The sequence below is a fragment of the Micromonospora sp. NPDC005707 genome (genome assembly GCF_040631005.1).
In the GTDB taxonomy this organism is placed as follows: domain Bacteria; phylum Actinomycetota; class Actinomycetes; order Mycobacteriales; family Micromonosporaceae; genus Micromonospora.
In genome coordinates this window covers 1-57,671 of the sequence record NZ_JBEXYR010000018.1, presented here as the reverse complement: position 1 = coordinate 57,671, position 57,671 = coordinate 1, and the positions used below count along the sequence as shown (strand labels likewise).

The 57,671-nt window shown below is 71.6% G+C and carries 47 protein-coding genes (1 of these 47 running past the window's edge); 26 read left to right on the top strand and 21 right to left on the bottom strand.

The window, feature by feature from the left end; genetic code table 11:
• From ABZ452_RS28125 to ABZ452_RS28115, 3 genes are all read right to left on the bottom strand, one after another.
• Nucleotides 1-393, bottom strand: the 5' portion of a protein-coding gene (locus ABZ452_RS28125; protein WP_357949089.1) for a Type 1 glutamine amidotransferase-like domain-containing protein. The gene continues 270 nt to the left of window position 1, outside the view; only the first 393 of its 663 coding nucleotides appear in the window; the start codon lies at nt 391-393; its stop codon lies off the left edge, out of view.
• Between the two features lie 254 nt (nt 394-647).
• The gene (locus tag ABZ452_RS28120; protein WP_357949086.1) at nt 648-1,118 is read right to left on the bottom strand and encodes a VTT domain-containing protein; all 471 of its coding nucleotides are present in this window, start codon (nt 1,116-1,118) and stop codon (nt 648-650) included.
• A complete protein-coding gene (locus ABZ452_RS28115) occupies nt 1,115-1,708 on the bottom strand; it encodes a CDP-alcohol phosphatidyltransferase family protein (protein ID WP_357949083.1) in 594 nt (197 codons plus the stop codon). Before ABZ452_RS28115 ends, ABZ452_RS28120 begins: the two co-directional genes overlap by 4 nt.
• A gap of 17 nt (nt 1,709-1,725) precedes the next feature.
• On the opposite strand from ABZ452_RS28115, the gene ABZ452_RS28110 reads away from it, so the two are divergent.
• The 4 genes from ABZ452_RS28110 (at nt 1,726) to ABZ452_RS28095 (ending at nt 5,705) form a co-directional block, all read left to right on the top strand.
• Nucleotides 1,726-2,955, top strand: coding sequence for a sensor histidine kinase (locus ABZ452_RS28110; protein WP_357949080.1), 1,230 nt, complete (start codon nt 1,726-1,728; stop codon nt 2,953-2,955).
• Nucleotides 2,952-3,599, top strand: coding sequence for a response regulator transcription factor (locus ABZ452_RS28105; protein WP_357949077.1), 648 nt, complete (start codon nt 2,952-2,954; stop codon nt 3,597-3,599). Before ABZ452_RS28110 ends, ABZ452_RS28105 begins: the two co-directional genes overlap by 4 nt.
• A gap of 73 nt (nt 3,600-3,672) precedes the next feature.
• Nucleotides 3,673-4,527 carry a DUF4253 domain-containing protein gene (locus ABZ452_RS28100; RefSeq protein ID WP_357949074.1) on the top strand — a complete coding sequence of 285 codons (855 nt, stop codon included), beginning with the start codon at nt 3,673-3,675 and terminating at the stop codon, nt 4,525-4,527.
• Between the two features lie 275 nt (nt 4,528-4,802).
• Nucleotides 4,803-5,705, top strand: a complete 903-nt coding sequence (locus tag ABZ452_RS28095) for a hypothetical protein (RefSeq protein WP_357949071.1) — start codon at nt 4,803-4,805, stop codon at nt 5,703-5,705.
• A gap of 142 nt (nt 5,706-5,847) precedes the next feature.
• On the opposite strand, the gene ABZ452_RS28090 is transcribed toward ABZ452_RS28095, so the two are convergent.
• Nucleotides 5,848-6,594: a YoaK family protein gene (locus ABZ452_RS28090; protein WP_357949069.1), complete on the bottom strand. Its 747-nt coding sequence runs from the start codon at nt 6,592-6,594 to the stop codon at nt 5,848-5,850.
• Between the two features lie 192 nt (nt 6,595-6,786).
• Here ABZ452_RS28090 and ABZ452_RS28085 point away from each other — a divergent pair, with 192 nt between their 5' ends.
• The 7 genes from ABZ452_RS28085 (at nt 6,787) to ABZ452_RS28055 (ending at nt 13,108) form a co-directional block, all read left to right on the top strand.
• Nucleotides 6,787-7,500: an iron-containing redox enzyme family protein gene (locus ABZ452_RS28085; protein ID WP_357949066.1), complete on the top strand. Its 714-nt coding sequence runs from the start codon at nt 6,787-6,789 to the stop codon at nt 7,498-7,500.
• 98 nt (nt 7,501-7,598) lie between these two features.
• Nucleotides 7,599-7,976, top strand: coding sequence for a Rieske 2Fe-2S domain-containing protein (locus ABZ452_RS28080; RefSeq protein ID WP_357949063.1), 378 nt, complete (start codon nt 7,599-7,601; stop codon nt 7,974-7,976).
• Nucleotides 7,977-7,983: 7 nt separating this feature from the next.
• A complete protein-coding gene (locus tag ABZ452_RS28075) occupies nt 7,984-9,204 on the top strand; it encodes an FAD-dependent oxidoreductase (protein WP_357949060.1) in 1,221 nt (406 codons plus the stop codon).
• The gene (locus ABZ452_RS28070) at nt 9,201-10,637 is read left to right on the top strand and encodes an aldehyde dehydrogenase family protein (RefSeq protein ID WP_357949057.1); all 1,437 of its coding nucleotides are present in this window, start codon (nt 9,201-9,203) and stop codon (nt 10,635-10,637) included. The genes ABZ452_RS28075 and ABZ452_RS28070 overlap by 4 nt, the downstream gene beginning before the upstream one ends.
• Nucleotides 10,634-11,053: a non-heme iron oxygenase ferredoxin subunit gene (locus tag ABZ452_RS28065; protein ID WP_357949054.1), complete on the top strand. Its 420-nt coding sequence runs from the start codon at nt 10,634-10,636 to the stop codon at nt 11,051-11,053. Before ABZ452_RS28070 ends, ABZ452_RS28065 begins: the two co-directional genes overlap by 4 nt.
• Nucleotides 11,050-12,663 (top strand): gamma-glutamyltransferase, encoded by a 1,614-nt coding sequence (locus ABZ452_RS28060; RefSeq protein WP_357949052.1) that lies wholly within the window; start codon nt 11,050-11,052, stop codon nt 12,661-12,663. Before ABZ452_RS28065 ends, ABZ452_RS28060 begins: the two co-directional genes overlap by 4 nt.
• A 25-nt stretch (nt 12,664-12,688) precedes the next feature.
• The gene (locus tag ABZ452_RS28055) at nt 12,689-13,108 is read left to right on the top strand and encodes a RidA family protein (protein WP_357949049.1); all 420 of its coding nucleotides are present in this window, start codon (nt 12,689-12,691) and stop codon (nt 13,106-13,108) included.
• Between the two features lie 66 nt (nt 13,109-13,174).
• Here the strand turns inward: ABZ452_RS28055 and ABZ452_RS28050 are convergent, their stop codons facing one another.
• Entirely contained in the window at nt 13,175-14,770 is a 1,596-nt protein-coding gene (locus ABZ452_RS28050; RefSeq protein ID WP_357949046.1) for a hypothetical protein, read from the bottom strand.
• 172 nt (nt 14,771-14,942) lie between these two features.
• On the opposite strand from ABZ452_RS28050, the gene ABZ452_RS28045 reads away from it, so the two are divergent.
• Entirely contained in the window at nt 14,943-16,442 is a 1,500-nt protein-coding gene (locus ABZ452_RS28045) for an MFS transporter (RefSeq protein WP_357949043.1), read from the top strand.
• On the opposite strand, the gene ABZ452_RS28040 is transcribed toward ABZ452_RS28045, so the two are convergent.
• Nucleotides 16,387-18,147 carry a helix-turn-helix domain-containing protein gene (locus ABZ452_RS28040; protein WP_357949040.1) on the bottom strand — a complete coding sequence of 587 codons (1,761 nt, stop codon included), beginning with the start codon at nt 18,145-18,147 and terminating at the stop codon, nt 16,387-16,389. The two genes, ABZ452_RS28045 and ABZ452_RS28040, sit on opposite strands and share 56 nt — an antisense overlap.
• Before the next feature lie 131 nt (nt 18,148-18,278).
• On the opposite strand from ABZ452_RS28040, the gene ABZ452_RS28035 reads away from it, so the two are divergent.
• On the top strand, nt 18,279-18,734 hold the full coding sequence (locus tag ABZ452_RS28035) for a heme-binding protein (protein ID WP_189195936.1): 456 nt from the start codon (nt 18,279-18,281) through the stop codon (nt 18,732-18,734).
• A gap of 72 nt (nt 18,735-18,806) precedes the next feature.
• On the opposite strand, the gene ABZ452_RS28030 is transcribed toward ABZ452_RS28035, so the two are convergent.
• A complete protein-coding gene (locus tag ABZ452_RS28030; RefSeq protein WP_357949037.1) occupies nt 18,807-19,511 on the bottom strand; it encodes a DUF4396 domain-containing protein in 705 nt (234 codons plus the stop codon).
• Between the two features lie 67 nt (nt 19,512-19,578).
• A complete protein-coding gene (locus ABZ452_RS28025) occupies nt 19,579-20,061 on the bottom strand; it encodes a carboxymuconolactone decarboxylase family protein (RefSeq protein ID WP_357949035.1) in 483 nt (160 codons plus the stop codon).
• 241 nt (nt 20,062-20,302) lie between these two features.
• Between ABZ452_RS28025 and ABZ452_RS28020 the strand changes: the two genes are divergently transcribed.
• Entirely contained in the window at nt 20,303-23,251 is a 2,949-nt protein-coding gene (locus tag ABZ452_RS28020) for a M4 family metallopeptidase (RefSeq protein WP_357949033.1), read from the top strand.
• A 90-nt stretch (nt 23,252-23,341) separates the two neighbouring features.
• Here ABZ452_RS28020 and ABZ452_RS28015 read toward each other — a convergent pair whose 3' ends face one another.
• From ABZ452_RS28015 to ABZ452_RS28005, 3 genes are all read right to left on the bottom strand, one after another.
• Nucleotides 23,342-24,358: a LuxR C-terminal-related transcriptional regulator gene (locus tag ABZ452_RS28015; RefSeq protein WP_357949030.1), complete on the bottom strand. Its 1,017-nt coding sequence runs from the start codon at nt 24,356-24,358 to the stop codon at nt 23,342-23,344.
• Nucleotides 24,359-24,591: 233 nt separating this feature from the next.
• Nucleotides 24,592-24,972, bottom strand: a complete 381-nt coding sequence (locus ABZ452_RS28010) for a VOC family protein (RefSeq protein WP_357949028.1) — start codon at nt 24,970-24,972, stop codon at nt 24,592-24,594.
• A gap of 194 nt (nt 24,973-25,166) precedes the next feature.
• A complete protein-coding gene (locus tag ABZ452_RS28005; RefSeq protein WP_357949025.1) occupies nt 25,167-25,739 on the bottom strand; it encodes a GNAT family N-acetyltransferase in 573 nt (190 codons plus the stop codon).
• A gap of 1,261 nt (nt 25,740-27,000) precedes the next feature.
• On the opposite strand from ABZ452_RS28005, the gene ABZ452_RS28000 reads away from it, so the two are divergent.
• Both ABZ452_RS28000 and ABZ452_RS27995 read left to right on the top strand, forming a co-directional pair.
• Nucleotides 27,001-28,539 carry an FGGY family carbohydrate kinase gene (locus ABZ452_RS28000; protein ID WP_357949023.1) on the top strand — a complete coding sequence of 513 codons (1,539 nt, stop codon included), beginning with the start codon at nt 27,001-27,003 and terminating at the stop codon, nt 28,537-28,539.
• Nucleotides 28,536-30,170 (top strand): fucose isomerase, encoded by a 1,635-nt coding sequence (locus tag ABZ452_RS27995; protein ID WP_357949020.1) that lies wholly within the window; start codon nt 28,536-28,538, stop codon nt 30,168-30,170. The genes ABZ452_RS28000 and ABZ452_RS27995 overlap by 4 nt, the downstream gene beginning before the upstream one ends.
• Before the next feature lie 84 nt (nt 30,171-30,254).
• Here ABZ452_RS27995 and ABZ452_RS27990 read toward each other — a convergent pair whose 3' ends face one another.
• The 3 genes from ABZ452_RS27990 to ABZ452_RS27980 all read right to left on the bottom strand — a co-directional run bounded on the left by ABZ452_RS27990 (nt 30,255) and on the right by ABZ452_RS27980 (nt 36,192).
• Nucleotides 30,255-31,253 (bottom strand): LacI family DNA-binding transcriptional regulator, encoded by a 999-nt coding sequence (locus ABZ452_RS27990; RefSeq protein WP_357949017.1) that lies wholly within the window; start codon nt 31,251-31,253, stop codon nt 30,255-30,257.
• 157 nt (nt 31,254-31,410) lie between these two features.
• Nucleotides 31,411-35,094: a GH116 family glycosyl hydrolase gene (locus ABZ452_RS27985; RefSeq protein ID WP_357949014.1), complete on the bottom strand. Its 3,684-nt coding sequence runs from the start codon at nt 35,092-35,094 to the stop codon at nt 31,411-31,413.
• Between the two features lie 15 nt (nt 35,095-35,109).
• Nucleotides 35,110-36,192 carry a GTP-binding protein gene (locus tag ABZ452_RS27980; RefSeq protein ID WP_357949011.1) on the bottom strand — a complete coding sequence of 361 codons (1,083 nt, stop codon included), beginning with the start codon at nt 36,190-36,192 and terminating at the stop codon, nt 35,110-35,112.
• Between the two features lie 254 nt (nt 36,193-36,446).
• Here ABZ452_RS27980 and ABZ452_RS27975 point away from each other — a divergent pair, with 254 nt between their 5' ends.
• From ABZ452_RS27975 to ABZ452_RS27945, 7 genes are all read left to right on the top strand, one after another.
• Nucleotides 36,447-39,698 (top strand): DUF2961 domain-containing protein, encoded by a 3,252-nt coding sequence (locus tag ABZ452_RS27975; RefSeq protein WP_357949008.1) that lies wholly within the window; start codon nt 36,447-36,449, stop codon nt 39,696-39,698.
• Between the two features lie 79 nt (nt 39,699-39,777).
• Nucleotides 39,778-41,316 carry a sugar ABC transporter ATP-binding protein gene (locus ABZ452_RS27970; protein WP_357949004.1) on the top strand — a complete coding sequence of 513 codons (1,539 nt, stop codon included), beginning with the start codon at nt 39,778-39,780 and terminating at the stop codon, nt 41,314-41,316.
• On the top strand, nt 41,313-42,377 hold the full coding sequence (locus ABZ452_RS27965; protein WP_357949001.1) for an ABC transporter permease: 1,065 nt from the start codon (nt 41,313-41,315) through the stop codon (nt 42,375-42,377). The genes ABZ452_RS27970 and ABZ452_RS27965 overlap by 4 nt, the downstream gene beginning before the upstream one ends.
• 23 nt (nt 42,378-42,400) lie before the next feature.
• A complete protein-coding gene (locus tag ABZ452_RS27960; RefSeq protein ID WP_357948998.1) occupies nt 42,401-43,405 on the top strand; it encodes a substrate-binding domain-containing protein in 1,005 nt (334 codons plus the stop codon).
• A gap of 101 nt (nt 43,406-43,506) precedes the next feature.
• Nucleotides 43,507-45,198 (top strand): family 43 glycosylhydrolase, encoded by a 1,692-nt coding sequence (locus ABZ452_RS27955; RefSeq protein WP_357948996.1) that lies wholly within the window; start codon nt 43,507-43,509, stop codon nt 45,196-45,198.
• Between the two features lie 150 nt (nt 45,199-45,348).
• Nucleotides 45,349-45,720 carry a YciI family protein gene (locus ABZ452_RS27950; protein WP_357948994.1) on the top strand — a complete coding sequence of 124 codons (372 nt, stop codon included), beginning with the start codon at nt 45,349-45,351 and terminating at the stop codon, nt 45,718-45,720.
• Between the two features lie 43 nt (nt 45,721-45,763).
• Complete coding sequence (locus tag ABZ452_RS27945; RefSeq protein WP_357948991.1) at nt 45,764-46,978, top strand: sigma-70 family RNA polymerase sigma factor; 1,215 nt, start codon at nt 45,764-45,766, stop codon at nt 46,976-46,978.
• A 65-nt stretch (nt 46,979-47,043) separates the two neighbouring features.
• On the opposite strand, the gene ABZ452_RS27940 is transcribed toward ABZ452_RS27945, so the two are convergent.
• A complete protein-coding gene (locus ABZ452_RS27940; RefSeq protein WP_357948988.1) occupies nt 47,044-47,493 on the bottom strand; it encodes a DUF6069 family protein in 450 nt (149 codons plus the stop codon).
• A gap of 151 nt (nt 47,494-47,644) precedes the next feature.
• Here ABZ452_RS27940 and ABZ452_RS27935 point away from each other — a divergent pair, with 151 nt between their 5' ends.
• Entirely contained in the window at nt 47,645-47,932 is a 288-nt protein-coding gene (locus tag ABZ452_RS27935) for a DUF2277 domain-containing protein (protein ID WP_357948985.1), read from the top strand.
• Nucleotides 47,933-48,032: 100 nt separating this feature from the next.
• Here the strand turns inward: ABZ452_RS27935 and ABZ452_RS27930 are convergent, their stop codons facing one another.
• Nucleotides 48,033-48,977, bottom strand: coding sequence for an NADP-dependent oxidoreductase (locus ABZ452_RS27930; RefSeq protein ID WP_357948982.1), 945 nt, complete (start codon nt 48,975-48,977; stop codon nt 48,033-48,035).
• Nucleotides 48,978-49,045: 68 nt separating this feature from the next.
• Entirely contained in the window at nt 49,046-49,324 is a 279-nt protein-coding gene (locus ABZ452_RS27925) for a hypothetical protein (protein ID WP_357948979.1), read from the bottom strand.
• Between the two features lie 373 nt (nt 49,325-49,697).
• Between ABZ452_RS27925 and ABZ452_RS27920 the strand changes: the two genes are divergently transcribed.
• Nucleotides 49,698-50,150, top strand: coding sequence for a VOC family protein (locus ABZ452_RS27920; protein WP_357948977.1), 453 nt, complete (start codon nt 49,698-49,700; stop codon nt 50,148-50,150).
• Between the two features lie 173 nt (nt 50,151-50,323).
• Here the strand turns inward: ABZ452_RS27920 and ABZ452_RS27915 are convergent, their stop codons facing one another.
• The 4 genes from ABZ452_RS27915 to ABZ452_RS27900 all read right to left on the bottom strand — a co-directional run bounded on the left by ABZ452_RS27915 (nt 50,324) and on the right by ABZ452_RS27900 (nt 55,456).
• Nucleotides 50,324-51,748, bottom strand: coding sequence for a M1 family metallopeptidase (locus ABZ452_RS27915; protein WP_357948974.1), 1,425 nt, complete (start codon nt 51,746-51,748; stop codon nt 50,324-50,326).
• 83 nt (nt 51,749-51,831) lie between these two features.
• Nucleotides 51,832-52,824, bottom strand: coding sequence for an ROK family protein (locus ABZ452_RS27910; protein WP_357948971.1), 993 nt, complete (start codon nt 52,822-52,824; stop codon nt 51,832-51,834).
• 4 nt (nt 52,825-52,828) lie between these two features.
• Nucleotides 52,829-54,298 carry a M81 family metallopeptidase gene (locus tag ABZ452_RS27905; RefSeq protein ID WP_357948968.1) on the bottom strand — a complete coding sequence of 490 codons (1,470 nt, stop codon included), beginning with the start codon at nt 54,296-54,298 and terminating at the stop codon, nt 52,829-52,831.
• A gap of 12 nt (nt 54,299-54,310) precedes the next feature.
• Nucleotides 54,311-55,456 carry an ROK family transcriptional regulator gene (locus ABZ452_RS27900; RefSeq protein WP_357948965.1) on the bottom strand — a complete coding sequence of 382 codons (1,146 nt, stop codon included), beginning with the start codon at nt 55,454-55,456 and terminating at the stop codon, nt 54,311-54,313.
• A 288-nt stretch (nt 55,457-55,744) separates the two neighbouring features.
• Here ABZ452_RS27900 and ABZ452_RS27895 point away from each other — a divergent pair, with 288 nt between their 5' ends.
• Nucleotides 55,745-57,550: a peptide ABC transporter substrate-binding protein gene (locus ABZ452_RS27895; protein ID WP_357948962.1), complete on the top strand. Its 1,806-nt coding sequence runs from the start codon at nt 55,745-55,747 to the stop codon at nt 57,548-57,550.
• Nucleotides 57,551-57,671 lie beyond the last annotated feature (121 nt).

Here is a 57,671-nt window from a genome sequence, read left to right as displayed (position 1 = left end):
CACTCCCACCCAGACCGTGTCGGGCAGCGATGGCAGCAGATCCGCCAGCCCGGACTCCCGCATCCAGTGGCACAGGTACGTCGCGTCGCCGCCGTCGACCAGGAGAACGTCGGCCTCCCGGACCCAGGGGACCCATCGCTCCGCGCCGATGGTGGGCAGTGCGGTGAGCTCGAGGACACCGAGCGACGCCCAACCCAGGCCGGACAGGTGCTGAAACGCGGGCTCGGCGGCTACGAAGCCCCGCACCGATTTCGGACCGCACATCGGGTGACCCCATTGTGCTGTCGGGACGCAGAGGGCGTGGCACTCGGCGATCGGCTTGCCGAGGAGCTGCACGAGCGCCGAGTGGATGCTCGGGTTCGTGACGCCGCCTGACGTAAGCAAGAGCTTCACGGTGCCTCCAGATTCGCGTGCGGAGGGTTATGTGCCTGTAGACCCGGGATCGTGCCGGAACTCATCGGAGGTCGAGCAACCTCTTCAGAGGTCCCTCAGGTCGCTGGGTGCACCAATCCTCCACCCGCTCCTACCGCCCGCACGTGCACCCGGCCGACGCACGCAGGATGCGCATGTCGCTCGGCCGGGACGGCCGGCTGGCGGCAGCGGATCGAGCCGGTTGAGGTTTCGGCGTGCTCGACGACAAGCGGGGCTCAGGCCAGCGCCCCTGGCAGGGCGAGGAGGGCGAAACGGATCAACCGCCCGAGAAGGCACGAGCCGGCGAACTCCCACCGTCGAAGGCCTGCGGTGCCGGCGGCGACGCTGACCACGGCCAGCGGTGGAACCCCGAGTGTGGCGGAGACGAGCACTGTCGGTAGGGCGGTGCGGCGGCGGGAGAGCCAGCGCCGGATCGGCTCGGCCCAACGGGCGGCCCTGGCCGCCGCGCGACCTGATCGGTTCCGTTGCGCGAGTTTCTGGGCCAGCCGTCCCGTTCCGTGACGCGCGGCTTCGAACAGGAGCAGTTTGCCGGCGGTCTGCCCGAGCCCCAGAGCGAGTACGGCGATGAGAGCGTGGCCGCCACGGTGTCCGGCGACTACGGCGTAGGCCTCGGTGTTGACGATCGGGACGAGCGCCGAGGCGAGACCGTACCCGAGCGCCACCACCGCCTCGGCGAGGCTGCTCATGGCCGGCCGTCCCGTTCGAGCAGCCGGACCACCGCTGCGGCTGACCACAGCTTGACCGCGACGACGGCGACGGCAACGGCCAGCGCGAGCCGGTACTGCCCGAACGCGATGGCGCCGATAACCCCGGCGGTGTTGGCGGCCTTGGCCAGGGGTGACCAGTTCAACGCCCATACCCGCCGGTCGACCAGGTGGAAGTAGTTGGGGCTGATCACGGGCCAGCACAGGAACGCCAGCGACAGCATGGTGTCCAGCACCAGGAACGAGAGCAGGAACACCAGGGCCACGACCGCGACGTCGGGCACGAGTGAGACCAGACCCACGCAGAGCACGGCGGTGCACGCGCGGTCGCTCACGATGTCGAGGACGGCCCCCGCCCGGGTCTCCTGTCCGAGCCGGCGGGCGGCCCAGCCGTCGAGCACGTCGCCGAGCCAGTAGATGCCGTACGCCACCGCGAGCAGTGCCACGGAGCCGGCGACGAGGGCGGCGACACCGAGGGTGACAGCGGCGACCGTGCGGACGGCGGTGATGTAGTTGGGAACCGTACGGAGAGGGCCGACGGTGATGGCGGCGTGGGAGTCAACAAGAGTCACCTCCGCAGCGTCGTGCGGTGGGCGTTCCGGGCGGAACGTGCCGCGGTGCCGATCTGGGCGCGGGGGCGGCACCGGGGTACCGGCCGATCTGGTACCGGGGTACCTGGCCGGTTTCCGGGCTGGTCGCGGAGACTGTGCAGGTGACGACTGGAATCCGGGAACGGGTGCGCGACCCCGAGCGAGTGCGCCGACTCGCGTACGGTGCGGTGGGCTTGATCGTCGCGGTCGTCGTCACGACCGTCGAGGGGGGCCTGTCCGTGCCGGCCGGCTGGGCGTGGCTGGTGCTGCCCGTCGGCCTCTGGGCCATTGCGCTGCGGCCCCGCTTCCGGGCCCTGGTCTTCGCGGTCTGTGCCGGGTTCGTCGCGATGGTGAGCACCGGAGAGTCGGTGCAGTTGGGCCTCGCGGCCGCCGGCCTGGTGTTCGTCTCGATCTGCGAAGACCCGGCCCGACGCCCGTGGCTCGGGTGGGTGGCTGGCCTGATCGGCGCCGTCGGCGCCCTCGCTACCGCGCTGCTCCACCAGCGGGGGCTGTACGAGCAGCCCTTCGCCTTCGTGGCGGCCGGCTACCTCCTGGCGACCCTGTTGCGATCGTGGTCACGTGGCCACGCCCTCGCCCGGGAGACGGGCGAGCTGCGCGGCCAGGCGGCCTGGCTCGAGCAGCGCACCAACCTGGCCCGCGAGCTGCATGACGTGGTCGGCCACCACGTCACCGCGATGGTGGTTCAGGCCGAGGCGGGCCAACTCGGTGACGACCCGGGGGCGGCGCTGCGGGCGATCGCGGGCAGCGGACGCACCGCACTGAGGGAGCTCGACACGCTCGTCGTGCACCTGCGCGATCCGAACGCGGCGATCGCGGTGAGCGCCCCGCCACGCCTGTCCGACATCGACGAGCTGCTCGCGCAGCCGCTACGCCAGCAGGGTGTGACGGTGCAGGTTCGTCTCGACTCCGAGCCGGGCCTGGACGAGATCGGCGTGTTGACCGCCTACCGCATCGCACAGGAAGCCCTCACCAATATCGCCCGCCACGCGAGAGCCACGGCCGCCTGGGTCGAACTGGTCCGCGTCGGCGACCACGCCCGTCTGCGCGTCAGCGACGACGGCATCGGGCCGCCCCACGCGCCCACGCGCGGCTCGGGCCTGCTCGGCATCGAGGAGCGCGTCCGGGCCCTCGGCGGGAGCTGGGAGCTGAGCCGGCGCTCCGGCGGCGGCACCATGGTGCAGGCCAACCTGCCGGTGGCGAAACCATGATCCGTGTCGCGATCGCCGACGACCAGCAGCTGGTCCGCGACGGCTTCAGTCTCATCCTGCGTTCCCAGGCCGACATCGACGTCGCGGCTGAGGCTGCCGACGGGCAGCAGCTCCTCGAAGCCGTGCGTCACGACTCCCGCATCGACGTCGCCCTCGTCGACATCCGCATGCCGGTACTCGACGGCCTGCAAGCCACCCGCGAGCTGGCCGCGATCCCGCACGCCCCGGCCGTCATCGTCGTCACCACCTTCGACGACGACGCCTACGTCCTGGACGCCATCGCCTCCGGCGCGCGCGGGTTCCTGCTCAAGCGGTGCAGCGCCCGCGACCTCATCGCCGCGGTGCGCACCGTCGCCGCCGGCGAGGCGATCCTCTCCGCCGAGGTCACCGGCGCCGTGCTCGACCGGGTACGCGCGACCGGGCCGGCCACCCACGTGGAACTGGCGGCCTACCAGCTGACCGCTCGGGAGACCGACGTGCTCGCCTTGATCGGCGCCGGGCTCAACAACAACGAGATCGCCGACCGCCTCTACCTCTCCATGAGCACCGTCAAGACCCACGTCACCAACGTGCTGGCCAAGACCGGCAGCCGCGACCGCGTACGAGCCGCCATCCTGGCGATCCGGGCCGGCCTTACACCGTGACAAGAAGCGGCAGCGGTTTCGCTCGGCACATCCAATCGCACGTCGGACGTGTCGGCTGGGAGAGACTGTCACCGTGCTGAACGACCTCGACCAGATTGAAGCGGCGTTCGCCGGTACGCCGCTGGCCGGCCTGCCGATCGGGTACGGCCCGTCGGGCACCGTCCTCGTCGCCGGCGTCGACCCCACAGGCCTGCACGAGGCGTGGCAGGCTGCCGAGGCGCTGGTGCCGGCCATCGGACGGCGGCCCGTCATGGTCACCGACGACTTCGACGGCGCGCTGCGGATCCGGCCCGAGCCCGAGCCGGGCCCGTCGGAGTCGGAGCTGCGCGCGTTCGCCGAGGCGGCCGAGTCTTCCGAGCCCTGGCTGGTCTACCACCATTACAGCGAGGACGAGGAGGTCGACGACGGCGAGGTCGAGTACTACGCGCGTGGCGTGGCCGGCGTCGACCTGACGGCCCTGGTGTCGGATGTGGCGCTGCCGACTGAGCGCCAGGCGCTGGAGAGGACGCTGTACGACCGGCTGCTCGCCGACGCCGACCGGTACGCCCGGGTGCTCGGCAGCGTGCGGTTCGTGACGCAGACCGACTACTGGTACAGGCCGAACAGTGTCCTGCTCATGCTGCTGCCCACCAGCGACGTCCGCAGCTCGGGCTACTGGGTCGACTTCTTCGGTGCGCCCACCCCGCAGTACCAGCGGAGGCTCGCCGAGGTGTTGGCGCAGTGGCGCCACCGGTGGGACGCTCGGCTGGTCGCGTCGTGGGGCACCATGCTGCAGTTCCAGGTGGGTCGTCGCCCGACTCCGGGTGAGGAGGCGTGGACCGCGGCCGGCCAGCTCAAGGCGCTCGCCCCGAACCTCAGCCTGAGCCGGTGGGAGGTCGCGGTCGCCTTGCCCGCCGGTGATGCGTGGTTCGTGCACAACCGGCCCTGACACACTCGACCAGACCACGACCGGTCGCGCTCGATCATCGCCTGTGGACTGTGCCGCTCGCCGGGGTCGTGCCCTGGCTCCGCCCGATGCGTTTCTCAGCCGCCTCACAGGTGGGGCTGTCGATACTGCTCGGTATGGCGAGTGGGTCGCGGGGGGCCGGTCCGGGTAGCCGGTCTGCTGATCCGGGCGTCGGCTCAGCGGTGGGTTGGTGGCCCCGGTGGCCCTCGTGGGTGGGTTGGGCCGCGAGCACGTCCAGCGCGATCTACGGCGGTACGGTGCTGACGGCCGCGACGATGGGGCATCACGCGTTCATCGGCCTCACGAACGCGGCATGGCCGGCCGCGGCTGTGTTGGTCGCGGGAGCGGCTGTCGCAGCTGCCACCCTCGCTGCGCCGCCGCAACGAGACTCGTGGCGAATTCTGTCGGCAGCCCTGTGGACGGTGGCGGGGCTTGCGTTGGCCGGCAGCTGCTGGGTGCTGCTCAGCCTGATCGAGCTGATCCTGACCGGCACGGTGCGTGATCGCGACGGCAACAGCGATTGGCTGGCTTTCAGCGAGCGGTTGAGCCTGGCCGTCGTCGGTGCGTTGTTCCTGGCCACGGCGGTGGCGTGGCAGCGCCGTGGGGCGAACGCCTGTCCTCGCTGCGGCACCACCCACCCGCCGATGACATCGACCCGCCGGTACCCCGAGGCGCACGCCGCGTCGCCGCGCGTGCGCCGGATCGCCTGTGCCGGGGCTGCGGCCTTCGTGCCGTACCTCGTCCTCCACGCTCTCGGCGCGGCGGGGGTCGCGGGGATCGAGCCGGACGGGTTCCGGCCGCCATGGCAGGCGATCGCAGGCGGAGTCCTCGCAGTGGGGCTGGCCGTCTTCCTCCTGTTTGGGCTCGTCCGCCCCTGGGGCATGGTCTTCCCACGCTGGACGCTCTGGCTCGCGGGCCGCCGAGTCCCCCGGTTCCTGCCCCTTACCCCGGTATGGCTCATCGCGCCGACCCTGGCGCTGTACGGCACCGGAAGTCTCGGCTACGCGTTCTTCACCGAGTACGGCGTGGTGAGCCTGGGGGGAGCGGCCTCGATCGCGTTCGGCGGATACGGCTGGGCGCTCGGTATTGCCGCCGTCTCCTACCAGATCCGGACCAGGCCGTCGTGCGCACCACGTCCGAGCACCGCGGATGCGAGATGAGACGGCAGGCTGCCGGGACTTCGCGCGTGGCTCTCCGCCACCGATGCAGGCACGGGCCACGGCTTCATACCGTGATTCGCGCCTCGGTGGAGGCGGGGCCACCCGCGTGCCGTGCCGGCCCGGTCCGGAGAGATCGCCTCGGTCACAGCTCGGACCCCGGCCTGATCGCGGTGACCGCCGCAGCGAGAACGACGCCGAGGCTCCCCAGCTGCACCAGGGGTGCCCACATCGGTGCGCGTACGGTGAGCAGCCCGCCGAGCGCCGCGCCCACGATCAGCCCCAGGAGGGTGAGGACGCTCGGCGCGACGTCTCGCAGCCGCTGCCCGGAGGTGAGCCGCGCGATGACGGTGGTGAGGGTTCCGGTGAGGTAGGTGGTCGACAGTCCGGCCACCCCGAAGCGCTGTACCGTGCTGCTCTGGATGCCGAGGGCGAGCGCGTTGAGCACCAGCAACCACAGTTGCAGCTGTCCCGAGGGGTGGCCGTCGCTCCACCACCAGCCCGCCGCGTAGCCGGTGAGCACCCCGCCCTCGACGACCAGCGCGCGGGTCACCGCCGGGGGCCAGACCGGATCATCGGGTCTCGGGACGCCGGCGACGCGGGTGCCGAGCGAGCAGCCGAGGATGAAGCAGACGATCGCCGCCCCGGTGTGCAGGGCCAGCGCACCGTCGGTCCCGGCCAGGGAGACGCCGAGCAGGACCATGTTGCCGGTCATCACGCTGGTGAAGGCCCCGCCCAGCGCCAGGAACCCGATCGCGTCGGTGGCGCCGCTGTTCACCGCCAGTACGACGGCCAGCCCCTCCCGCCACCGGCGCTGCTGGTGGCTGCTCCGCGACGCCGCCGTCGGCGTCCACCTGAACCGGCGCGGATGTGCGCTGCTGATCGTCGGCATCGCCCCACGATGGCAAACCGGCCGGCGCAACGCCGTGGGCTGTCTGCACAGAAGAGTACGGGGAACGATGTGCATCTTGACCGTGGGGCGCTGGTCGCCGGCTCCCTAGCGTTGATGGCACCCCAGGAACTCCCGTGACGCCACGCCGAGCTGCCGGGACCGCACCGACGCATCACAGAGAGAGGCGACCAGATGACCGAGCTGCTCTCCCGCGACAACTTCCGGGCTGCCCTCGAGGACGCGATCAAGGGCAGGGAGGCCAAGAACGCGTCGTTCAGCCAGGCCTGGGCCGACGGCAAGCTGCAGCGGCACCACTTCGCGCGGTGGGCGGAGAACCACTACCACTACGTGGGCCCGTTCGCCGACTACCTGAGCTACGTCTACGCCAACACCCCCGACACCTGCACGGACGCCAAGGACTTCCTCCTGCAGAACATGTACGAGGAGGAACTTGCCGACATCCGCCACACCGACCTGCTGATCCGCTTCGCCGAGGCGTGCGGGACGACGCGGGAGCGGATCGAGGACCCGAACAACATGAACGCGGTGACCCGCGGCCTCCAGGCGTGGTGCTACGCCACCTCGATGCGGGAGCACTTCGCGGTGGCGACCGCGGCGCTCGTCGTCGGCCTCGAGTCCCAGGTGCCGAGCATCTACAAGAAGCAGATCGTCCCGCTGCGCGAGGCGTACGGCTTCACCGAGGACGAGATCGAGTTCTTCGACCTGCACATCACCTCGGACGAGGTGCACGGCGAGCGCGGCTACCAGATCGTCCTGGACCACGCCAACACGCCCGAGCTGCAGCAGCGATCGCTGCAGTTCGTCCGCTGGGGCGCGGAGATGCGCTTCTCCTACACCAAGGCGCTCTACGACACCTACGTGGCGCAGGACCTGGTCAGCGCCTGATCGAAGCCGCCGGACGGGTGGGTCCCCTGGTTGGCCCACCCTTCCGGCATCTGCGGGCGGAGATCCGTACACCGCGTCAGACCCGGAGGGAGTCGGGAGTGAGCGAGCCTAACCCCGTCGAGTGGGTGCTCGTCGCCGAGCTGTCCGAGCTCGCGCGCCGCAAGAAGAAGCAGGTGGTCGTCGGCGACACACCCATCGCGCTGTTCCTCGTCAACGGACGGGTGTTCGCGCTGTACGACGTCTGCGTTCACAAGCAGCGCTCGCTGAGCAAGGGAACCGTGCTGCACGGGCGGATCATCTGCCCCGGTCACCAGTGGTCCTTCGACCCGGCGACCGGCGAGGCGGCGAACCAGGTCGAGTGCCAGCCGACGTACGACGTGCGGGTGGAGGACGACAAGGTCTACGTCGACCCGCGAGGGCGTCCCGGTCGCGTGGACGCCGACACCGCCCCGTACACGACCACGGCTGCGGGGTGAGACGCCGATGATCAGGACCATCGTCACCATCGGCGCCGGCCAGGCCGCCGCCGTCGCCGCCCGCGCGCTGCGCCGGCGCGGCTTCGACGGCCGGATCGAGCTGCTCGGTGCGGAACCGGAGGCGCCGTACCAGCGCCCGCCGCTGTCGAAGGAGTACCTCGCCGGCGACGACGACTGCGGCCTGCACCTCCTGCCGGAGAAGTGGTGCGCGGCGAACGACGTGCATCTGCGGCTCGGCCAACCGGCCGTCCGGATCCGCGCGGAGCGCGGGCTGGTCGAGCTGGCCGACGGCACGGAGGTCGCCGCGGACGCCGTCCTCGTCGCCACCGGCGGGAGCCCGCGCCGCCTGCCCGGGGTCGAGGGCGAGCGCATCCACTACCTGCGCACCCTGCGCGACGCGGACCGCCTCCGCGCGCAGCTCCGCCCGGGCGTACACGTGATCGTCATCGGCGCCGGGTTCATCGGCGCCGAAGTCGCCGCCACCAGCCGCGGCAGGGGCGCCGACGTCACGGTGGTGGAGACACTCGACGTGCCGCTGCAGCGCGTGCTCGGACCCGAGATGGGCGCCACCTGCGCGGCGATCCACCGCCGTGCGGGCGTCACGCTGCGGCTGGGGGAGTCCGTCGAGTCGGTCGTCGAGACACCGACCGGCGTCGTCGTCACCACCAGCGGCGGGCGCATCGAGGGCGACCTGGTGGTGGTGGGCATCGGCATCACGCCGAACACATCCGTGGCCGAGCAGTCCGGCCTCGCCGTCGACAACGGGATCCTCGTGGACGAGCACTGCCGGACCGTGGTGCCGAACGTGTACGCCGCCGGCGACGTGGCCAACCACTGGCATCCGCTCTTCGGGGAGCGGATCCGGGTCGAGCACTTCGACAACGCGAGCCGGCAGGCGACCGCCGCCGCCAACAACATGATCGGCCGGATCACCCCGTACGTGGACCCGCACTGGTTCTGGTCGGACCAGTACGAGCACAACCTGCAGTACACCGGCCACGCGCCGGTCTGGGACGAGCTGGTCGTGCGCGGCTCGGTCGAAGAGTGCGACTTCTCGGCGTTCTATCTGCGCGACGGCCTGGTGCGGGCGGCCTTCGCGGTCGACCGCGGCGCGGACGTCCTCGTCGCCAAGGAGCTGATCGCCGGGCGGGTCAGCGTCGATCCCCGCATCCTCGCCGACGAGGACGTCGACCTGTCCGACCTGACGGCGTTGGAGGAGCAATTGTGAAGGGCAACTTCATCGGTGGCGAGTGGGTGGGCTCGGCCAGCGGGCGCACCCGCGAGCGGCGGAACCCGGCTGACGAGCGCGAGGTCGTCGCGGTCTTCCCGGATTCGGATGCGAAGGACGCGCACGATGCGGTTTCCGCCGTAGCGGGCGGCTACCGGGAGTGGGCGGAGCGCGGCCCGGAGGAGCGCTCCGCGGTCCTGCACCGGGCCGCGGACATCCTCGCCGCCCGCGCCGACGACCTCGCCCGGGAGTTGGTCCGCGAGGAGGGCAAGACGCTCACCGAGGCACTCACCGAGACCCGTCGGACCCCGTCGAACCTCCGCTTCTACGCCGGTGAGGCACTGCGCGTCGCCGGCCGCACGTACGCCACCGGCGACGGCAGCCTCGTCTACACCTCCCGGGAACCCGTCGGGGTCGTCGTGGCCATCACCCCGTGGAACTTCCCGCTGAACATCCCGTCCCGCAAGCTCGGCCCGGCGTTGGCGGCGGGCAACGGGGTGGTGTTCAAACCGAGCGAGGTGACCCCGTTGATCGGCCAGCGGCTGGTCGAGGCGTTGCTCGAGGCGGGTGTCCCGGCCGGTGCGCTCGCCCTCGTGCAGGGCGGCGGCGAGGCCGGCGCCGCACTGGTCGCGGATCCGCGGGTGGGTGCGGTGACCTTCACCGGCTCGTACGACGTCGGCGCGGCCATCCACCGCGCGGTCGGGCCCAGCCAGCGCTGCCAGCTGGAGATGGGCGGAAAGAACCCGGTGATCGTGCTGGCGGACGCCGACCTCGACCGGGCGGCCGACATCGTGGTCCGTGGGGCGTTCGGCCTCAGCGGGCAGGCGTGCACCGGCACCAGCCGCCTGGTCGTCCACGACGCCGTGCACGATGCGCTGGTCGAGCGGATCGTCGCCCTCGCCCGCGCCCGCCGGGTGGGCAACGGTCTCTCCGACGGGGTGCAGATGGGCCCCCTCGCCACCCGCGGCCAACTGGACCGGACCCGGCACTACCTGGACCTCGCGGCGACCGCCGACGCCGTTCTCCGCGCCGGCGACGAGCCGCTCGACCCTGGCCTGGAACACGGCAACTTCGTCCGTCCGGCGGTCTTCACCGACGTCGACCGGTCGTCGCCGCTGGCGCAGGAGGAGATCTTCGGGCCGGTCCTGGCCGTGCTGCGCGTCGACTCCTTCGACGACGCGATCCGCGTCGCCAACGACACGGCGTACGGCCTGTCCGCCGGGATCGTCACCCGCGACCTCGGCCGCGCGCTCGACTTCGCCCGCCGGGTCGACAGCGGCCTGGTGAAGGTCAACCAGCCCACCACGGGGATGGCGATGAACGCCCCGTTCGGCGGTGTGAAGAACTCCAGCACCCAGACGTTCAAGGAACAGGCAGGGGAGACGATGATGCACTTCTACACCGTCGACAAGACCGTGTACGTGGGCTCATGAGCGCCTCCGAGGTCATCGGCGCCGCGGACGACGGCGGGGGGCCGGGTGACGTCCGATTCGTCCGCGTCGCCCGCTCCGGCCAGGTGCCCGACGGGTACGTCCGCCGCTTCTACGCCGACAGCCTGGAGCTGTGCGTCGCGCGCTCCGAGGGCAGGGCGTACGCGACGTCGAACTACTGCACACATCTGGACTGCCTGCTGTCGTCGGGCAAGCTTGTCGACGACGGCATCGGCTGCTCCTGCCACGGCAGCGTCTTCGATCTCGAGACGGGCGAGCCGGTCTGCCCGCCCGCCACCGAACCGATCAGGACCTTCCCCGTGCGCGAACAGGACGGCCAGATCTACGTGGGCGTGACACCGGAGGACATCGCGACCGGTGGCCCCCGCCGCCGCAAGCCGGTGAAGGGTCCGGAGTGAGCGTGAACGGGCCGGCGCCCACCCGCAACCCCGTCCTCGCCGGCGACCACATGGCGATCTCGAGCCACCCGTCGGTGAGCGCCGCCGGTCACCGCGTGCTCGCCGAGGGCGGCACCGCGATCGACGCGACCGTGGCGATGGCAGTGATGTCCTGGCTGGCACTGCCGGGCCAGTGCGGCGTCGGCGGCGACGCCTTCGCCGTGGTGCGGGAGCCGGACGGATCGGTGTGGACCGTCAACGGCAGCGGGTACGGGCCGGACGGCGGCGACCTGGCGTTCTACCGCGGCCAGGGCCTGTCCGCTATTCCCCTCAGCGGGGCGCTCGCCGTGGCGGCTCCGGGTGCGGTGGCCGCGATCGCCGCGCTGCACGCCCGTGGGGCGACGCGCGGCCTGCCCGAGTTGTGGGCGCCGGCGATCGCCGCCGCCGAGCGTGGTCTGCCCTGCACCCGCAAGACCCGCGCGGACATCCTCGACCACGAGGCGCAGCTACGCGCCGACGAGGGGGCCCGACGGACGTTCCTGCGCGACGGTAGGGCCCCGCAGGTCGGCGAACGGCTCGCCCAGCCGGAGCTCGCCGACTCGCTGCGGCTGCTGGCCGCCGATCCCCGTGCGCTCTACAGCGGTGAGCTGGCCGAGCGGGCGGTGGCCGCGCTGGCAGCGGCGGGGGCTCCCTTCAGCGGCGACGAGTGGGCGGCCTCCGGCCTCCCGCTCGTGGGCGAGGCGATCGCCGGGCGGTACGGCGACCTGGTTCTGCACACGACACCACTGCCCACCCCCGGCTGGATGGTGCTGCAGCAGGCGGCCGTCTGCGACGGGACGCTCGCCGGGCTGCCGTGGCTGAGCGCGGACGCGGTGAGCCGGCTCGCCGGAGCGGCCCGGCAGGCATTCCGGGACCGGTGGGACCGCTGCGGCACCGACACGGACGCCTGGCGGGCGTTGCTGCGACCCGAGGCGGTCGCCGACGTACGGGCGAAGCTGGCCGCCGGAGCCCATCCGCTCGTGACGGCCGGACTGACGCCCGACGGGGACACCACGACGACCCTCGCGGTCGACGGCGACGGCCGCGCGGTCAGCTTCATCCACTCGCTCGCCTTCACCTTCGGCGCCCGGATCACCATCCCGGGGACCGGCATCATGCTCAACAACCGGCTGGGGCGCGGCGCGTACCTGGTCGAGGACCACCCGAACCAGGTACGACCGCGCCGCCGTCCGCTGCACACCTGCCTCGCGTGGCTGGTGACCGACGCCGGGGGAGCGCTGCGGCACGTCGGCAACACACCCGGCGGGGACGGGCAGGTGCAGTGGAACATGCAGGTGCTGTCGCACCTGATCGACCACGGCATGGATCCGCAGCAGGCGGTGTCGGCGCCGCGGTTCACGGTGTTCCCCGGCAGCGACGCGGACGTGGTGGGAGCGCCCGACGAGCTGATCTGCGAGTCCCGGCTGGACGAGCGGACCGTCGCGGAGCTGCGCGCCGCCGGGCACCCGGTCCGGCTGGTGGGGCCGTGGGACGCGGGCGGGAGCGCCCTGGCGATCACCGTCGACGAGCGGCTCGGCTGCCTCGCCGGCGGCGCCGACCCCCGGCAGGACGGGATGGCGATCGGTGGCTGAACCCGGCGACCGGAACACTCTGCCGGTGCCCCCGGCCCCCCAGGGCCACTACGTGCCGGTGGTCGTGCACGAGGGCATCGCGTACACGGCGGGCATGACCCCCCGCGTGGACGGCCGGCTCGCCGTGCGCGGCCTGGTGGGCGCGGATCTGACCGTGACCGAGGCGCGCGCCGCGGCCGGCCTCGCGGCCGGCAACGCCGTCGCCGCGCTGGCGGAGTCGGTCGGCGGGCTGGACCGGGTGCGGCGGTGCCTGCGGATGACCGTGTACGTCGCCTGCCGTCCCGACTTCACGCAGCACTCCGCGGTCGCCGACGGGGCGTCCGAGGTGCTGCGCGACTGGCTGGGCGAACGGGGCAGCGTCGCGCGCTCGGCCGTCGGGGTGTCGAGCCTGCCCTCCGGGGCGCCCGTCGAGGTGGAGCTCACCGTCGCCGTCACCACCGATTGAGCTGTCCCGGCACGGCCGAGGCGGCGGGCCGGCGCCCGCCGCCTCCGTCGTTCGTGTCGCCGCCGGCTACGGGAAGACGACCACGGCGAAGATGGTGCCCACGATGAGCCCGCTGACCACCGGGATGAAACATCTGCGGGCGAGCGCGATCACCGGCACCCGGGCGAAGCCGGCGACGGCGATGAGTGAGGACCAGGCGACGAGCGTGCCGCCACCGGACCAGATGTTGCCCATCTGACCGACGGCGGCGAGCGTTCCGGCGCTGACCCCGGCGGCCGGGCCGAGGCTGCCCGCCAGCGAACCGGTCAACGGCAGGCCGGAGAAGCCCGACCCCTCCAGGCCCGCGATCATGCCGATGAGCAGGATGCCGAAGGCCGCGATGAAGCCGCTGTGGGGGATGTGGCTCTGCGCCGCCGTGACCAGGTCGTACAGGAGCGCCGGCCCCTTCGTCGGGTCGGCGGTGCCGAGGATCTGGCCGGAGAAGTCGCCGTTGCCGATGAAGAAGAAGCCGGCGATCGGCAGGACGACACCCATGGCCTTGAACGCGAACACCAGCCCGTTGACCACGTGCTCCGCGGAGCTCTCCAGGAAGCCCTTCCCGTCACCGGCGAGCGCCGCCAGGAAGACGATGAGCGCCGCGATGCCGCCGACCAGGGCGGCCGCGTCGCCGCCCTGCAGGTCGGGCACGCTCTCGGAGAACTTCGCGACCACCATGTAGACGATCAGCGCCAGGTAGGCCACCGGTACGAAGATGGCGAAGAAGGTCGGCACCAGGGGGTTGCCCCGGTAGCCGGGGGCCGCCTCCCCGGGGCCGTCCCGCAGCTCCTCGTCGTACTCCTCCCGCAGCGCGACGCCGTGGCCGACCGTCGGCGGACCGCCCCGCAGGGACGGCACATCGCCGCCACCCGCCGGCCGATCGCCCGCGCCCACGAGCTCGCGCTCCCGCTCGGTGACCGCGAGGTCCTTCACGCGTTCGCCGCTGCCGTCCGCCGTCGACTCCCACTCGGCGAGCAGGGCCGGGTCGGGTCGGCGCATCGTGCGGAACTCCATCAGGTAGGCGACCGCGAGGGCGACCCCACCGACGACGAGCGAGAGCACCATGGCCCGGTCGGCCACCACGTTCGGGTCCGCTCCCGCCGCCTTCGCCGACAGCCCCGGGGCGACCCGGATGACGTAGTCGGAGGAGAGGGCCATCCCCTGGCCGGCGATGGCCACCACCAGGCCGACGGCCATCGGCCGCAGCCCCGCGCGGATCGCCACCGGGATGAGCACCGCGCCGATCAGCGGCACCGCCGGGGTCGGCCAGAAGAACAGGGAGATGAAGTACGTGACGACCACCAACGTCCAGAAGGCGAGGTGGCCGTTGCGCATCACGCCTCGGAACGGGGCGACCATCTTCCGGTCCGCCCCGAGCGCCTGCAACGAGTGCAGCATGGCGGTCACGAGCGCGATGATCAGGAAGATGTTGAACAGGTTCGTCGCCGCCACGAGGCTGGCGTTGAACACCGCGGAGAGCCCGCGGACGATGCTGTGCGAGAAGACGAGCGCGGTCACGAACGTTGCGACCACGGCCGGGACTACGATGTTCTTCCGGGCGATCATCGTCGCGATGATCACCACAACGCCGACGAGATAGACCCAGTGGGCCGCCGTTAGCTGCATCTGCCACCTCACGGACTCTTGCAGTGAGTTGATTGCCCGTCAGACTCCGCGCGTGCAAGGTCAGCGTCTATCACCCATGTGCACAGGCCGGCGGTCAAAGTTTGTGCACAGTGCCGTAGCATCGCGCAACGGTCACGGCGCAGTCTCGAACGGTAGGTGAGCTGCGCAGACGATGGGAAGGACGGATGTGCGGGACACCCGACCGCGCAGTGGCGCGGTGCAGTCGGTCGCCACGCCGCCCGCCCCGGAGGTTCTGCCGCGGCAGAGGCCGGCGGGACTCGCCGTACTGCTGACCCTGCTCGGTGCGACACTGCTCGGCACCGTCATCAACAACGTGGTGAACGTGCCGTTGCGCGACATCACCGCCGACCTCGGCGTCTCGCTGTCCTCCGGCGTGCTCGTCGTGAGCAGCTTCGTCCTGGTCCTCGCCGCCGGGATGGCATTGAGCGGTTGGGTGGGGGACCGGTTCGGACGACGCCGGACGATCATCGCGTCGCTGGCCCTCATGGCGGTCGCCATGGTGGGGGCGGCACTGGCCCCGTCGCTGCCCGTCCTCGTATCGATGCGCGCCCTGCAGGGCCTGGCATGTGCGGCCTACCCACCCGCGGTCATGGGCATGCTCGCCACCATCTACGGGCCGGGCCAGCGAGCCCGCACGATGAGCGCGTGGGCGGCCGCCAACGGGATCGGGCAGGCCGTCGGCCCGCCGCTGGGCGGTCTGCTGGCCGACTTCGCCGGCTGGCGGGCGATCTTCTGGTGCCTCGCTCCGGTCGCGGTGCTCCTGCTGCTCGCCACCGTCCTGGTGGTGCCGAACGATCGCGGGCACGCCGCCGCGCTGCACTGGCCCGGCGCGGTGACCCTGACGCTCGGTGCCGCGTTGCTGATGACGGCCGCCACCGCCGTCCCGCACCACCTGGTGCCGGCCTGGCTCACCATCGCGCTCGCGGTGGCGGGCATCGGACTGCTGGTGGGCTTCGCGATCACCTCCGCGAAGGCGGCGGCGCCCATCATCCGGCCGCGTCTCATCGTCGAGTCGCGTTTCCTGCGCAGCACGGTCGCCGCGTCCGCGCAGATGTTCTGCCTCGCCGCCACGCTCGTCGCGGTGCCGCTCCACCTCACCGGGACCCTCGGGTGGACCACCGCCGTCACCGGGCTGCTGGTGCTGGCGTTGCCCGCCGCCATGGCGGTGCTGGCACCCGTCGTCGGCGTGCTCAGCGAACGCGGCCGGCCGCGCTGGATCCTGCGCACCGGTCTGGTGCTGCTCGGCACGGCGGAACTGCTGCTGGGGCTGTACGCGGGCAGCACGGGCCGGAGCGTGGCGGTGCTCGTCGCGCTGCTCCTCGCGGTAGGTGTGGGCGTGGCCCTCGTGCAGACACCCTCCGCCGCCGGCGCGACCCGGTCACCGGCGGGGAGATCGGGAGCCGCCCTCGGGCTGTTCAACATGATGCGCTTCGGCGGGTCGGCGCTGGGCGCGGCCTGGGTGGCGGTCGTCTATCCGCACGGCGATCTGGTACTGCTCTTCGCCGGGTGCACGGTGATCGCCGCCGTCGGGCTGGTGGTGAGCTTCGTCGGCCCGGACCCGTCCCCGCTCGACATCGATCGCACGTCGCCGGCAACTACGTCGGGTGGAGATCGCGGTCGACGACCGTCACTGTCTCGGCGAGCAGGTTGAGTTTGTGCGCCAGCCAGACGGCGAACTGGTGCTCGGCCTCCCGCAGATCCAGTTGTAGCAGCCGAGAGGCGCGGTCGAGCTTGTAGAGCATCGTGTTGCGGTGGATGTGCAGTTCCCGCGCGGCGGCGTTGAGGTTTCCGCCGGATGCGACGTAGGCGATGACCGCCTGCTCCAGGTCGCTTCCGCCGGCCCGGGAGCTGCGCAGCGGGGCCAGCATGTCCCGGGCGAAATCACGCCCCTGCGGGCTCTCTGCGAGCTCGACCAGCGTGGCGAAGACCCGCAGGTCCTGGAAGCCGCAGACCTGGTCCACCCCAAGACGGTTCCGGATCCCGAGCGCGATGCGCGCCTCACGGTAGCTGTCGAAGATGCGGCTGGCACCGCCGACGCAGCGTCCGTACGCCACCGCAACGTCGCGGTGCGTCCTGCGTTCCAACTCCGCCTGCAGGGTGCGCGCGAAGTCCGCCAGCGTTCGCTCTGCCGCGTCCGGGGAGTCCCGGTGGCCCGCGGGTTCGACCTGCCGGATCACCGCGAGCACGTCGCCGATGACGGTCGCCAGGGTGTGCGCGTTCGGTCGGGCGTCGACGCGGGCGGCGTGCCGGGCCAGCTGGAACAGGGCGGCGGGGGAGTCGGGGCTGCCGGCCGAGCTGAGCCCGTTGGCCACGATCACGCCGTAGGTCGCCCCGACCGGGAAGTCGTAGTGCGCCGACCGGGCCTCCAGCTCGTGCTGATCGGAGAAGCGGCCGTGCAGCAGCGCGTGGACGAAGTCGCCCCGCGCCCGCTCCTCGGCCTGCTCGATGCTGCGCAGCCGCAGCATCTCGGTACCGACGATGGTGGCGGCCTGCTCGACGACCACGCGGTGCTGGGCGATGTCGTGCGGGCGGGGCGGATCGGCCGACTCCACGATGACCACCCAGCCGTCGTGGCGACCGCTGAGCAGGATCGGATTGAGCACGCACGTCGCGTTGATGCCGTCGATCAGCAGCGTGCGGACCTGGGGCCCGGCGTGTTGCTGTTCAGGGTTGACGCCCGTCGGATGGCCTGAGGGGCCGCCATCCCCGGAGGTCCTGCCGACCGCCCGGCGGGACTCGTCCTCGCGCAGCGCGTCCGCGACCGCTGCCGGCTCGAACACGCGATCCCGGCTGCGTTCGAACGCCAGTACCCGATACTGCGGGTCGAGGATCGCCGCCGAGCATCCCGACAGCCGAGCCATCTGGTGCCCGAGGGCGGCCAGTCCGGCCCCGCGGTACAGCAACTCCACCAGCGAACGGTGCACCCTCAGGCCGTAGCGCAGAACGTGGGTGTCCCGGGCCAGGACGAGCTCCGCCACCAGCTGGCTGAGCTGGCGGAACGCGACGTGCGCGCCGACGTGGACCACCGGCACGTCGGCCAGCGGGTCGGTGAGATCACCGGCACCGCCGGCGACGACGACGGCCGCCGCCCCGCGCTGGCCGAGACTGCGCAGCACCGCCGCTCGGACCTGGTCGGCCCGGGCGTGGACGACGACTCCGGTCAGCGGATCCGCGCCGGCCGCGACATCGTCCCACGGCAGGCACCAGGTGACGGCAGTGTCGAGCACGTCGCCCGAGGCCGTCATCCGCGCCGGGCTGAGCAAGCGTTCCTGCAGGAGGCGACCCACCGTCAGCTGCTGCGGCTCCGCCGCGCCGGGCAGACCGTCCTGAGTCAGTGCTCCCGCTGGGTCAGCCATGGCAACTCCTTGGACAGGTTGCACAAGCTTGCCCCGTCGGGTCGCGGCAGTCTAGCCATTGTTCGCGGCCTGCTCGCCCGGGCAGGCTGGTCGCAGGGACCGCCCGGCAGTGGGGCCGCAGAGGAGGCACGGTGCACAGGATCTACCGAATCACGCTCGACGACGCGCTCCCCATGCTCGCCGCAGCCCGCGCGAAGGCGGAGGAGATCGGAGTGAAGCAGACGATCTGCGTCTGCGACGACGGAGGCCACGTGCTCGGGCTGCACCGGTTGCCGGGTGCCCGCCTCACCGGGGTGGAGATCGCGATGGCGAAGGCGTTCACCGCGGCAGGGCATGAGCGGGCGACGCACAAGTTCAACGAGCCGCCGAACGGCCCGGCGTTGCCGGGCAACGAGGCGTTCGGGATCAGCCACATGTACCCCGGCAAGTTCGCCATCTTCGTCGGCGGGTTCCCCATCGAGTACGAGGGCCAGATCGTCGGCGCCGTCGGTGTCAGCGGCGGCAACGGCGAGCAGGACAAGGCCGTCGGCGCCGCGGCGCTGGAGGCGTTCGCGAAGCACGTCGCCGAACTGGGGCTCGGCGGGTAGTCCCTGCTGGTCAGGGCACCGGACCGGCACCGCGACCAGGTCGACGTGGCGCGACGGATCGCGGCCGAGCACCTACCGAGGCGGGCTCAGCAGTTCCGCTTTGGCACCGTGACGGATCAGCCACAGGGTTGGTGGCCAAGCGGCAAAGAAGCCCATGATCAACCCGATCTGGACAATGAGCCAGAACACCGGGCTACTGGGCAGCAGGGTCTCGTGGAAAACCATGAGCTCCATGAGCGCCAGCCAACCTAACAGGGCGAGCTCGAAGACGGACACGCTCAGCAGGTCTCCCCGGAGAAATCTCCGCATCGCGGCCCACGCTCTTCGACCACCCGTGTCAGCCCCGGTGAAGTAGCGGAATGCCAGGCCCACCGCCACTGCGGCCACGTAGTCGCCGATGAATTCAGGCCACAATCGTTTACCGAACAGTTCGAGGCTGAAGCCGAAGGTGACAAGAGTGGCAATGATGGCACCGAGAACGCAGTGCGTCGCACAATGTAAGGTTTCGATTATCGTGATGGCATGTCGCGACCTCCTGGGCGGGATGCGGTGCCGCTCCCGCCACCGGGGAGACTGAGGTCTACCCCACTGTCGGTAGGCCAGGACGGCTGCTGGTCCGAAATAGAGGCCGGTTGCCGGCCAGACAATCTCCATGACCTTCATCGGCTGGCGGTATCGAAGCACAAAGTGGTCAATAACGATGACGGCGGTGCTGGCAAGGCTTACAAAGAGCACAGCCCACGAGAGCGCCACGAGCCATGTCGGTTGCAGAACCATCTCCTTTCCGCCCAGGACGATCAATGCAATGCCGGTGACGGGGATATCACAAGCTCCGGGTGTCAACTCACACGGGAGGCGCCGTCGTGGGCATGGCACCCTCGGCGAGCTTGAGTCGCGTCCAGATGTTCATGTTGATCACAACGGCCACGATCTCCAGGATCTCGTCCTCCGTGAAGTGCGTGACCATCCTGTCGTGCGCCTCCTGGAACCGGTTGTCGACGGTGGCGTCGGAGGCTCGGGTCAACGCCTCGGCGTAGGCCAGTGCGGCTCGCTCCTCCTCGGTGAACAGGTGCGTCTCCCACCACGCGGTGAGGGTCTCGATCTTGTACGGCGGGATGTCGGCGGTGCGGGCGGCGGCGTGGTGCACCAGAAGGCAGTAGCTGCAATTGTTGATCTGTGCGACGCGTAACCGCAGGAGCTGGGCCAGGGCCTGTTCCACCTGGAGTGTGGCGGTATGGCCGAAAGCTGCGGCCCCGGCGTTTGCCAGCGCCATGAGTTGCTCGTTTGACGTGGCGTTCAGCCGGACGTTCTGGATCCTGGTGTCCAAGAGATGACCTCCTGAAGGTCCCAACGACAACACCAGTGGTGGGGACGTCCACGTCGAGGGAGAGCCCGCGCGCTGCCCCACACGCATCTCGGCCGCCGGATCGGCTCTCCGTCGGCGGGCTTCTGACTTGTGCAGATGCGCAAAGTCGTTCTTGTGCCGGTGGCGACACCGCGGTGAGGGTGAGCGAATCCCGTGCCGCAAGGAGCCGGCCGGGCGCTGGACCACCTTGCAGGAGCAACAGATGCGCAGAGTCAAGGCACCACCCGCCCTCGCCATCCTGGCGACGGCCGCACTCCTCGGAACCACCGCCCAGGCCGCGAACGCGGCGCCGACGGGCGCGACGACGGCCGCGGAGGCCTCCGTCCCGGCCAGCGCGGCACCCGCGACGGACACCCCCGCGCTCGTGGACGACCTGGCCGAGCCCGTCGACGCCGCGATCGCACCGGACAAGGCCGCCAAGGCCCACCTCACGGGCCACAAGGACCGCTACAAGATCGCCGACCCGGCCGGCACGCTCACCACGGCGAGCGTCGACACGCAGGGCGCGCGGGAGACGGTCCGGCTGAACCAGAAGTACAAGGGCCTGCCCGTGTTCGGCGCCCAGTACGTGGTGCGGATGGAGAAGAAGGCCGGCAAGCGTGCGGTGACCGGCACGTCGGGCAGCTACTTCACGGACCTCGACGTCGACACGACCCGCACCCCGATGCCCGCGGACGTCGCGATCTCCCGAGCGGTCGAGGACGTGCGCAAGAGCCTGCACCCCGGTGCGGCCGTCGTGGCCGGCGCCCCGCGGCCCGGCACGACACCTGACGCGGCCCACTCCGACCTCACCGGCACCGACAAGGGGCTCGTGGTCATGCCGACCGGCGCCGGCGTGCTCGCGCGGCGCGTGCTCGTCAAGGGCAAGGACGTCGTCACGGGCCAGCCCGTGCTCCGCGACGTGTACGTGGGCGCGACGAACGGGGTGACGCTGCTCAGCGTCAGCCGGATCAAGTCCTTCGCCACCGCGCAGCAGGCCGCCGCCCTGGCCGCCGACGGGACCGCCGTCGCGCCACGGGCCGTGACGGAGCCGCCCGCGTCGGGCAACGGCACGACGCCGGTCGTCGGCGAGGGCAAGAGCCTGCACGGTGTCCCGGTGCCGCTCCCGCTCGTCCGGGTCGACGACGCCGGCCCCTACCTCATGATCGACCAGACCCACACCCTCGCGGACGGCCGGACGGTGCCGATCACCACCTGGGACGCTCGGGGCCGGGACTACTACGAGCTGCTCGACGGGCAGTTGCCCGAGGGCGTCGGGCCGTTCGCGTCGCCGTCGAGCACACTCGGCGCGGACCTGACCGACGCCGGCGCCGTGGACGCGGCCTGGGACGCCGCGAAGGTGTTCGAGTGGTTCCAGACGGAGCTCGGGCGCAACAGCCTGGACGACGACGGCATGGCGATCAACTCGATCGTCGGCATCACCTACGGCGGCTACCCGTTCGTCAACGCCTACTGGGACGGCACCCGCATGGTGTACGGCAGCGGCGACGACGAGTACCTGCCGCTCGCCGCAGACCCGGACGTCGTGGGCCACGAGATGACGCACGGTGTGGTGGAGAACTCCGCCAGCCTCGTCTACGCCGGCCAGCCGGGCGCGCTCAACGAGGCGATCGCCGACTACTTCGGCAACGCCATCGACCTCGACGCGGCCGGCACGCCCATGTCCGACCCCGAGGCGAGCCTGATCGGCGGCGACCTCTGCCGCACGCTCACGCCCACCAAGTGCGCCCTGCGCAACCTGGACGACGGCGCCACCACGGCGGACTTCCAGCACCTCATGGACACGCCGCAGATGGACGACGGCGGCGTGCACCTCAACTCGACGATCGTGTCCGGGGCGCTGTGGGACCTGCGTCAGGCGTTCGGTGGGGCGGTCGCCGACAAGATCGTCTACCGGGCGCTGACCGACTACCTCGCGCCCATGTCCGACTTCGTCGACGCCCGCGACGCGGTTCTCGCCTCCGCCAAGTCCTTCGGCCTGAGCAACAAGGACCTCAAGGTGGTGCGGGCGGCGTTCGACTCGCGGGGGATCACCGCGAAGTGGAAGGCGGGCCTGTACGGCAAGAACACCGACCTCCTGGTCGACCGGCTGAACACCGGCTTGTACATCGACACCAAGGCGAGCATGGCCGGCGGCTGGTTCACCGTGCCGCGGTCGGACGCGAACCGCACCGAGCCGATGTCGATCTGGGTGGGCCGCCTCGACGGCAAGGTCGCGCCGTACCGGATCTCCCCGAACGACGGGAACAACCACACCTTCCCGTACACCGATGGCAAGCGGGTCGTGTGGCTGTCGATCGCGGGCAACCCCGACTCGCCGACGTGGGAGACCAACCGGATCCTGTCGGCGCCCGTCGGCGGCGGCCACGTCGAGGAGATCTTCAGCTCCCCGTACCGGATCGACGGCCTCAGCTTCGACGGCGATGTCGTCGCGTGGAGCCAGTACGACCCGGAGCAGGGATACCGCGACGTCGTGCGCTACCTGAAGGGCAGCTCGCGGACCGTCCACACCCTCGCGCACCCCGACTGGCTCGGGAACGCGACGGCGCCGAGCGTCAAGAACGGGAAGATCTCCTACGTCCGGTACGAGGACTACGCGCAGCCCAACCCCGACGGCACCTGGTGGTCGCTGGGCGTCGAGGTGTACGACCTCGCGACGGGCAAGACGACCTTCGCCGGCGGCGACCCGGGCGCCGAGACGATGAGCTACCCGCAGTTGTCCGGCACCGGCGTCGGCTGGGTGATCAACCGCGACTACGGCCACTACGTCGACGGCGAGTGGAGCCAGGGGACGTTCAACGACTCCGTGCGGCTCTTCGACTTCGCCACGGGCACCAGCCACCTGCTCTTCGAGGAGAACTCCCCGCAGGCGATCCGCGCCGACGTCCTCACGCTGTCCGACACGACCCTCACGGTCACCGAGGAGGCTCCCGCGGACCTCTGGCTCTCGACCGGCGGATACCCGGACAACTCGCTCAACCCGAAGCTCAAGCAGTACACGTTCACCGGGAAGTACGTCGGCCCGGCGTCGTGCAGCCCGGGCGCGCAGATGTTCGCGACGGCGGGCGCGGGGCGCGAGGTGATCTTCATGGACTCGTCGGCGGGCGGTTTCGGCCTGGCGTACGCGAAGGGAGCCAAGTCCTGCAAGTGAGCCCGTGCCAGTAGGCGCGCCGAATGACGACGCGCCGGGACCCCCGCACGGGCGGTCCCGGCGCGTCGCCGTGTTCGGAGCATGCCCCGGTCAGGTCCCCACCGACTCCTTCAGCCACCCCCGCTCCGACGCCAGCAGCGCGATCTGGAACCGGGTCCGGGCGCCGAGCAGGGCTCCCGCATCGCTGACATGTTTCTGCACGGTACGGCGGCTCACCTTGAGCACACGGGCGATCGCCTCGTCCTTCATCCCGCTTGCCATCATGTGCAGGATCTCCCGTGTTCGCCCGTCCGGCCCCACGGTCGTCGGACTGCCCTTCGGAGCCGGCCCGTCGTGTCGGCTCGCCAGCGACACCGGTTCGGCGCGTTCCCACACGCTCTCGAACAGCGCCACCAGCGCCACCACCAGCGCGGGGGAATGCACCACCATCGAACCCGCCGCCGGGTGGTCCCCGCGCACGGGAAGCAGAGCCGCCGCCCGGTCGAACACCACCAGCTTCACCGGCAGCCCCGACGCCAGCCGCAGCTCCCCGCCCTGACCCGTCCCGCGCAGCGCCGTCGCGAGCGACACCGCGTCGGTGAACCCCTCCGTCTCGTACACCGACCGCAACCGCACCCCGGGCGCCACTCCCGACTCCCCGACGGACGCCTGCGCGGCCGTCACATACGGCGGCTTGGCCAGATGCAGCACCTCGACCGAACTCCCCTTCAGCAGCTGGCCGTAGCGCGCCGGCACCTCGTCCTCGCGCTCCAGCACCTCCACCAGGTGCGCGCCGCGCGGCCCGGACACCGCCTCGTACACCTCGTGAAGCCGCTCCACGAGGCCCTCGACGCGGGCCAGTTCGGCCCGCCGCCGGGCCAGCAGGGCGCTGAGCGACGACCGTGGAGGGCCGGCCGCCCATCGCGGTGTCGTGCCGTCGATCTGCAGCACCAGTGCGGAGTCCGCCAGGTGCCGCAGCGCTCGTTCCGCCGCCGCCGGGGACACCCCGACCGCCGCCGCCACCTCGGTGACGTCCGCCGACGGCACGGTCACCAGGTGCTCCAACACCCGCCCGGCCAGTGGATCCAGACCGGTCACCGCCCACGGGCTGCCTGCAGTTCCGTCCATCCGTTCTGACACTCCTGTGGTCTGACCTCGTTCCGCTCCGGCGGACACCATCGGCGTGATGGTCAGGCCGCCAGGGCGGCCTCGTCGTCGCCGGGACTGCGGTGGCCCGGGCTGCTGGGCAGCCGGTGCAAGTTCTACCAGCCCTGATGGCAACCCAGGGGGCCCGTACCAGCCGATGGACGTCGAGCCGGGAATCGAGATCGGCGCCTCGTTGAAGATCAGGACGGCTGAGCTCAGTTCACGGGCGGCGCCCAGGAAGGGCGTCTGATCAGGCAGAACGGGTGGCCAGCCGGATCGGCGTAGACGTGGTCGCCGGGCAACGGCCGCGCGCCCAGCGCGAGCACCGCCTCCCCTGCCGCAGCCTGGTCGTCGACCATCACGTCGAGGTGCATCTGCTGCGGCACTGCCGACGCCGGCCACGTGGGCGGCGTCAGGTCGGCGGCGCGCTGAAACGCCAGCCCGGACGCCGACGTGCTGGCCGACACGACGACGAAGTCCTCGTCCGCGTAGGTGATCGGGTCGCCGAGGACCGCGCTCCAGAACCGCGCCTCGACCAACGGATCCGGGCAGTCGACGATCAGATGGTGGAGCCGACCGATCGGCAAAGTCGCCACCTCCTTCGTGATCGGGCCCCGGCCCGCGCGGTCAGTATGGCCGCTCGCGAAGGGAAACGGCGTGTCCGGACCGTGTTCGTGCGTCGTCGCCGAGAAGGTGACGCCACAGGCAGCGGCAGGGGAGTGCCCGGTGCCGGCCCCTCGACGCAGCGAAGCGGAGCACGCCGGGCGACGTGGCGCGAGGGAACGAGGGCTCAGCGGGCGGGCACCGGCTCGGCCGAGGGCCGCCACTCGCGCCTGATCAGCCCGTAGACCCACGAGTCGGAGACGTCGCCGTTCACGATGCAGTCCTCCCGCAACGTCCCTTCACGCACGAACCCGAGCTTCTCCAACACACGGGCGGACGCCACGTTGCGTGTGTCGGCCTCCGCCTGCACGCGATTCAGGTCCAGCGTGTCGAATGCCCACCGCAGCAACGCGTGCGCGGCCTCCGTCGCGTAGCCGTGGCCCCACGCCTCCTCGTCGAAGCAGTAGCCCAGCGATGCGCTGCGGTAGTCGGGGTTCCAGCGGTTCAGGCTGCACCAGCCGATGAAAGTCTTGTCGGAGCCACGATCCACGGCCAGCCGCGCACCGGTGCCTGCCTCTGCCATCTGCCGGCAGGCCGCGATGAACCGCTCGGCGCGCACGCGTTCGCTCCACGGCGGCGCGTCCCAGTAGCGCAGCACGTAGGCGTTGCTGTGCAGCGCGAAGAGGTCGTTCGCATCCGCGTCGCCGAAGGGGCGCAGTCTCAGGCGAGTGGTGTGCAGCGTGGGGGTGGGCAGCGACACGGGCGTCAATGTTCCCTCCTGGGATCGGTGGCCGATCCACCAGATATCCGGTGCCGGCCCCCTCGCAAGGGGTTTTCTCGGCGGGCGGGTGCATACACCCGGACGTGCTCGCTCATCGGCACGTCCGGATGTATGCACCCGAGGCTCACCGTCGTCGCCGGTATCGGGCCGGCCCCGACGCTGGTTCGCGTCCGGTCATGAACGACCGCGCGCGGACCGCCGCGTGCCGCAGCCCGGGGCAGGGCCACCGTGCTTCTCGCCCCGGCTCAGGCCCACGGCGGCGGCTCACACCCGGACGAAGGAGTAGTCCCGGTGAGTCCTGCGGATCAGCCGGATACCGATCTTGGCGCGGCGGGCGATCTCCCCGCGGCTGGTGCCCAATCCCTCGGAAGATGAGCCGTTCGGGGCGAAGGGGCACGGGGTCGTCGAAGATGACCGAAAGCTGGACGGGCCAGTGGCTCTCGGGAAGGGGCGCGGCGAGCCGTTGCCCGCACGAGTCCCACTCCACGGCGGCCCGGTTGCTCCGGGCGAGGAGGTCGCCCTTGGCACCGACACCGGAACTGCCGTCGCCAGATCCGGCGAGGCCGCAACGGCAGTGGACGCAGCGGGACGTGGGCAGGGAAAGGCGCGTACGCCCAAGGATCCAGGACAGCACGATATGAGGACGCGTAGACATGATCTCTCTGAAGACCTGACGGAGGGCATGGGAAGAGAGCCGACGGCGACGTCGGCGACCGATGCACGGGGAGGTGCCAGGTTAGAGAGCAGGCGGTGTCACGCGGGGTGAAGTCCTCTCGTGAGTGTCGGAGAAGAAGATCCAGCTAAAGGTAGGGCGGGCAGGGCTGGCGATGCCACCCATTTTGTCCTGGTGCCGAGCGCTGAAGGGCGGGGTCGGCGAGCTGGGCGTCGACCAGGCGCCGATCGCCCCTGCGGCCCCTTCTGCGACATTCCGGCCGCTCCCGGCGACTTGTTTCTCCCGTTGGCCTTCGCCCTGACCTTCGGCGACCTCGCGGGGACGGCCGCAGAGCGGGCGGCCACGCGACGGCGCCTGTCGGCATCGGGAGGGGCCGGCGGATCCACTGTGTCCGAAGCCGAAGTGAGCTAACGATTTCCCGGCGGCGTCGACTCCCTCGGGTCGTGCCCACACCCGCACCCATCAGGCGATACGACTCCGTGCCGGTGCGCGTGCTGGCACGCGGCAGGGAAAGACGCCGACGGATCGGTCTTGATTCGGAAATCGATTGCTGGAACAGTGGCGCCCATGAAGGTTGCGGCCGTTCTGGGCGTCGACATCGGCACATCGAGCAGCAAGGGTGTCCTCGTCGACGCCGACGGCCGGGTTCTCCGCTCGGCGACCCGCCTGCACGAGGTGAGCCGCCCCCGACCGGGCTGGGTGGAGATGGACGCCGACGTCTGGTGGCAGGAGTTCGTCGCGCTCAGCCGTGAACTCCTCGCACCCGGCGACGCCGACGTCGTCGCCGTCGGGGTGAGCGGCATGGGTCCGTGTGTGCTGCTCACGGACGCCGCGAACACCCCGCTGCGCCCCGCCATCCTCTACGGCGTCGACACCCGCTCGACCCCGCAGATCGCGCACCTCACCGAGCGGTTCGGCGCGGCGGAGATCCTCCGGCGCTGCGGCTCGGCACTGTCCAGCCAGGCGGCGGGCGCCAAAGTGGCCTGGGTGGCCGACAACGAACCGGAGCTCTTCGCCAAGGCCCGGCGGCTCTTCATGCCCAGTTCGTGGCTCGCGTGGAAGCTCACGGACCACTACGTGCTCGATCAGCACTCCGCGAGTCAGTGCACACCGCTCTACGACACCGAGGGCCAGGACTGGTACACGCCATGGGCCACGGAGGTCGCACCCGATCTGGTCCTGCCGCCGCTGCGCTGGCCCGACGAGGTGGCCGGGACGGTGACGGCGACCGCGGCGGCCGAGGCCGGCCTGCCCGCCGGCGTCCCGGTCGTCACCGGCACCATCGACGCCTGGTCGGAGGCGATCAGCGTGGGCGCCCACGGCGTCGGCGACCTGATGCTGATGTACGGCACCACCATGTTCCTCGTCCACACGGTGACCGCCCGCCTCACGAACCCGTCGCTGTGGGGCACTGTCGGCGCTCTGCCCGGAACGCGGAACCTCGCCGGCGGCCTGGCCACCTCGGGCGCGATCACGGCGTGGCTGCGCGAGCTGTTCGGCTCACCGGACTTTCCCGAGCTGCTCCGGCTGGCCGAGGCCTCCGGCCCGGGCGCCAACGGGCTGCTCATGCTCCCGTACTTCGCAGGCGAGCGCACGCCCATCCTGGATCCGCGGGCCCGTGGCGTCCTCGCCGGCCTCACCGTCTCGCACACCCGCGGGGACCTGTACCGCGCCGCGCTCGAGGCGACCGCTCTCGGCGTGCGCCACAACATCGAGACGATCGAGGCGAGCGGTGGTGACATCCGGCGGGTCGTCGCGGTCGGTGGCGGCACCCAGGGCGGGCTGTGGACCCAGATCGTCTCGGACGTCACCGGGCGTGCCCAGGTCATCCCGTCGCAGACCATCGGCGCGAGCTACGGAGCCGCGTTCCTCGCCGCGCGGACCGGTTGGCCCGTCTCGATCGAGGCGTGGAACCCCGTCAAGGAGATCCGGCAGCCCCGGGCCGAGCTGGCCGCCGACTACGACGAGCTCTACGGGCTGTACCGCGAGCTCTACACGAGTTCCAAGCGGGTCGCACACGCGCTCGCTGCACGTCAGGACCGTCTTTTGGCCGCCGGCCCGCCGGCGGCCAGCGACACCCCACGCACCGAAGGAGTCGCCCCATGACCCGTTACCCGCTGCCCGTGCTGGCCGACCCGCCCGCCGCGGCGCCCGGCACCGTCTACACGGTGGCCAGCGGCGATCTCCGCCCCCGCGCGAACGTCACGTGCTGGCCCACGCAGCAGCAGCTGGAGGCCGACCTCGCGGCCGCGGTCAACGCGCTCGGCTGGAAGGTCGAGCGCGGCCACGCCTTCGACCCGGACAAGAGCCACGGTTTCATCGACAGCCAGCGCGCCGGAATCGAGGTCTTCAAGCACATCCCGGTCGACGCGCCGCTCATCGTGGTCGAGGCGGTCTGGCAGTACAGCCACCACGTCCTGGCCGGGCTGCGCAGCCACCGGGGACCGATCCTCATCGTCGCCAACTGGAGCGGCGAGTTCCCGGGCCTGGTCGGCCTGCTCAACCTCACCGCGAGCCTCACCAAGGCGGGCGTACGGCACTCCGCGCTGTGGAGCCGGGACTTCACCGACGACTGGGCGGTCAACGGGCTGCGCACCTGGCTGGAGACCGGCGAACTGCGCCACGACACCAGCCACGTCCGCGATCTGCCCGCCCTGCCGGACGACGCGGAGGTCGGGCTCGGTCGGGCCCTGGCCGCGCAACTGGTCCGGGAGAAGGCCGTCATCGGTGTCTTCGACGAGGGCTGCATGGGGATGTACAACGCGATCTTCGACGACGAGCTGATCAACCCGCTGGGCATCTACAAGGAGCGGCTGTCGCAGAGCGCCCTGGTCGCCGAGATGGCACGGGTCCCCGACGAGGAGGCCCACGCGGTCCGCCGCTGGCTGGACGAGGCCGGGATGACGTTCCACACCGGCACCGACGAGGCGACCGAGCTCACCGACGCCCAACTCACAAGCCAGTTCAAGATGTACGTCGCCGCCCTGCGCATCGCGGACGACTTCGGCCTGGACGCGGTCGGCATCCAGTACCAGCAGGGGCTGAAGGACACCGTCCCCGCCAGCGACCTGGCCGAGGGGCTGCTCAACAACGTCCAGCGGCCACCGGTGCGCAGCCGCGACGGCAGTCGCGAACTCTACGCGGGCGCGCCGCTGCCGCACTTCAACGAGGTCGACGAGGGGGTGGCCGTCGACTCGTTGGTCACCAACCGCATCTGGACCGCCATGGGCCTCGACCCGGCCACCACCCTGCACGACATCCGGTGGGGCGAGACCTACGGCGACGACTTCGTCTGGGTGTTCGAGATCTCCGGCTCGGTGCCGGCGTCGCACAACGGCGGGTACGACAAGTCGTACAGCATGCGGCAGCCGCCGATGTTCTTCCCGCTCGGCGGCGGCACGCTGAGCGGGGTCTCCAAGCCGGGCGAGATCGTCTGGTCCCGGGTGTTCATCATGGACGGTGGGCTGCATGTCGACCTCGGCCGCGCGACCGTCGTCGAGCTTCCCGAGGAGGAGACCCGGCGCCGGCTGGAGGCCACGAACCCGCAGTGGCCGATCATGCATGCCGTGCTGCACGGGGTCGGCCGCGACCAGCTGATGGCCCGCCACAAGGCCAACCACGTCAACGTCGCCTACGCGCCGGACGCGGAGACCGCCGACCGGGCCCTGCGGGTGAAGGCCGCGCTGTTCGCCGAACTCGGCGTCCAGGTGCACCTCTGTGGCGACGTCAGCCTCTGAGTAACCGCTCGGAGACCCGGCCGGTCGTGGGGCCCGGCCGGGTCGCCGGGCCGGAGTGCGGCCCCCTGCCGTACCGGCGAGCTGTCAGCTCGGGCGGGTGGAGCTGTCGCGCACCTGGAGCCCGGTGCTGAGCGTGACGGTCGACGGCAGTCGCGACGGGTTGGCGATCCGTTCGGTGAGCAGCCCGGCGGCGGCGCGTCCGAGGTCGTACGTCGGTTGGGAGACGGTGCTCAGCGACGGCCGGACCAGGTGTGCCCACGGAATGTCGTCGAAGCCGACGACCCCGACCTCGTCCGGCACCCGGATGCCGCGGTCGACGAGGCATTCGACGGCGCCCACGGTCATCAGGTTGTTCGTGGCGAAGACGCTGTCGGGCGGGTTGTCGCTGTCGAGCAGCGAGGCCATGGCCCGGTAGCCGCCCTCCTCGCGGAAGTCCGCGTACCGCACCAGGGCGTCGGTCGCCTCCCGCCCGCGCGCCCGCAGCGCGCGCTGGTAGCCCCGGAGCCGCTGGGCGGCCGTGGAGATCCGGCGGGGGCCGGTTATGCAGGCGACTCGCTGGTAGCCGTTGTCGAGCAGGTGCGTGGTCGCCAACCCCGCCCCGTGCACGTTGTCGACGAGCACCGTGTCGATGGTGACGCCGCGCAGCTGACGGTCGATCGCCACGACCGGGATGCGGGCCTCGAGGAGCCGGTTGATCACCGTCGAGCGCCCCGACGTGGAGATGATGACCCCGGCCATCCGTTCGGCAAGGACCGCCGCGATGTACCGGGACTCCTTCTCGGGGTCCTCGTCGGTGTTGCACAGGACCACGGAGTAGCCGGCGCTCTGCGCGACGTCCTCGACCCCACGCACCATCGAGGTGAAGAAGGGGTTGCCGATGTCGGAGATGATGACCGCCCAGAGGCTGGTCTGGCTCAGGCGCAGGTTGCGGGCGACCGCGTTGGGACGGTAGTCGAGGTCCTGCATCGCCTGGTGCACGCGCGCGGCCATGACTGGATCGACCGTGGTGCGGCCGTTCAGCACCCGCGAGACCGTCGCGGGCGAGACCTGAGCCTGCCGCGCCACGTCGTAGATCGTCGCCATTCGCCTCCATCCGGTGGATTCCTACGATGACAAGCCCGAGAACGAGTGCCTGCCGCCCGTACCCTCGCGGGTTCGGGGACTGGGCATCATACGGGCGGAAAGTGACGGGACAGTCACGGGCGTCCGGCGCCGGCGCTCGACGCGAGCACCGACACGTTCAGCCGTTGAGCATCACCTGGATGGCGTCTCCCCGACCGACCACGACCTCGGCGTCCAAGGTAACGAGAATGCGCCCGTCCCGGCACGACCAGTCACGCACGGGCAGCCTGCGATTGCCCAGACGTACCGTCACCCGTGCCGGGGAACGCGTCACCGCCAGAGCGATGCTGGACACCCGGAGGCGGCCGTACCGGACCTCGACCGTACCGGTGAGGTGCCCGCCGTGGCGCTCCTGCCGGAAGAGGCCCCACCCCTCCGCCGAGGTGAACGCGGCGGCGAACCTGTCGGGGCTGATCCGGGGCGCGAACCCGATGTGGCCGCGAGGGCCGTGGTGCTCGAAGCCGCAGGCCGCGAGATAGACACCGTGGCTGGCCATGGCCCGGGCGTAGTGATCGCCGCACTCGATCTCGTTGTACGGGTTGCGCTTGCCCGCGGCGTACCGCTCGTGCACCGCCCGGGTGAGGCTGAGCCCCTCCTCGACCAGGCCCTCCTGGAGCATGTGCGCCGCGACCTGGTACTCCTGGCCCGTCCACACCTCATTGAAGTACATGGCGGCCCAGCTCGCCGGGTTCCCGGCCGCGGTGTCGGCGCCGCCGTGCGGCCAGGTGGTCATCAGCATGCCGTACTCGTGGTCCATCGCGAACCAGCGACCGCCCGGGATGACGCTGCCCTCGCGGTAGGCGGCGTGGTCGGGCGTGAAGTTGTACCGGTAGAGGCTTTCCAGGGCGCTGACGGCCTGCTCCGCCGGTACGACACGGGGCAGCCCGAGCTGACCGGCGAGGCTCTGCCCGAAGAGTTGGTCGATGTGGCACCCGCGGTTGCTGTTGATGGCGTCGGCGTGGGCCGGGTCGATCTCCTGGATGAAGTACTCGCCGTTGAAGAGTTCCGTGGACAGGTGCCGGCTGCCGGAATCGGCGAGGGTCCGACACCGGTCGGCGAACTCGGGCTGGCCCACCTCGTCGGCCATCGCCGCGCCCGCCCGCAGCGCCGCGACGTACATTCCGGTGATCCAGGCGATCTGGCCGTACCAGGTGGTGTCGAGCGTGTTCGGCTGCGGGCCGTCGAGTGTGCCGTCCGGGCCCACGTCGTGTTCCATGATCCATTCCAGCGCGCGCCGTAGCCGGGGCCAGTTCACCCGCAGGTAGGTGTCGTCCGGCGCGGTCAGGTGTTCCCGGTAGCAGCGCAGGATCGTGCCGCACTGCCCGTCGGTGGCCCAGCCCATGTCGGCCTCGGCGCGGTTGCCGATCTGGCCCGTGTCCGGGTGGAATCCGATGCCGAGATCCACCCTGCTGCGGGTGTCGCGTTCCAGCTGGGGGAAGAGCCGGGCGATGGACTGGGCGTAGTTCCATACGTGCTCGCAGGTGCCCGCGCAGCAGTACACACCCTCCCAGCCGTAGAACCGTCCGTCGTCGAACAGGTAGCAGGTGTTGGTGGCGAGCGTCGACGCGGGGGCCAGGGTGCGCTCCAGGAACCAGTGCGGCAGGGTGGCGTCGGTGTACCAGGTCTTCACCCAGGTGCGGGTGTCGGCCTCCAGTCGGTCGAGGTCGTGGGCGACGTGTTCCACCACCGCGCGGGCGTCGGCGAACCGGGTCGCGTAGTGCCGGCGCAGGCTGTCCGAGCCGCGCAGGAAGCTGAGCGAAACGCGGTCCGGCACGGGGAAGTGCCAGCCGAGCACGAATCGCACGGTGCGGCTCTGGCCGGGCGCGAGGCGGACCGCCACGCTCACCGATCCGGCCTGCCCGGCCAGCGAGCCGTCCACCTCCGCGGGGCCGGCCTTGGCCGCGAACACCTCGTCGAGGCTGTCCCATTCGGCGAGCGACGGACGCGTCACCGCCCGGTTGTCGAGCGCGGCGAGAACGAGTGTGCCGTTGTCGGGCACCTGGTCCAGGGGCCGGGTATCCGTCGGCACGTCGCTGAAAACGATGCGGTCGACGTTGACGTGCCCCCACCCGCCGGTGTCCGCGTCCACGACCTCGATGACCGCCGTGCGGCCCTGGTACGCCGACAGGTTCATCGTCGCCACGCTGACCGGCTCCGCGTCGCGGCCGGCCACGCTGGCCACCAAGGCGCCGTCGACCAGGAGGTTGACGCACGTGCTGCCGCGGTGGCTTCCGCCGCCCACGGCCACGTTGACGTAGCGGCGCTCCACGGTGAACGGCCGGCTGGTCAGCTTGCCGGTGGCGCCGTCGGCTCGACCCGAGTCACCGCCGGAGCCGCGGAAGTCGTGCGACGTCACGAACCGCTGCCCGGACGCGCCGAGATCGCCGAAGCGCTTCATGTAGTCCGGCACCTCGGAGACTAGCACCGGGCCGGCGTCGAACGCGCTGCCCTCGACGGTCCAGCCCTCGTAGGTGTCCCGCTCCCAGTCCTCGAACACGATCTCCGGGCGGGGTGCGACGTCGGTGAACACGATCCGGTCGACGTTGACGTGCCCCCACCCGCCGGAGTGGGCGTCGACGATCTCGATGACCGCGGACTTCCCCTCGTACGCGGAGACGTCCAGGTAGACGCTGTGCATGGCCTCGGCGTTACGACCGGTCGCCGTGGCGACCACCGCGTCGTCGACGAGCAGGTTGACGCAGGTCTGGCCGGGGTGGTTGCCGCCGCCGACGGACAGCCGGACCGACTTGCGCGGGACCGTGAACGGGGCGCTGGTGAGCTTGCCGGTCGGCGCGTCGGCCCGGCCGATGTCGCCGTCGGCCCCGCGGAAGTCGTGCGAGGTGACGAGTCGCTGTCCGGTCGCGTTGAGCGGCCCGCCGTTCTTCATGTAGTCCGGCATCGCGGAGACCAGCACCGGGCCGGCGCCGAAGGCGGTGCCCTCGACGGTCCAGCCGTCGTAGGTGTCGCGCTCCCAGTCCTCGAAGACGACGTCGGGGCGGTCGGCCGTCTCGGTCTGCTCGGCGGCCGAGAACTGGACTCCGCGCAGCGACCCGTCGCCGAACGCCGTCGACCGCAGCGTGATCCCGCGCTGCGTCCTGGTGTCCAGGCAGGCGGGATTCTCGACGTAGCCGAGCAGGGTGGCGTCCACCGGTCGGTGCGAGGTGTTGCGCAGCGTGTACACCAGCACGGTCGCCGGCAGCGTCGAGTCCGCGACCGACAGCGGTACGAACGGCGAGAATCCCTCCAGGGTCACCTCGACCGGAGCGTCGGCGTCCCGGTACCGGACCGTGCCCATGGGGTACTGCCCGGTGAAACGCACCTGGTCGAAGCCGCCGGCGTCGAGCGCGCGGGTCTGGACCCGCCCGCCCGACAGGGTCCGCAGGGCGAAACCGTGCCGGACGGGCGAGGCGGGCTGCCGAGGGCTCGCGTACCCGACGTCGGTGGTGCCGGCCGCCGGTCGGTTGAAGATGTCCCAGTTCCACAGCCGCCCGTCGCCGCCGAGGTACAGCTGGCCGGTGGCGCCACCGCCGACCGGCATACCGAGCCAGCGGAGGTCGGTGCCCTCGTAGCTGGTCGGCTCGCCCCGGCGGTACAGCGCCGTGGACCAGTCGGGTGGCAGCGCCTTGTCGACCGGCACGCCGATCAGCCGATCCTCGGGTACGCCGAGGGCGGCGGCGGCTTCGGCCCGGGAGCCGGCGAGCAGGGTGCCGGCGGCGACCCCGAGGGAGAGGGCGAGGAAGTGCCGACGGTTCGGGCCGCAGGCGTTGCCGGCGCAGCACTGGTCGTGCGACTGGTCTGCCATGGGTGCTCCTGACGGTCAGGCCGATGCGGCCGGGAGACGGTGCACGGGGCGGGGGTAGGACGGTGCGAAGGCGTTCGCCGGGCCGGGCCGGGCGGCGGCGCCGGTCGCGAGGTCGGCGTCGTAGGCGGCGGCCCGTACCAGGGATTCCAGGTCCTCCGGTGGGCAGGTGGCGCGGACGTTGAGCAGCACGGTGGCGCGGGCCACCGCCGGTCCGTCGGGCCCGGTGGGCTCGTGCCGCGGCGGATCACCGGCGGCCACGACGCTCATGCGGATCAGCCCGGCGGGCGACCGGACGGCGAGTTTGGCGTGACCGATGACGTCTCCCCGCCGGGCACAGGCGGCGGAGAGCGATTCGAGGGCGACGTGTGCCCAGCGACGTGCGGAGAATCCCTTTCCGGCCGAGACCTGCCACACCTGGTTGAGCCAGCTCAGCCGCGCCTCCGCCGCGGCGTACCGGTCGTAGTCGACCGCCAGGTCCACGTCCCGGCCGCGAGGTGGCTCGCCGGTCCACCGCGCGACGAGCTCGTCGACGTGCTCGCCGAGGCTCGCGCTGTAGCCGAGGACGCCCGCGCCCGGATAGCCGCGCCGGATCTGGCCGAGGAGCGCGTCGAACTCGGCGCGGGGCAGGGTGTCGGACTTGTTGACCGCGATGAGGTTCGCCTCGGCGAGCTGGCGGTCGAACAGGTAGCCGAGGTCGCCGTCGAGCACGCCGACGCGCGCCGGGTCGACGATCGTGGTGAGGGGAGCCAGCGTGAGGCGGTCGCCGTAGCGGGCCCGCAGGGGGCGGATGACCGTCGCCTGCAGGTCGGTGCAGCTGCCGACGGCCTCGGCCAGGACGGTGTCCGCACGTCCGGTGTCGAGCAGGTCCGTCACCAGGTCGGCGAGGTCCTCGAAGCGGCAGCAGAAGCAGCCGTCGGTCACCTCGCCGACGTCGGGCACCGCGTCCCGGGCCAGTTGGGTGTCGACCAGGTCGCTGCCCTGGTCGTTGGTGATGACCGCGACCCGGCCGCCGCGCGCGGTGAGCAGCCGTCCGGCGGCCAGCATGGTGGTGGTCTTGCCCGCGCCGAGGAATCCGGTGAGGACGACGAGTCGGGGCACGGCTGCCCCCTCCCAGCGCGCCGCGCGACCGTGGCGCGCTCTCGTGAACGAGAAATCGTTTGCTCAGTTCTTTTCGAGGACCATAGGAGTGGCGGATGGGGCTGTCAACGTCGAAGTGCCGCCGACCTCGTCGTGAACATTCAAGGATTGACCGCCGTGCGACGGCTGCCTAACCTGGTCGCAGCTGCAGCGAGAAATCGATTCCTTGTCGTGCCTCACGATCCGCCCCACCCACCGATGTGGAAAGGCGATTCATGACACCCACCACCCGTGTACGACGTACCTCGCCGCGGCGGCTGCTCGGTGCCGCCGCCGCGGCGACGCTCATCGCCGGCTCGGCCGTCGTCGGTCTCACCGCACCCGCCTCGGCCTCCACCGGACCGACCACGAACGGCCCCGTCGGCTGGGACGTCTACCGCCGGCTCGACCGGCTCCCGGAACTCACCGACGGGTCCCGGGCCTACCAGTTCTCCAGCTTCGACCGCAGCGGTGGCAACGACGACGGCTTCTCCGGCCGGTACTCGTGCCTGCGCACCAGCGCCGAGGGCTGCGTCATCGCCGAGGCGACCGGCGCCGGCGAGATCGACTCGATCTGGTTCACCCGCGACGAGGGCAACGTCTCCGCCACGGGCACCATCACGGTCGTCCTCGACGGAAAGACCGTGCTCGACGCCAAGCTCCAGGACGTCGTGGACGGCAAGCTCGGTGCTCCCTTCGTCTACCCGGTGGTCGCCAACGCGGCGCAGAGCTCCGGCGGCGTCTACATCAAGGTGCCCATGACCTACCGCAGCTCGATGCGGGTCACCACGGAGAAGAATCCGGTCTTCCACCACGTCTCCTACCGGAAGTTCACCTCCTCGGACGGCGTCCGCACCTTCGACCCCACCGACCGGGCCGAGGACGTCATCGCGCAGCTCAAGGCCGCCGGCACCCGCGACCCCAAGCCCGCCCAGCCGGGCGCCACGACAGCTGAGCGCACCTTCGCCGTCCCCGCGGGCGGTCGGGCGACCCTCGCCAGTGGCGTGGGCCCCGGCGCGATCACCGCACTCCGGCTGAAGATCCCGCAGCTCGCCGGCGCGCCCGAGCCGATCGCCGACGACGGTCGCGCCTTCGGCGCCGGCGGCGGCAGCGAGTTCACCGTCGCCGTCGACCCGGCCAACACCGGCGTCCGGCTCACCCGCCGGCTCGACCCGCACATCGGGCACCAGCGGGCCCGCATCCTGGTCGACGGCGTACCGGTCGCCGAGTGGCCCGCCAACGACCCGGTGCCGTTCGGTACCTGGCTGGACCAGACCGTCGAGCTGCCGGCGAGCGCCACGGCCGGCAAGTCGAAGCTGACCATCCGCAACGAGTTCGTCTCGTCCGACCTCGACGTCAACGAGTTCACGTACTGGGTCGACAGCCTCGTCTCCGGCGCCGCGAAGCGCACCGACACGGTCGACCTGGGCCCGGCGCACACCGACGTCGAGGCGGCGCACGGCTACCGGATCACCGCGCAGACCTGGCAGGGCAGCAATACCTCGTCCTACCCGGCCGACGACGAGCGCAAGGCCGCCGTCGCCGCGTCCGACGCGGTGCTGCGTGACACCCGGCTGCGCATCTCGTTCGACGGCAGGACCACGGTGGACGCCCCGCTCGGCGAGTTCTTCGGCACCGGCCTCGGGCTGCACTCCGTCCGGTCCCTGATGTTCGGCGTCGACCCGACGACCGCGACGCTGTCGGCCTGGTGGCCGATGCCCTACCGGTCGCGCTGGTCGATCGAGCTGCGCAACGGATCCGACGTGGCGATCAAGCCGTCGGTGGCCACGGTGACCACGGCGCGGTCCGCCAAGTGGGCGGCGGCCCTGCGGCCGACCGGCGACACCGGCTACTTCCGGGCGACCGCGACCAGCGCCGACACCACGCCGGGCGCGGACCACCTCTTCCTCGACGTCGCGGGACGGGGGAAGTTCGTGGGGGTCACCCACACCATGGAGGGGCACATCCCCGCCGGCAACCAGCGCGACTACCTGGAGGGTGACGAGCGCGTCTACGTGGACGGCGCCCAGAGCCCGAGCATCCACGGCACCGGCACCGAGGACTTCTACGAGAGCGGCTGGTACTTCAACCACGGCACGTTCTCCGCGCCGATGAACGGCAACCCGGCCCACGAGATCGCCGACTACGGCTGCCGGTACGACTGCACCGGGGCGTACCGGCTCATGCTCGCGGAGTCGGTGGCGTTCTCGACCGGACTGCGGTTCGGCATCGAGCACGGCCCGGGCGACCAGGACCCGGCCCGGTACGGCTCCACCGCGTACTGGTACGGCCAGGACACCGTCGGGCAGCGCTGGACGGACACGGTCGACGTGGGCGACGCGGCCAGCGAGGCGGCTCACCAATACGCCTCCGGCGGTGACCGGACGGTGCTCACGGCGACCTTCGAGGGCGACGACGGCGCGCCCCGACCGGCGACCGACGACGTCCGCGCCTCCACCGACCCGATCCGGTTCCGGGTGGCCCTCGACGAGGACAACGCGGGCGCGGTCCTGCGCCGGGTCGGCGACCAGTCGGCCGCGTACCAGTCGGTGGCGGTCCGGATCGACGGGCGCGACGCCGGCACCTGGTCGCAGCCCCTGGCCAACGCGTCGCACCGGTGGCTGGAGGACGAGTACCGGCTCCCGGCCGCGCTCACCCGGGGCAGGGACGCGGTGACGGTCACCCTGACGCCGACCGCCGGCGCTCCGGCCTGGTCCGCGGCCCGGTACGCGGTGCTCAGCCTGGTCACGCCGTTCACCGACCACCAGCGGCCGGGCGCGGTCAGCCGGCTCACCGCCACCAGCGGCACGACCAACGCTGTGACGGTGGCCTGGCAGCCGGCCCGCGACGACGTCTACGCCCCCCGGTACGAGGTGTTCGCCTCCCGCCAGGCGGGCTTCACGCCGGGGCCGGGCAACCGGGTTGGCACCACGACCCGCCCGAGCTTCGAGCACGCGGGTCTGGGGCTGCGCGAGACCTGGTACTACCGGGTGCGCGCGGTGGATGCGGCCGGCAACGCCGGGCCGTACTCGCCGACCGCCTCGGCCAGCACGGGCGACACGCTGCGGATCGAGGGCGAATCGCTCCTGCCCGCGGTCAGCGCGGACGCGCCGGCGGACCCGCAGGGCGACTGCTGCGGCATCCACTGGTCGCAGAGCGCGCAGCTGTGGTTCCACGCGAACGGCCCGAACCAGAGCGTCACCGTCAACTTCACCGTGCCCACCACCGGGACCTACGACCTGCGCCTCGTGCAGACGCTGGCCCGGGACTACGGCACCAACACGGTGGCGATCGACGGTGCCCGCATCGGGCCGACCTTCGACGCGTACCACTCGCCGGAGGTGGTCGTGAGCGACCCGCTCGACTACGGCCGGCGGGAGCTGACGGCGGGCCGGCACACGCTCACGCTCGCCGTGACCGGCAAGGCCGCCGCGTCGGTCGGCTACCTGGCCGGGCTCGACTACGTCGAGGCGCGGCTCGTCTCGTGACCGACCGGAGCCGCCGGGTCCGCACCGGGCCCGGCGGCTCCGACCCGCAGCAGACCCGCAGACGACTCAGAGGTGCCGCATGACAGAACGCCCGCTGGTCCGGATGACCGGCATCGGCAAGCGGTTCGGCGGTGTGCACGCCTGCCGCGACATCGACCTCACCGTCCGAGCGGGTGAGGTGCACGCGCTGCTCGGCGAGAACGGCGCCGGCAAGTCGACACTGATCAACATTCTCTCCGGCGTGATCACCGAGTACGACGGCGCCATCGAGGTCGAGGGGCGGCCCGTGACCTTCGGCGGCCCCGCCGGCGCCCAACGCGCCGGCATCGCCACCATCCACCAGGAGCTCGACCTGGTGGCCGGGCTCTCCATCGCGGAGAACATGTTCCTCGGGCGCGAGCCGCGCACCCGGGTGGGCACCGTCGACATCCGCCGGATGCGCCGGCAGGCCACCGACCACCTGCGTACGCTCGGCGCCGACCTCGACCCACGGCGGCTCGTCGGGTCGCTGCGCGTCGGCGAGCAGCAACTCGTCGAGATCGGCCGGGCGCTGTCGCTGGACGCACGGGTGCTGATCATGGACGAGCCGACCGCCGCGCTGGCGGACGCCGAGGTCGAACGTCTCTTCGCGACGATCGCGGAGCTGCGCCGGGCGGGCGTCGGCATCGTCTACATCTCGCACCGGATGGCGGAGATCGAGGTCATCGCGGACCGGGTCACCGTGCTGCGCAACGGCAGCGTCGCGGGCAGCGTCGACCCGAAGGCCGCCTCCCGCGACGACATCATCCAGCTGATGGTCGGCCGGTCGGTCGACGCGCTCTACGGAGAGGGGCGCAACGAGCCCGGGGACGTGCTGCTCGACGTCCGCGGACTCGCCGTGACGCCACGCCGGCCGACACCCGGGCGGACCGAGCCGGCCGGTGTCGACCTCACGGTGCGCTCCGGCGAGATCGTCGGACTCGCCGGGCTGATGGGCGCGGGCCGCACCGAACTGCTCGAGACGCTCTTCGGTGCCGCGGGCTCCGGCCGCCGCGCCGGCCAGGTGACGTTCGACGGCCGCCCGTACCGCCCGCACGGCCCACGGTCAGCCCTGGCCCGCGGGGTGGCGTTCGTCCCCGAGGACCGGCGTGGCGCCGGACTGATGCTCGAGCACTCGGTGACCGACAACGTCGTGCTCTCCGCGCTGTCGACACTGACGACGCTCGGCCTCGTCCGCCGGCAGGCGGTGAAGCGGACGGTGGCCGGGCAGCTCAGCGCCCTGGCGGTGAAGGCCGCCTCGCCCACGGTCCCGACCGCCACGCTCTCCGGCGGCAACCAGCAGAAGATCGTGTTCGCCAAGCAACTGCTGACGCGACCGCGGCTGCTGCTGCTCGACGAGCCGACCAGAGGCGTCGACATCGGGGCCAAGGCCGAGATCTACCGGCTGCTGCACCAACTCGCCGACACCGGCATGGCGATCCTGCTCGCCTCGTCCGAACTACCGGAGCTGCTCAGCCTCTGTGACCGGGTCGTCGTCCTGCACCGCGGTCGCACCGCGGCCGCGCTGCCCCGCGCGTCCGCCACCCAACAAGCGATCCTCGCCGCGGCCAACGGTGACGATGCCAAGGAGGCCCGATGAACTCGCCGACCCCCACCTCCGTCGCCGAAGCGCCGCGCGAGACACCGCCCCGCCGCCGGCCCATCCGGCTGCCGCGGGACCGGCACGCGATCGTCGACAGCTTCTTCCGGTTCCAGAGCCTGTTCGGCCTGGCCGCCGTCTTCATCATCGCGATCGCCGTGTCGCCCGTCCGCAACGGCGAGAGCGTCTTCCTCAGCTCCGGGAACCTCGCCAACATCGTCCGGGCGGTCTCGGAGATCGGCATCATCGCGGTCGGGATGACGTTCGTGATCCTGATCGGCGGGATCGACCTCTCCGTCGGGGCGGTGCTCGGGCTCGCCGCGGTCGGGTCGGCCACCCTCATGGTCGACAGCGGCATGGGCATCCTGCCGACGGTCCTGATCGTGCTGTTGATCGGCACCGCGTTCGGCGCCACCCAGGGTGCGATCGTCGCCCGGCTCGGCATCCAGTCGTTCATCGTCACCCTCGCCGGCCTGCAGGCGGCCCGGGGCATCGCCCGGATGTGGTCCGGCGGGCTGGGCATCCCCATCGCCTACGGTGACGGACCGCAGGAGGCCCCGGAGGCGTTCTCGACGCTGAGCGGATCGATCAACGGGATCCTCCCGGTGCCGGCACTGCTGTTCCTCGCCATCGGCGTCGGTGCGCTGCTGGTGCTGCGCACCACGGCCTTCGCCCGGCACGTCTACGCAATCGGCGGCAACGAGAAGGCCGCCCGGCTCTCCGGGGTGCCGGTGCGCCGCGTCCGCATCACCGTGTTCGCGATCGCCGGCCTGCTCGCCGCACTGGCCGGGATCATCCACGCCGGGCAGCTCAACCAGGGGAGCCCGAACGACGGCGCCGGCTACGAGCTGGACGCGATCGCGGCGGTCGTCATCGGCGGGACGAGCCTTGCCGGTGGCAGTGGATCCATGGGCGGCACCATCGCCGGCGCCCTGCTGCTCGGAATCCTCAACAACATCCTCGCCCTCAACAACATCGACGCGAACGTGCAGCTGGTCGTGAAGGGCCTGGTCATCGTGGCTGCCGCCGCGTTGCAGAAGCTACGTCCCCGCATCGCCTGACCCACCACCCAATGGAGGAAACCATGCGTTACGCCCGAAGAGCCGCCACGATCCTGGCGCTGGCCGCGCTCGTCGCCACCTCGGCGTGCAGCGTCGAGGACGACCCCGGCAGCGGCAGCTCCGATGCCTCGGCGAAGTGCGGCAGCGGCAAGGACTTCCTGATCGGCATGTCCCAGGCCAACAACGCCGAGCCGTACCGGCAGGTCATGAACGACGACGTGAGCAACGCCGCGAAGTCCGTGCCCGGTTTCAAGGTGGTCGTCTCGGACGCGGCTCAGGACAACAGCAAGCAGGTGGCCGACGTGGAGAACTTCCTCTCCCAGGGCATCAACCTGCTGATCATCTCGCCGAACGAGGCGAAGCCGCTGACCGCGGTGGTCAAGAAGGCGTACGACCAGGGGATCCCGGTCATCGTGCTGGACCGCAAGGTCGAGGGTGACGCCTACACGGCCTTCATCGGTGGCGACAACGTCGCGATCGGAAAGGCGGCGGGCGAGTACTACGCGAAGACGCTGCTGCCGCAGGGCGGCAAGGTCGTGGAGATCTCCGGCCTGCCCGGCTCCACCCCGGCCGCCGAGCGCGCCCAGGGCTTCCGGGAGGGCATCGCCAGCAACCCGAAGATCGAGATCGTGGCGAGCCAGACCGCCGAGTGGCTGCGGGAGAAGGGGCAGAGCGTCATGGACGCGATGCTCAAGGCCAACCCGAACATCGATGCGGTGTACGCGCACAACGACCCGATGGCGGAGGGCGCCTACCTGGCGGCGAAGGCGGCCGGCAAGGAAACGGCGATCAAGTTCACCGGGATCGACGCGCTGCCCGTCCCCTCGGGCGGCATCAAGGCCGTCGAGCAGGGCCGCCTCCAGGCGACGTTCCAGTACCCGACCGGCGGGCGTGAGGCGGTCGACCTGGCCAAGAAGATCCTCGTCGACTGCGCCAAGGACGTCCCGAAGACGACCACCCTCGGCACCCAGCAGATCACCAAGGAGAACGCCGCGGAGGTCTACACCACGCTCGGCGGCAAGCAGTAGGGCCCCGGCGCTGGTCCGCCGCCGGAGGCAGGCGGCGGACCCGCGCGCCAGGCGCCCGTCCCGCGCACCACCTCGCCACCCGTAGAGCTCTGGAGGAACGCATGCCCCGTTCACCGTCCCGCGTCGGTCGGCTGTCCGCGCTGCTCGCCCTCGCCCTGGGCCTGATCGTGGCCCCGGCGCCGGCCCGGGCCGCCGACACCGCCGCGCTGAGCAACCAGCCGTACGAGAACCGGTCCGTCCAGGTCACCGCCGGCGAGTTCGTGAACGTGTACGACCCCGGCGTCGGCGAGAACGAGCGCTGGTACTACAACGACCACACCATGGTGCGTGACCGAGCGACGGGCCGGTGGCACGTCTTCGCGATCACCCACGCCGAGCCGGCCAACCCGTTGGACGAGAAGTTCTTCGGCCATGCCACGGCGCCGTCACCCCGCGGCCCCTGGACGAAGCAGCCGTTCGCCCTGCAGGCCGACCCGAGCGCGGGGGAGACGCACATCTGGGCGCCGTACGTGCTGTTCCACGGCGGCACCTACTACATGTTCTACGCGGGCGGCACCGCCGATCACGAGGCGTACCGGATGCACCTCGCCACGTCCAGGGACCTGACGACCTGGACGCGGCACCCGGGCAACCCGCTCTTCACCGACGGCTTCGACGGCCGGGACCCGATGGTGACCCGGGTCGGCAACCAGTGGGTCATGTACTACACCGCCAACAGCACCCCGGCCGGTGGCCACCACATCGTCGCCTACCGCACGAGCCGTGACCTCGTGCACTGGAGCGACCGGCGGACGGCCTTCGAGCACCCGGCCACCGGCACCTTCGGCGGGCCGACCGAGTCGCCTTTCGTGGTGCACCACGACGGCTCGTGGTATCTCTTCGTCTGCTGCGAGAGCGGCTACCAGGACACCCGTGTGTACCGCAGCGAGGACCCGTTCCACTTCACGGTCGACCAGCTCGCCGGCCGGATCGAGGCGCACGCCGCCGAAGTGGTCAAGGACGACTCCGGCACCGGTCAGTGGTACGTCACGGGCGCCGGCTGGGGGCAGGGCGGGCTCTGGCTGGCGCCGCTGAACTGGCGTACGCCGGTGGTGACGAAGGGGCGGCTCGTCAGCACGCCCTACTACCGCGCCGTCGTGCAGACGGCGCCCGAGTCCCGGCTGGTTTCCTACGAGGCCGACCCGACCGGCCGGGGCGCGTACCGCCCCGTGACGGATTCGTCGTTCCGTTCCACGGCGCCCTACCTCGCGGTCGGGACCTTCGGGCCCACCGACACGGCAGGCCCCGCCCGGAACGTGACCGTGTCGGCCGACGGCACGGACCTGCTCCTGGCCGGCATCCCGCTCGGCGACGAGCCGGTGACCGTCGACTGGCGCTTCCGGTTCGCACCGGCCACGGTGGACGTCGACCTCCTCTGGCACGTCACCGGCCCGACCAGCGCGCCGGTCTGGGAGGCCGCCTGGAATCTCGACTCGACCCTGCCCCGGCTCGCGGACCCCGCCGGCGCCGATCGCGACGGGGACGCGGCAGGCTTCACCCCGTGGGTGCTCGCCACGGACGACGCCATGACGTTGGCGGTCGCGTACCGGGCCGGGTCGGCCTGGAGCGAGGACAACCGGTGGTTCAACCGGCCGAGCGGCTCCGTCGCCTGGCAGCCGCTGTGGCAGCCGGGTGGGCGGTCACTGCCGGTGGGCGACCTCACGGGCGGGACCTGGCGTATCGGCGTGAGCGGCGCGCCCGCCGACACCGGGTTCGCACAGGCCCTGGCGGCCTCGCTCAACGGCGCGGCGTAGCCTCCGGCCCCGCGGCCGGCCACCGGAGCAGGTGGCCGGCCGCGGGAAGTCGCGGCAAAGATTCTCCGGGGCCGCGTCGATCCGCGGTCCGCTCGTTCGACATTAGGGTGCGAGGGCCGAGAGGCGGCCCCGCCGGACGAGGAGAACGCGATGCCGAAGTACCTGCTGATCATGCGGGGCACCGACGAGTCCAACGCGGCCATGATGGCCAACATCGACGAGATGATGACCACGACCCGCCAGTTCATCGAGGAGATGGTCAAGGCCGGCGTTCTCCTCGCGGCCGAAGGGCTGGACGATCCGGGCCAGGGCGTCGTGGTCGACTTCAGCGGCGAGGTCCCGGTGGTCACGGACGGGCCGTACGGGGAGACCAAGGAACTGTTCGGGGGCTTCTTCCTGCTCGACGTCGCCTCGAAGCAGGAGGCGGTCGAGTGGGCCAAGCGGGTGCCGGCGGCTCCCGGGGCCAAGATCGAGGTCCGGCGGGTGCCCGGGAGCGACGAGGTCCCGCAGGTCGGCGAGTGACCGCCGAGGACCGGGCCGGGCGCGAGAGCAACGGCCAGAGCTGATGGCTACGGCCGATGTCGAGGCCGTCTGGCGGATCGAGTCGGCGCGCATCGTCGCCGCGCTGACCCGGCTCACCGGCGATTTCGGGCTGGCCGAGGACGCGGCCCAGGAGGCGGTGGCGGAGGCGCTGGTGTCGTGGCCGCTCGCCGCTCCGGGGAATCCGGCGGGCTGGCTGATGGCCACGGCCCGGCGGCGGGCCATCGACGCGATCCGCCGCCGGGCCGCCCTCCAGGACCGGTACGCCCTGCTGGCGGCCGACCCCGCGGTCGACGAGGAAGTCGACCCCGACAAGATCGACGACGACGTCCTGGCGCTGATGTTCGTCAGCTGCCACCCGGTGCTCTCCGCGGAGGCCCGGGTGGCGCTGACCCTGCGCGTGGTCGGCGGCCTGTCCAGCGAGGAGATCGCCCGCGCGTTTCTCGTACCCGTGCCGACCGTGCAGGCCCGCATCACCCGGGCCAAGAAGACGATCGCGGCGGCCCGGGTGCCGTTCGAGCTGCCGCCGGCGGACGAGCGCCGGGAGCGGCTGGCCGGCGTGCTCAGCGTCCTCTACGTGATCTTCACTGAGGGGTCGACGGCCACGTCGGGCGACCGGTTGCTACGCCCCGACGTCGCGTACGAGGCGATCCGGCTGGCCCGCACGCTGGCCGCGCTGCAACCGGACGAGCCGGAGGTGCACGGCCTGCTCGCCCTGTTCGAGCTGACGGCCGCGCGCTTCCCGGCCCGGACCGCCCCGGACGGCTCGCCGGTCCTGCTCGAGGACCAGGACCGGCGACGGTGGGACCTCTCGGCGATCCGCCGTGGGCTGGCCGCGCTGGCCAAGGCCTCGGCTCGCGGCCTCGGCCCCTACGGCCTGCAGGCCGCGATCGCGGCCACCCACGCGGCGGCGCCCTCGGTCGAGGCGACCGACTGGGACCGGATCGTGGTGCTCTACGAGGCGCTCGGCCGGGTCGCGCCCTCGCCGGTGGTCGAGCTCAACCGGGCCGTCGCGGTGGCCATGGCCACGGGCCCGGCGCAGGCCCTGGCGATCGTGGACGAGCTGATCGCCTCGGACCGGCTCTCCGGTTCGCATCTGGTTCCGACCGTACGCGGTGAGCTGCTGGCCCGGCTCGGCCGGCGGCCGGAGGCGCGCGCCGAACTGGAGCTGGCGGCCCGGTTGTGCGCCAACCAGCGCGAACGCTCAGTGCTGCTGCGCAAGGCCGCCACGCTGACCTGACTTCACCGGCTCGGCCCGCCGGTACCCGGGCGCGGCCCCGGGGTCGGCCGTGCCCAGGTGCTCGGTCAGGCCCGGGTGGCAGCAACAGGTCCGGCGGGCAGGCGGCGCGCGACAGCGGGGATCACGATCGCGGCCGCGACCAGGTGGGTGAGCATCAGCAGCACCTTGGTGATCGCCCCGGCGTCGGCGATCACGTCCGGCACCAGCGACAGAACCGTCAGCACCACCGTCGTGCGGACGAAGGTGCGCCGCGGACGCCGGGCGAAACGGGACAACAGCGCCGCGATGACCACGCCGACCAGCGAGAACACAGCGGTCAGCACGCCGAACCCCGCCACCGGAATCGGGGCGCCGGCCAGATCGAGGCTGACCCCTGCCGCGTGGCCGGCGGCGGCGACGGCCATGGTGGCGGCGCTCGCGGCAACCGCGGCGATGACACCGGTCCGGATCAGCGCACCGAAGGTCGACGTGGTGGCGTGGGTCGTGTTCGCAGTGGTGGTCATCGTGCCCTCCATCGGGTGAATGGACCGGCTCGGTGCCGGGCCCTCACCAGGACGACGAAGAGGACCAACTCCAATCGACAAGCAGGCCCATATTTTTTTCCGGGACATTCGCCTCCGGCTACGCCGGCCCGCCCCGGGCCCTCGGGCCTGGCATTGTAGGGGGATGTGCAGGAACATTCGGGTGCTCCACAACTTCGAACCGCCCGTGACCGACGACGAGATCGAAGCCGCCGCCATCCAGTACGTGCGCAAGGTCAGCGGCACGACACGGCCGTCCGCGGCCAACGAGGAGGCGTTCGGGGAGGCGGTCCGCGCTGTGACGGCGGCCACCCGAACCCTGCTGGACAGCCTCGTGACGAAGGCGCCGCCCCGCGACCGCGAGGTGGAGGCCGCGAAGGCCAGGGCGCGCGCCGCCGAACGGTATGGTCCTCGAGGGGCAACGGCGGGCTGACGGCGCCCGATCTGGCCCGCTCCGGACGGCGCTTCCGGGTCGCCGGGCATCCGCTGACCACGCGGCCCGTACCGGCGATCAGCGAGCCGCTGGCACGCGCTCACTGATCAGCGTGCTGCGCTCCCGCTTCGTCCGTGACCTGGATGATCGTCTTGCCGGGCGTGCGGTGGCGGCGGGTGAAGGCGGAGGGCGTCTCGTCAAGCGGTCGCACGGCGCCGACGATGGGGTTGAGCCGTCCGGTCCGCACGCGCTGGGCGAGGTCGGTCAGCCGGGCGCGATCAGGTTCGACGACGAAGAAGATGGCTCGCCCGTCCTGGGGCTGCACGGTGGGTGGCGCGGCGATGGTGACGACGGTGCCGCCCGGCCGTACCAGTTCGGTCGACCGGTCGAGGATGTCGCCGCCGATGACGTCGAGCACCACGTCGACCTCGCCGGCCTGCCGCAGATCGTCGGCGTCCAGGTCGAGGAAGGTCTGCGCGCCGAGGCGGAGCGCGACATCACGGTCGGCGGCCCGGCCGGTGCCGATCACGCGGGCGCCGACCTCCCGGGCGAGTTGGACGGCGATCGAGCCGACGCCGCCCGCAGCGCCGTGAATGAGGACGGTCTGTCCGGTCGTGAGATGGGCGTGGTCGAACAGTCCCTGCCACGCGGTCAGCCCGGAGATGGGCAGCGCCGCGGCCACGGTGTGCTCGATGTCGGCCGCGAGAGGGGCGAGGTTGCGGGCCTCCACCGCGGTGAATTCGGCCAGGGAGCCGTCGCGGGCCCAGTCGGTCAGCCCGAACACGCGCTGGCCCACGGTGAGGCCGGTGGTTCCGTAGCCGAGTTCGGCCACCACGCCGGACAGCTCGTGGCCGGGGATGGTGGGTGTCCGGTCGCGGCCGGCGCGGTCCGACCACGTTGCCGGCCAGTCGAGCTCGCCGGGGGTGAAGCCCGCGGCGTGCACGTGCACGATGACGTCGTTCTCCGCAGCGTGGGGGTAGGGCATGTCGGTCAGGGTGAGCCCGCCGACACCCGCGTCACGGTCTCGCACGGTGATCGCTCGCATGCTCGGATCCTCTCAAGAGCGGGTGACGGTATGGGCTGGTTTGTGGGGGTCCGCAAGGTCGGATCTGATCAGCTTGGCCAGGGCGAACGGACGATGCGCTCGACCGTTGTCACGCGCTGGAAGCCGGGGATGAAGTGTTCGAGCACGTCGGAGTTCACGGTGCCGTTCGTGGTGTCGGGTCGGTTCTTCAGCCCGTCGGCGTAGGTGCGCAGGAACTCGTTCTTGAAATCCCCTCGTGGATGGACGGCGAGGATCGCGGCCAGCTGATCGTCTTCCAGTCCGTTTAGGCCGAGGCCGAGCACGTCGGTCAGGACACCGAGGTACGTGGTCGCCGTTTCCGGGGCCATCCGGTCGGGGATGCCCGGCGTGGTGTGCAGCGCGATCGCCGTCCAGACGGTCTCGGCGGCGGCCGTCGAGAAACCCCGGTCCAGGAGGAACTTGCGCGCGTGGTCGGCGCCATCGACTTCGAAGCGCTGCTCGACGTCGCTTCGGCGACCGCGGCTGTCTCAGGAATCGCCAACCCCGCGATGACCTCTGGCATGATCTCCGACCCTCCGGCGATTGTGTGCGGACCACGTTTCCGCGCTCCATGCTGCCCACCGATCGTCGTACGGCGCCGCCTTCGTCCGGCCGGGATGACGTGATTTCAGCGAGAGTGGGAAGTGGTGGAGTCGGCAGGACTGGGGAGACGCTGCCGGCGATGTCCGGCATGCTGTGGGCATGACCGAGGAACTGAAAGATCGTTCCGCCCCGTCCGGCGACACGGTGGCCGCTGCGCCGCCAGTGATCTCCGTGATGTTGATCGTCTCCGATGCCGACGCCGCGGTCGCCTGGTACAAGACGGCACTGGGCGCCACGGAGCTGTGGAACCTTGGTGGCGTGGCCGGCCTTGAGATCAGCGGCGCCCCCTTCTTCCTCCACCAGGTCGATCCCCAGAACGCCACCGAGACCAGCCCCGGCCAGGCGGGGGTCACGAGCACCCGCATCGAGGTGTTCGTCGATGACCCCGACACCTTCATCGAGCGCGCCGTCACGGCCGGCGCAGTCGCCGGAGCGGCAATCGAGGATCACCGCGTGCCCTGGGGGACGCACCGTCAAGGTGGCTTCACGGACCCGTTCGGCCACAACTGGTCCGTGGGCGACAGGTCACCCCTGGGCTCGTTCCCACGCTGATCGGGCCCTACGAGAGCATGCGCCGGGTCTTCGCCGGGAAGCAGTCGATGAGCCCCGCCGCCCACCGGCGCCGGTTCAGCACGGCCCGCCGCACCAGCGCGGGGTAGTGCTCCCACCGGCCCGAGGCGTCGGTGGGTCTCGCGACAGGAAGCGGTCGCGAGACCCCGCCGACGTCACCAGGTCGTGGGCTTGCCCTTCTGGAACAGCCACACGTCGAAGAAGGCATCGAGGTTCTGCCCGGATTCCCGCTCCGCGAGAGCGACAAAGTCGGCCGTCGCGGCGTGGCCGTACCGGTGGCTGGCCGCCCACGTCCGCAGGATGCGGAAGAAGGTGGCGTCGCCGACCTTGCCCCGCAACGCGTGCAGCGTCATCGCCCCCCGGTTGTACGGGATGTTGCTGAACATGTCCTCGGGGCCCGGGTCGGCGAGGACGATCTGCCAGAACGACGACGAGGCGGCCCGGCCGTAGTTGCTGCCGCTGTTGAAGGTCTGGCTGACCGACGCGCCGCCGTTGTACTCCGTGTACATCCACTGGGCGTAGGTGGCGAAGCCCTCGTTGAGCCAGATGTCCGACCAGCGCCGCGGGGAGACGCTGTCGCCGTACCACTGGTGCGCCAGCTCGTGCGCCATGGTGCCGACGCTCGCCGCGCTGGAGAAGATCGGCTTGGTCTGGGTCTCCAGGGCATAGCCCACGTCGGGGGCCCGGTCGATGATCGCACCGGTCGAGGCGAACGGGTACGGGCCGAACGTCGAGGAGAAGAAGTCGATCATCTTGGGGATCTGCGCGACCGCGGCGGCGGACCCGGCGACCTGCCGCGGGTCGACGGCGACGTACACGGGGATCCCGCTCGGCGTGGTCGACTCGGTGACCACGAACCTGCCGATGGTGATCGTCGCCAGGTAGGTGGCCATCGGCTCGGTCGAGTCCCACGTGAAGGTGGTCCAGCCGTCCCGGGTCTCCTGGGACAGGAGCTGGCCGTTGCCGACGGCCGTGAGCCCCTCCGGCACCGTCGCGGTGAACCGGAAGGTGGCCTTGTCGGTCGGGTGGTCGTTGGTGGGCAGCCAGGCCGGCGTGCCCTGCGGCTCACCGACGACGAAGGCCCCGTCGTCGGTGGGCACCCAGCCTTCGATCGACCCGTCCGGGTCGGTGATCGGACCCGGTACGCCGGCGTACCGCACCACCACGGTGAAGGCCTGCCCGGTCTTGAGCTTCGGGCGGGGCGTGACGACCAGCTCCTGCCCGTTGCGGGTGAAGCCGTGCGCGTGCCCGTTGACCGTCAGCGACGAGATCTCCGGGCCACGGAAGTCCAGGTTGAACCGGTCGAGATCCTGCGTGGCGACAGCGGTGATGGTGGCGGTGGCGGCCATGAACCGGGTGGCCGGGTCGTAGGAGAAGGTGAGGTCGTAGTGCTGGACGTCGTATCCGCCGTTGCCCTCGTCCGGGAAGTACGGGTCGCCGACGCTCGCCGCACCGGCCGAGTAGCGAGGGGCTCCCGGGTTGCCGGGTGCTGCGCCGGCCGCGTCCGGCGCCACCACCGATCCGACAGCCACCAGGGCGACTGTGGCGAGCGCGGCACCGCGCAGGCGTGGGACTGTCATGTGGATCCTCTCCCTTGGACGGCCGTGGCTTCGCCGGCCGCCAGCTGCGTACGCCCAATCCACTCGCACCCGGACGGGCATCGTCAAGGTCTTGAGGCCACTCCACCCTTGTCCTGATCGTGGTCACCGAGGGCCGGTGCGCCCCAGCCGTCGGGAACGGACAGTCCGGCGAGCCGTCGGGCCAGGATGGCGGCGCCGATCTGCGCGGCCTGCGGGCCGAAGGCGGAGCGCAGCACCGGGGGCGGGGTACGCCAGGCGAGGGCCGCGCGCAGGGCGTCGCGTACCGGGTCGAAGAACAGCGCGCCCGCGTCCGCCAGCCCGCCGCCGAGAACGATGCGGGCCGGGTCGAGGGTCAGGGTGAGGGTGGCCAGGGCGATCCCCAGCGCCTGGGTCGCGTCGTTCCAGACGGCGGCGGCGACCGGATCGGTGGCCACCGCGTCGGCGATGGCCCGGCTGTCGGAGTCCGGGGTTCCGCCGAGTCGGGCATAGCGGCGGGCCAGCCCGCCGGCGGAGGCGTAGACCTCCAGGCATCCCCGCTGCCCGCAACTGCACGGCTCCCCACCGGGGTGGACCGGCATGTGGCCGACCTCGCCGGCCGAGCCGGTCGCGCCGGGCACCGGCTCGCCGTGCACCACCACCGCCGCGGCGATGCCGGTGCCCAGCGGAAGCAGCAGGAAGTTGTCCAGCCCACGGGCCGCCCCGGCCACCGCCTCGGCGACGCCGGCCGCCCGCGCGTCGTGCCCGACCGCCACCGGGAGCCCGAGGTCGTCCCCGACGAGGGTGCGGAGCGGCACGTCGCGGAACCGGAGGTTGGCCGCGTACCGCACCACCCCGTTCGTCTCGTCGACGAGGCCCGGCGTGACCACGCCGATCGCGGCGGGCGCGGCGCCGAGGCCGAGCGCGTCGTCGCGCAGCTGCAGGCACAGGGAGCGGACCGCCTTGACCGGGTCGTCGTCCGCGCACGACGGCACGGTCAGGGTGTGCCGGCGCCGGCCGTCCTCGCCGACCACCGCCCCCTTGATGGTCGTTCCGCCGACGTCGACGGCGAGGACGCACTGGTCTTCGGGCTGGGTCACGCGATCACCCGGTCACCACGGCGAGGTCCGCCGTGAAGTCGCGGTCCAGGGGAAACACCGGTCGCACCACGTTCTGGTACGGCAGCCGCGCGAGGTCCTGGTCGACGCCGCCCGGCGTCAGGGCGAGCAGCCAGTCTCCGGCCGCGTCGAACAGTTCGGGTTCGAGATAGCCGATCTTCACCACGACGAGATCCATCTCGTCGACCTTGATGCCCAGCCGTGCGTAGGAGTCCAGCAGGCGGTACTGCATCCGGCGGGAGGTGACGAGGACGCTGAGCCCGCCGACCCGTACGCTGACGCACCGCCCGCCGTCGGGATCGTCGGCGACCGCCTCCAGGATCCCGTCGAGCGGGAGCGGCCCCGGGTCCCGGGGGTCGATCCGTCCACCGACGGTCACCCGGACCGGCGAGCCGAGCGGCTGGTCGGCGATCTGCGCCACGGCCTGCGGGTCGACCAGCGAGGCGAACACGGCACGACGGGAGCCGCCGCGGATCTCGGGGCGGGCCAGCATCCGTTCGGGGGCGAAGGTGACGTCGTCGGCGCCGCCGGCGCCCGGGTTGTCGCCGGAGTCGCTGATGAAGAACGGCCGCCGGGCCGGATCGGCGACCGCGGCCAGGGCGGTGTCGAGGCACTCGTCCATCGAGCCGCTGGGGGCGACGAAGGCGAACTCGTCGCGGGCCGCCCAGAAGTGCCCGCCCAGCTCGCGGGCCGCCTCGGTGGTGGCGGTGGCGTCGGTGCCGGTGACGACGACCGCGCCGCGGCAGCGCGGCTGGTCGGCCCAGGCGAACCCGATCCAGATCGCCGCGTCGACGACGCCGTCGCGGGCCTCGACCTCACCGATCCGCGCGTAGAGTCCCCGGGCCGGCTCCTCGCGGGTGCTGGTCATCTCGCCCGGCAGCAGGATCGGCACGTGGACCAGCGCCTTGTGCGGGCGCTGCCGCCGGCGCAGCGCCTCGACCAGGTTCCGGGCGGCGCGCTCGCGGGTCTCCCACACGTCGACGTGCGGGGCGGTGCGGTAGCAGGTGAGCAGGTCGCAGGCGTCGAAGAGCACCTGCGAGACGTTGCCGTGCAGGTCCATCGCCGCGGAGACGAACGGCTCCGGCCCGATGACCGACCGGATGGCGGTGACGAGGTCGCCCTCCGCGTCGTCGCTCCCGACGACGGTCATGGCGCCGTGGATGTCCAGCAGCATGCCGTCCAGGGGGCCGGCCGCAGCCAGCTTCTCCACCAGCTCGGTGGCCCAGGCCTCGTACGTCGCCGGGTCCACCGCCCCGCCGGGCAGGGCCCGGGCGTGCACGAGCGGGATCCACTCGACGTCGGCGGCCCAGGGCTGGGCGGGGGAGAGCCAGTCGTAGCGCGCCAGCAGCGCGTCGCCCCGGGTGACCTCGAAGTCGTCGGCGGTGCTCAGGTGCGGCGAGAAGGTGCTGGACTCGATGTGGATGCCGCCGATGGCGACGCGGAGGGGACGGGGCACGGGTGTTGCTCCTCAGGAGGGTCGTACGTCGGTCGTCGTGCGCAGCAGGTGCCCGAGGCCGACCAGGGCCGCGTCCGGGCCCGCGACGCTGGCTTCGATGGTCAGGGACTGGGTCATGGACGGCAGGCAGCGCTCGTAGAGCATCCCCCGGGTCGCGGCCACGTAGACGTCCAGGCTGGACAGTGCGCCGCCGATGACGACGGCGTCGGGGTTGAGGAAGTTGACCAGGCCGGAGAGGGCGACGCCGAGCAGCCGGCCGGCGTGGCGGACCATGGTCACCACGGTCGGGTCGGCGTCGCTGACGGCGGTCACGATCTCCCGGATCGTGGTCGCCGACGAGCCCTGCTCGGCCAGCTGGCGGGCCAGGGCGGCGCCGCTGGCGACGGTCTCCAGGCAGCCCCGGCTGCCACACGAACACTCCCGCTCGCCGCTGTCCGCCACCCGGACGTGGGTGACGTCGCCGCTGAGGCCGCGCCCGCCCCGGTAGATCTGACCGCCACTGACCAGGCAGGCGCCGATGCCGGTGCCGGCCTTGACGTAGATCATGTCGCCGAACTCGTCGCGGCGGGTGACGTACTCGCCGATCGCCGCCGCCTTGGCGTCGTTGTCGACGACCACCGGCACCGGGAAGCGCTCGGCGAGGCGGGCCCTCGCGTCGACGCCACTCCAGCCGGGCATCCGGGCCGGGCCGATCAGCCGCCCGCCGGGGAACTCGACCGGCCCCGGCAGGGCCACGCCGACGCCGAGCACCTCCTGGCCGGCCGCGGTCGCCGCCCGGAGCCGGTCGACCGTCGCCGCGACGACCTCGAACACCTCCGCCGGCCCGGCGGCGATGTCGATGGCCACCTCCTCGGTGGTGCGCAGCCCTCCGTCGGGCGCGCACAACCCCACCCGGGCGTGCCTGCCGCCCAGCTCCGCGACGGCGAGGATCCCCTTGGTCTCCCGCAGGCGCAGGATCCGGGGGCGTCGTCCCCCGGTGGACCGGCCCACCCCCTCCTCGAGGATGACGCCCTCCTCCAGCAGCCGGCGTACCACGCTCGTGACGGTCGAGGGGGCGACCTGCAACGCCTCGATGAGGTCGGCGCGCGAGGTGACCGTGCCGCTGGCCAGCAGGCTCAGGGTCTGGTCTCGCAGCGTGGCGGAGATCGATGGTTCCAAGGGTGCCTCTCCTTGTTCGGGCGGTCCTCCGGCGCCGCCTCAGTGTCGCAGTGCCCGGCAGGGTGCGCGCCGGAGCCCACGCGAAGAGTTTCGGTCGATGCTTCGCCGACTTAGATCGTACCCTGGCCGAAGTAGCCGAATAAAGAGGGTAAGTTTCGTTGACTCCACACTTCGGCCCGGATACATTCTCCGCGTCGAACGTCGAGGAGCAGCACCAGGCGGCCGAACTCGTGGCACCGCCGGTAGCGCCCGGAGACGCGGGGCAGTGCACATCAATCGAGGAGATTCATGAGGAGCAGATTTCCCCGGCGAGCCCTCCGCGGCGCGGTGGCGGTAGCCAGCGCGGTCGCCCTCGGGGCGGGTCTGGTCGCCTGCGGTGGTGGCAGCGGTTCATCGAAGGAGGGCGGGAGTCAGGGCAAGGACACCGTGACCGTCGCCTTCCGTACCCCGAACTGGATCCTGCCGATCTCGGCGCCCGGCTTCACCCAGGGCGAGAACGCCATCTTCGGCCAGGCGCTGTACCGGTCCCTCTACCAGTACAAGCTGGACGGTTCGGCGCAGTACAACATCGACCCGCAGCGCTCGATGGCCGAGGCGCCGGTGGTGAGTGACGGCGGCCGGACGCTGACCATCACGCTGAAGGACAACACCTGGTCCGACGGCAAGCCGGTCACCACCAGGGACATCCAGTTCTGGTACGACCTGGTCCGGGCGAACAAGGACAAGTGGGCGTCCTACCGGCCCGGCGGTCTGCCGGACAACATCGCGCAGTGGTCGGTCAAGGACGACAAGACCTTCTCGATCACCACCACCAAGGTCTTCAACACCGCGTGGTTCGTCGACAACCAGCTCAACAAGATCACCCCGATGCCGCAGCACGCCTGGGACCGGGACTCCGCCACCGCGGCCGTGAGCGACCTGGCCAGCACGCCGGAGGGCGCCAAGAAGGTCTTCGACTTCCTCACCACGGCCGCCAAGGACCCCAAGACCTACGACTCGAACGAGCTGTGGAAGGTCACCAGCGGCCCCTGGAAGCTGGCGAAGTACGTGCCGAACGGCGAGGTCACCCTCGCCGCCCAGCCCAACTACTCCGGTGTGGACAAGCCGAAGCTCGCCAAGGTCGTGCTCCGGCCGTTCACCGGCGACGACGCCGAGTTCAACGTGCTGCGCGCCGGTGACATCGACTACGGGTACGTGCCCGCGGCCAACCTCTCCCAGGAGGGCTACCTCAAGTCCAAGGGCTACACGGTCTCTCCCTGGTACGGCTGGTCCGTCACCTACCTGCAGCTGAACTTCAACAACCCGAAGACCGGGGTGCTGTTCAAGCAGCCGTACCTGCGGCAGTCGCTGCAGATGCTCATCGACCAGCCGACGATCAGCAAGGTGATCTGGTCCGGCACGGCCGCGCCGACCTGCGGCCCGGTGCCGGCCAAGCCGGGCACCAACGGCGCCGACGCCGCCGGCTGCGCGTACTCCTTCGACCCGGCCAAGGCGAAGGAACTGCTGGAGAGCCACGGCTGGAAGGTGACCCCGGACGGGCAGACCACCTGCCAGACGCCGGGCACCGGGCCGAACCAGTGCGGCGACGGCATCGCCGCCGGCGCGGCGCTGAACCTCACCGTGACCAGCCAGACCGGCTTCGCGGCCACGACGAAGATGTTCGCCGAGATCAAGTCGCAGATGTCCAAGCTGGGCATCCAGCTGACCATCAAGGAGGTGCCCGACTCGGTCGCGGTCACCCCGGCGTGCAAGCCGACGGATGCCACCTGCTCGTGGGACATGTCCTTCTTCGGCTCGCAGGGCAGCTGGTACTACCCGGCCTTCGCCAGCGGCGAGCGGCTCTTCGCCACCGGCGCCCCGGTGAACCTGGGCAGCTACAGCAACCCGGACGCCGACAAGCTCATCGAGGCCACGCAGTTCTCCGGCGACGAGAGCGCGCTCAAGGCGTACAACGACTTGCTCGCCAAGGACCTGCCGGTGCTCTGGATGCCGAACCCGGTGTTCCAGGTCTCGGCGTACCGGTCCGGCCTGCAGGGGGTCGAGCCGCAGGACCCGATGAACTTCATGTACTTCCAGGACTGGTCCTGGAAGTGACCGATCGCTGATCGTCCCGGCCCCGGCGGCGCGCACCCCGCCCCCCGGGGCCCCCCCCCGGCGCTGGGGCCGGCCCCGGCGGTCGGGTGCTCAAAACCCCCGTGGGGCCGGGCCGCCGGGT

Coding starts and splice junctions, on each gene's coding strand:
- ABZ452_RS28120 (WP_357949086.1), bottom strand. CDS start 1,118: ATGAGCAGCCTCGCCGAGGCGGTGGTGGCGCTCGGGTACGGTCTCGCC.
- ABZ452_RS28105 (WP_357949077.1), top strand. CDS start 2,952: ATGATCCGTGTCGCGATCGCCGACGACCAGCAGCTGGTCCGCGACGGC.
- ABZ452_RS28090 (WP_357949069.1), bottom strand. CDS start 6,594: ATGCCGACGATCAGCAGCGCACATCCGCGCCGGTTCAGGTGGACGCCG.
- ABZ452_RS28085 (WP_357949066.1), top strand. CDS start 6,787: ATGACCGAGCTGCTCTCCCGCGACAACTTCCGGGCTGCCCTCGAGGAC.
- ABZ452_RS28075 (WP_357949060.1), top strand. CDS start 7,984: ATGATCAGGACCATCGTCACCATCGGCGCCGGCCAGGCCGCCGCCGTC.
- ABZ452_RS28065 (WP_357949054.1), top strand. CDS start 10,634: ATGAGCGCCTCCGAGGTCATCGGCGCCGCGGACGACGGCGGGGGGCCG.
- ABZ452_RS28050 (WP_357949046.1), bottom strand. CDS start 14,770: ATGCAGCTAACGGCGGCCCACTGGGTCTATCTCGTCGGCGTTGTGGTG.
- ABZ452_RS28045 (WP_357949043.1), top strand. CDS start 14,943: ATGGGAAGGACGGATGTGCGGGACACCCGACCGCGCAGTGGCGCGGTG.
- ABZ452_RS28040 (WP_357949040.1), bottom strand. CDS start 18,147: ATGGCTGACCCAGCGGGAGCACTGACTCAGGACGGTCTGCCCGGCGCG.
- ABZ452_RS28030 (WP_357949037.1), bottom strand. CDS start 19,511: ATGGTTCTGCAACCGACATGGCTCGTGGCGCTCTCGTGGGCTGTGCTC.
- ABZ452_RS28020 (WP_357949033.1), top strand. CDS start 20,303: ATGCGCAGAGTCAAGGCACCACCCGCCCTCGCCATCCTGGCGACGGCC.
- ABZ452_RS28015 (WP_357949030.1), bottom strand. CDS start 24,358: ATGGACGGAACTGCAGGCAGCCCGTGGGCGGTGACCGGTCTGGATCCA.
- ABZ452_RS28000 (WP_357949023.1), top strand. CDS start 27,001: ATGAAGGTTGCGGCCGTTCTGGGCGTCGACATCGGCACATCGAGCAGC.
- ABZ452_RS27995 (WP_357949020.1), top strand. CDS start 28,536: ATGACCCGTTACCCGCTGCCCGTGCTGGCCGACCCGCCCGCCGCGGCG.
- ABZ452_RS27990 (WP_357949017.1), bottom strand. CDS start 31,253: ATGGCGACGATCTACGACGTGGCGCGGCAGGCTCAGGTCTCGCCCGCG.
- ABZ452_RS27985 (WP_357949014.1), bottom strand. CDS start 35,094: ATGGCAGACCAGTCGCACGACCAGTGCTGCGCCGGCAACGCCTGCGGC.
- ABZ452_RS27975 (WP_357949008.1), top strand. CDS start 36,447: ATGACACCCACCACCCGTGTACGACGTACCTCGCCGCGGCGGCTGCTC.
- ABZ452_RS27970 (WP_357949004.1), top strand. CDS start 39,778: ATGACAGAACGCCCGCTGGTCCGGATGACCGGCATCGGCAAGCGGTTC.
- ABZ452_RS27965 (WP_357949001.1), top strand. CDS start 41,313: ATGAACTCGCCGACCCCCACCTCCGTCGCCGAAGCGCCGCGCGAGACA.
- ABZ452_RS27960 (WP_357948998.1), top strand. CDS start 42,401: ATGCGTTACGCCCGAAGAGCCGCCACGATCCTGGCGCTGGCCGCGCTC.
- ABZ452_RS27955 (WP_357948996.1), top strand. CDS start 43,507: ATGCCCCGTTCACCGTCCCGCGTCGGTCGGCTGTCCGCGCTGCTCGCC.
- ABZ452_RS27950 (WP_357948994.1), top strand. CDS start 45,349: ATGCCGAAGTACCTGCTGATCATGCGGGGCACCGACGAGTCCAACGCG.
- ABZ452_RS27945 (WP_357948991.1), top strand. CDS start 45,764: ATGGCTACGGCCGATGTCGAGGCCGTCTGGCGGATCGAGTCGGCGCGC.
- ABZ452_RS27940 (WP_357948988.1), bottom strand. CDS start 47,493: ATGGAGGGCACGATGACCACCACTGCGAACACGACCCACGCCACCACG.
- ABZ452_RS27935 (WP_357948985.1), top strand. CDS start 47,645: ATGTGCAGGAACATTCGGGTGCTCCACAACTTCGAACCGCCCGTGACC.
- ABZ452_RS27930 (WP_357948982.1), bottom strand. CDS start 48,977: ATGCGAGCGATCACCGTGCGAGACCGTGACGCGGGTGTCGGCGGGCTC.
- ABZ452_RS27925 (WP_357948979.1), bottom strand. CDS start 49,324: ATGGCCCCGGAAACGGCGACCACGTACCTCGGTGTCCTGACCGACGTG.
- ABZ452_RS27920 (WP_357948977.1), top strand. CDS start 49,698: ATGACCGAGGAACTGAAAGATCGTTCCGCCCCGTCCGGCGACACGGTG.
- ABZ452_RS27915 (WP_357948974.1), bottom strand. CDS start 51,748: ATGACAGTCCCACGCCTGCGCGGTGCCGCGCTCGCCACAGTCGCCCTG.
- ABZ452_RS27895 (WP_357948962.1), top strand. CDS start 55,745: ATGAGGAGCAGATTTCCCCGGCGAGCCCTCCGCGGCGCGGTGGCGGTA.